The sequence below is a fragment of the Streptomyces galbus genome (assembly GCF_005280195.1).
Classification (GTDB): domain Bacteria; phylum Actinomycetota; class Actinomycetes; order Streptomycetales; family Streptomycetaceae; genus Streptomyces; species Streptomyces galbus.
In genome coordinates, this window is the sequence record NZ_SZPR01000007.1 from 86,028 (window position 1) to 141,754 (window position 55,727).

Sequence of the window (55,727 nt, forward strand, 5' to 3'; positions counted from 1 at the left end):
CCGGGCGCGAGCCCCTCGCCGGGTTCACGGGTCCACGGGCCCCGCCCGGAAGCGGGGTCCCGGTCTCAGATGCCGGCCGCCGCCGACAGGTCCCGCTTGATCGCCGTGAGGAGGCCGGCCGCCGTGGCCCGGGCCGCCGGGAGGCCGGCGTGGCCGTCGACCGGCACGACCACCTCCAGGTAGCACTTCAGCTTGGGCTCGGTGCCGCTGGGGCGGACCACGACCCGGGCGCCGTCGAGCGTGTAGCGCAGGCCGTCGGTCGGCGGCAGCGACTCCGTGCCGCGGCTCAGGTCCTCGGCGCGGGTGACGGGCAGGCCCGCCAGCTCCGCCGGCGGGTGCTCGCGCAGCCGGCGCATGGCGTCGGCGATGACCGACAGGTCCTGCACCCGCACCGAGAGCTGGTCGGTGGCGTGCAGCCCGTGCTCGACGGCGAGGTCGTCCAGCAGGTCCACGAGGGTGCGGCCCTCGGCCTTGAGGACGGAGGCGAGCTCGGTGACGAGCAGGGCCGCGGTGATGCCGTCCTTGTCGCGCACGCCCTCCGGGTCCACGCAGTAGCCGAGCGCCTCCTCGTAGCCGTAGCGCAGGCCGTCGACGCGGGCGATCCACTTGAAGCCCGTCAGGGTCTCCTCGAAGGGCAGGCCCGCCTTCTCGGCGATCCGGCCGAGCAGGGAGGAGGAGACGATCGACTCGGCGAAGGTGCCGCGCGCGCCGCGGGCCACCAGGTGCGCGCCGAGCAGCGCGCCCACCTCGTCGCCGCGCAGCATGCGCCAGGCGCCGCCGTCCTGGACGGCCACCGCGCAGCGGTCGGCGTCCGGGTCGTTGGCGATCACCAGGTCGGGGCCGGTCTCCCGCGCCGTGGCGAAGGCGAGGTCCATCGCGCCGGGCTCCTCCGGGTTGGGGAAGGCCACGGTCGGGAACAGCGGGTCGGGCTCGGCCTGCTCGGCGACCAGCACGGGCGCGGGGAAGCCGGCCCGGGCGAACGCGGCGAGCAGGACGTCCTTGCCGACGCCGTGCATCGCCGTGTAGACGGTGCGGGCGGTGCGCGGCGAGCCGGGCGACAGCACGGCGTCGGTGCGCGCGAGGTACGCCTCCAGCACGGAGTCGTCCAGCGTCTGCCAGCCCCCGTCGGGGCGCGGCACGTCGGCGAGCGCGGCGACCGCGTCGATCTCCGCGGCGATGCCGGCGTCGGCGGGCGGGACGATCTGGGAGCCGTCGCCCAGGTAGACCTTGTAGCCGTTGTCGCGCGGCGGGTTGTGGCTGGCGGTGACCTCCACGCCGGCGACCGCGCCGAGGTGCCGTATGGCGAACGCGAGCACCGGGGTCGGCAGCGGGCGGGGCAGGACGGCCGCGCGCAGGCCCGCGCCGGTCATCACGGCGGCGGTGTCCCGGGCGAAGTCCGCCGACTTGTGGCGGGCGTCGTAGCCGATGACGACCAGACCGGCGTCGGCGCCGCCGTGCGGGGTGCCGTTCTTCTTCAGGTACGCGGCCAGGCCGGCGGCGGCGCGGATGACGACCGAGCGGTTCATGCGCATCGGGCCGGCGCCCAGCTCGCCGCGCAGCCCGGCGGTGCCGAACTGCAGGGTGCCGCCGAAGCGGACGGCGAGTTCGGCGGTGTCACCGGAGGCGAGGAGGGCGGCCAGCTCGTCGCGGGTCTCGGGGTCCGGGTCCTCGGCCAGCCACGCCCGGGCCCGGGCGGTCAGGTCGTCGTGCACGTCGGGTCAGCCTCTCGTGTGGGTGCGGTGGGCCGTCGGGGCCCGTCGTTCGGACCGTCCCGGTGCCAGGGGGCCGGCCGGGCCCCCTGACGCCGGGGCTACAGGCGGCCGAGGAGCTGGGCCAGCAGGGAGCCCATGCGGGTGGCGCTGTCGCGGCCCGCCTGGAGGACCTCCTCGTGGTTCAGCGGCTCGCCGGTCATCCCGGCGGCGAGGTTGGTCACCAGCGAGATGCCCAGCACCTCGGCCCCGGCCTCCCGCGCCGCGATGGCCTCGAGCACCGTCGACATGCCGACCAGGTCCGCGCCGATGACCCGCGCCATCCGGATCTCCGCCGGCGTCTCGTAGTGCGGGCCGGGGAACTGGGCGTACACGCCCTCCTCCAGCGTCGGGTCGATCTCCTTGCACAGCGCCCGCAGCCGCGGCGAGTACAGGTCGGTCAGGTCCACGAAGTTCGCGCCGACGATCGGCGAGGTCGCCGTCAGGTTGATGTGGTCGCTGATCAGGACCGGCTGCCCGGGACGCATGCCCTCGCGCAGACCGCCGCAGCCGTTGGTCAGCACGATCGTCTTGCAGCCGGCCGACACCGCGGTGCGCACCCCGTGCGCGACCGCCGCGACGCCCCGGCCCTCGTAGAAGTGCGTGCGGCCGAGGAAGACCAGCGCCCGCTTGTCGCCGATGCGGTACGAGCGGATCTTGCCGCCGTGACCCTCGACCGCCGGCGGCGGGAAGCCGGGCAGCTCGGTGACCTGGAGCTCGGCGTCGGGGGCGCCCAGGGCGTCCACCGCCGGGGCCCAGCCGGAGCCCATCACGAGGGCGACGTCGTGGGTCTCGGCGCCCGTCAGTTCGCGCAGGCGCGCGGCGGCGGCGTCGGCGGCCGCGAGGGGGTCGCCCTGGATGTCGTCCGGGAGAAGAGATGCGTTCACGCCGATGAGGGTAGCCGGTCCCGGCCTACGCGCGTAGATGACAGAGCGCACGGGACGGCGATCGTTGTCTTGTCGTTTCCAACGAGCCCGCCGGACCCCTCCCGGCGGACGGCCGACGGACGTCAGCAGGGGCGCTTGCGCAGCTCCGTCACGTAGTCGTACGGCGCTCCCGCCGACTCCGCCGCGTCGGCGAGCTCCCCGAGGTAGCGGGCCGACGGCAGGCCGCCCTCGTAGCCGTCGAGGACGTACGCCCACGCGTTCTCCTCGCCGTCCAGGGTGTGCGCCCGCACCCGGACCCGGCGGTATATCCCGAGGCCGACGCCCTCCCAGCGGTCCAGCGACTCCTCGTCCATCGGGGCGATGTCGTACAGCGCCACGAAGACCTGGGACACCGGGTCCTCGACGAGCGTCGCCAGCGCGCCCTCCCAGCCCATGTGCTCGCCGCCGAAGGTGAGCCGCCAGCCGCTCAGCCAGCCGGTGGCGCGCAGCGGCGAGTGCGGGGCGCGGCGCGTCATCAGCCGGGCGTCGAGATTGCCGGCGTACGCGGCGTAGAGCGACATGCGACGAGGGTACGGCAGGGGTCCGCGCGCCACCCGTGCCCCAGGGGCACCGGGTGCCCCTCCCGGCGCCCCCGGGCGGAAGCACCTTGAAGCGTGCGGGACAATGGGGTACGTGACTCGGATCGTGATCATCGGTGGCGGACCCGGCGGCTACGAAGCGGCGCTGGTGGCCGCGCAGCTCGGCGCGGAGGTGACCGTCGTGGACTGCGACGGTCTGGGCGGGGCGTCGGTGCTGACCGACTGCGTGCCGTCGAAGACCCTGATCGCCACGGCCGAGGTGATGACCACCTTCGACTCCTCCTACGAGGAGCTGGGCATCATCGTCGCCGACGACACCCCGCCGCTGGAGCAGGCGGCCCGGGTGGTCGGCGTGGACCTGGGCAAGGTCAACCGCCGGGTGAAGCGCCTCGCGCTCGCCCAGTCGCACGACATCACCGCCTCCGTCACCCGCGCCGGCGCCCGGGTGCTGCGCGGCCGGGGCCGGCTGGAGGGCATGCAGGCCCTCGACGGCTCCCGCAAGGTCGTCGTCACCGCCGCCGACGGCACCGAGGAGACCCTCACCGCCGACGCCGTGCTGCTCGCCACCGGCGGACACCCGCGCGAGCTGCCCGACGCCCAGCCGGACGGCGAGCGCATCCTCAACTGGACCCAGGTCTACGACCTCACCGAGCTGCCCGACGAGCTGATCGTGGTCGGCTCCGGCGTGACCGGCGCCGAGTTCGCCGGCGCCTACCAGGCCCTCGGCTCCAAGGTCACCCTGGTCTCCTCCCGCGACCGCGTGCTGCCCGGCGAGGACCCGGACGCCGCCGCCGTCCTGGAGGACGTCTTCCGTCGCCGCGGCATGAACGTCATGGCCCGCTCCCGCGCGCAGTCCGCCAAGCGCGTCGGGGACCGGGTGGAGGTCACCCTCGCCGACGGCCGGGTCATCACCGGCAGCCACTGCCTGATGGCCGTCGGCGCCATCCCGAACAGCGAGGGGCTGGGCCTGGAGGAGGCCGGCGTCAAGGTGCGCGAGTCGGGCCACATCTGGACCGACAAGGTCTCCCGCACGACCGCGCCCGGCGTGTACGCCGCCGGCGACGTGACCGGGGTCTTCGCCCTCGCGTCCGTCGCCGCCATGCAGGGCCGCATCGCCATGTACCACTTCCTCGGCGACGCGGTGGCCCCGCTGAACCTGAAGACGGTCTCCTCGAACGTCTTCACCGACCCCGAGATCGCCACCGTGGGCTACACCCAGGCCGACGTGGACGGCGGCAAGATCGACGCCCGGGTGGTCAAGCTGCCGCTGCTGCGCAATCCGCGCGCCAAGATGCAGGGCATCCGCGACGGCTTCGTCAAGATCTTCTGCCGTCCGGGCACCGGCATCGTGGTCGGCGGCGTGGTCGTGGCGCCCCGCGCCTCGGAACTGATCCACCCCATCTCGATCGCCGTCGACAACAACCTGACGGTCGAACAGATCGCGAACGCCTTCACCGTGTACCCGTCCCTTTCGGGCTCGATCGCGGAAGTGGCACGGCAGTTGCACACCCGGAAGACGGCCGGCGAGGTCTGACCGGGACACCGGCTCCCCCGCAGGTCGGCGGGGGCCGGCGAGGACGCGCGGGGCCCGGGAGAGGGACGACAGGGGTGATTCGACCCCTATACCACTTCCCGCCCCACCGTGCGAACAACTTCTGTTATTCGGCGCAAAGAGCTGAAAGCAGACGGTCGCCCGCGTTACTGTCAGTTTCGTGTTCGCTGCAGAACGTCGTCAATTGATCCTCGAAATGGTGCGCGCGAACGGGGCGGTATCGCTCCGGGAGCTCGCCCGCGTCGTCCAGACCTCCGAAGTGACCGTACGGCGGGACGTGCGCGCACTGGAGGCAGAAGGACTCCTCGACCGCCGGCACGGCGGTGCGGTACTGCCGGGCGGGTTCTCGCGGGAGTCCGGCTTTCCGCAGAAGTCCCATCTCGCGACCGCCGAGAAGACGGCCATCGCCGACCTCGCCGCCACCTTCGTCGAAGAGGGCGAGGCCATCGTGGTCGGGGCGGGGACCACCACCCAGGAACTCGCGCGCCGGCTGGCCCGCGTCCCCGGGCTGACCGTCGTCACCAACTCGCTGCTGGTGGCCCAGGCCCTGGCCCACGCCAACCGCGTCGAGGTCGTGATGACCGGCGGCACCCTGCGCGGCTCCAACTACGCCCTCGTCGGCAGCGGGGCCGAGCAGTCCCTGCAGGGGCTGCGGGTGTCCCGCGCCTTCCTCTCCGGCAGCGGGCTGACCGCCGAGCGCGGCCTGTCCACGTCCAACATGCTCTCCGCCTCGGTGGACCGCGCCCTCGTGCAGGCCGCCGCGGAGGTCGTGGTCCTCGCCGACCACACCAAGCTGGGCACCGACACCATGTTCCAGACCGTGCCGACGGACCTCATCACCCGCCTGGTGACGGACGAGCCCCCGGCGCACGACGACCGGGCCCAGACCGAGCTGCAGGCTCTGGCCGACCAGGGTGTCCAGATCGCCGTGGCGGGGGCGACCCCGTCGGGAAACGGCAGCCCGGGCGGTGACGGCGGCCCGGCGACCCGCCGGCACCGCCAGGACGTGCCCCTGCCCGCGCCGCGGCGCGGCCCGGGGCTCCGCGCGGCCACCGCCCTGGGCGACCGGGACCGCGACCAGCCGGCCCCCCAGGAACGGGCCCGCGTCGCGGACATGCGCCGCCGCTGACCCCGCCGGGGACGCGCCGGACGTCCGGTCGGCACCCCCGAACGCGCGGTTCCCCGCGCCCTGGTGAGGACGCGGGGAACCGTGGACGGCGTGCGCGGGCGGGTCAGTCCGCGATGTCGCAGATCGCCGCGCCCGAGGTGACCGAGGCGCCGATCTCGGCGCTGAGGCCCTTGATGGTGCCGCTCTTGTGGGCGTTGAGGGGCTGCTCCATCTTCATGGCCTCCAGGACGACGACGAGGTCGCCTTCCTTGACCTCCTGGCCCTCCTCGACGGCCACCTTGACGATGGTGCCCTGCATGGGGGAGGCGAGGGTGTCGCCGGAGGCGACGGGGCCGGACTTCTTCGCCGCGCGGCGCTTGGGCTTGGCCCCGGCCGCCAGACCCGTGCGGGCCAGGCTCATGCCCAGGGAGGAGGGCAGGGAGACCTCCAGGCGCTTGCCGCCGACCTCGACGACGACCGTCTCACGGCCGGCCCCCTCCTCGTCCGCCTCGGCGTCGGCCGGCGCGGTGAAGGGCTTGATGTCGTTGACGAACTCGGTCTCGATCCACCGGGTGTGCACCGTGAACGGGTCCTGGGAACCGGTCAGTTCCGGCGCGAACGCCGGGTCGCGCACCACCGTGCGGTGGAACGGGATGGCGGTGGCCATGCCCTCGACCTGGAACTCGTCCAGCGCGCGGGCCGCCCGCTCCAGGGCCTCCTTGCGGGTGCGGCCGCTGACGATCAGCTTGGCCAGCAGGGAGTCCCAGGCCGGGCCGATGACCGAGCCGGACTCCACGCCCGCGTCCAGGCGCACGCCCGGGCCGGACGGGGCCTCGAACCGGGTCACCGTGCCGGGGGCCGGCAGGAAGTTGCGGCCCGGGTCCTCGCCGTTGATGCGGAACTCGAAGGAGTGGCCGCGCAGTTCGGGGTCGCCGTAGCCGAGCTCCTCGCCGTCGGCGATGCGGAACATCTCGCGCACCAGGTCGATGCCCGCGACCTCCTCGGTCACCGGGTGCTCGACCTGCAGGCGGGTGTTGACCTCCAGGAAGGAGATCGTGCCGTCCTGGCCGACGAGGAACTCGCAGGTGCCCGCGCCCTCGTAGCGGGCCTCCTTCAGGATCGCCTTGGACGCGCGGTACAGCTCCGCGACCTGGGCCTCGCTCAGGAACGGCGCGGGCGCCTCCTCGACGAGTTTTTGGTGGCGGCGCTGCAGCGAGCAGTCACGGGTGGAGACGACGACCACGTTGCCGTGCTTGTCGGCCAGGCACTGGGTCTCCACGTGCCGGGGGCGGTCCAGGTAGCGCTCCACGAAGCACTCGCCGCGGCCGAACGCGGCCACCGCCTCGCGCACCGCGGAGTCGTACAGCTCCGGGACCTCCTCCAGGGTGCGGGCGACCTTCAGGCCGCGGCCGCCGCCGCCGAAGGCGGCCTTGATCGCGATGGGCAGGCCGTGCTCCTTGGCGAAGGCGACGACCTCGTCCGCGCCGGAGACCGGGTCGGGGGTGCCGGCGACCAGGGGCGCGCCGGCGCGCTGGGCGATGTGCCGGGCGGCGACCTTGTCGCCGAGGTCGCGGATGGCCTGCGGGGGCGGGCCGATCCAGATCAGGCCCGCGTCCAGTACCGCCTGGGCGAACTCGGCGTTCTCCGACAGGAAGCCGTAGCCCGGATGGACGGCGTCCGCGCCGGATTCCCGGGCGGCGTCCAGGATCTTGTCGATCACCAGATAGCTGGTCGCGGGAGTGTCACCGCCCAGGGCGAACGCCTCATCCGCGGCGCGGACATGCAGAGCGTCCCGGTCCGGGTCGGCGTAGACGGCCACGCTCGCGATACCGGCATCCCGGCAGGCCCGGGCCACGCGGACTGCGATTTCGCCACGGTTGGCGATGAGCACCTTGCGCACGATTGAGGCTCCCTCCTTGAAACAAGCCGAGTTTAGGGACTGCCGACACGGCACTACGAGTCGTCCCCAAAGGTGAGCTTGCCCACACGGAGCGTGATGCGAGGCTCGCTCGACCCCCGAAATCCCTTGTAGTACGGCGATACGCAGGACTCCTCGGGGAAACCCTAGCCTCCCCATGTGGCCAAGGTCTCTGTAAGAGCGTGCTGCGGCCCACTCTGTTTCTTTGTGGAGTCCCTACGAATGGCCCAATGATTCTTTGCCCGCGCCGCAAGTCTTGTCCCCCGGTTTACCCGTTAGTAGCGTTCACGCTGTCTCGAACGTACTTGAGGTAACAGGAGTCCTGCTCGAAGGGCGCCGGAGGGCGCGAACGGCTCGGAAGTGGGTGGGGACCGGTGGTGCGCAGGCCGGTGGCGTGGATCGTGGCGGTCGTCCTCCTGGTGGAGGCGCTCGGCATCGCCGCGGTGAACTGGTTCCTCGGGGTCGTCGTCGACCGCCAGGACATGTCCCTGGCCGGCCTCGACCCGGACACCATGTCGACGTCGTCCAAGATCGGCGGCGTGGTCTTCGGCCTCTACTTCGCCGCCTGCGGGCTGGTCGCCCTGCTCGTCGCGGTCCGCGACCGCCCGCCGGCCGGCCTCGGGCGTGTCCTGCTGGTCAGCGCCGCCGTGGTGCACGCCCTGCTCGGCGCCTTCGCCTGGGGCCTGATGGGCTGGCCGGCGTTCCTGTACATGGTCGTCGTGCTCGCCCTCATCGTGCTGCTCCTGATGACGTACGACCGCCCGGCGGCCGGCCCGGCCCGGGGCGGCCCCACGGCGCCCCAGGACGCGCCCACGGGCCCCGAGGAGCCCCGGGGCGACGGCGGCTCCCCGGTCAGTCCTCCGCCGGCGCCCACAACTCCGTGATGCCGGTGCCGAGCTGCGCGAGCAGCCTGCGCAGCAGGGGCAGGCTGAGCCCGATCACGTTGCCGTGGTCGCCGTCGATGCGGTCGACGAACGGCGCCGAACGGCCGTCGAGCGTGAACGCCCCTGCGACGTGGAGGGGTTCGCCCGAGGCGACGTAGGCGGCGATCTCCTCGTCCGTCGGGTCGCCGAAGTGCACGACCGTGGACGCGGTGGCGGAGGCGTACCGTCCGCTCGCCGTGTCGTAGACGCAGTGCCCCGTCTGCAGGGTGCCCGCGCGGCCGCGCATCGCCTTCCAGCGGGCGGTCGCCTCCTCGGCGTCGGCGGGCTTGCCGAGCGCCCGGCCGTCCAGGTCCAGCACCGAGTCGCAGCCGATCACCAGCGCGCCCTTCACGTCCGGGCGGGCGGCCACGACGGACGCCTTCGCCTCGGCCAGGGCCAGGGCCAGCTCGGCCGGCGTGGGAGCGCTGACGGCGTCCTCGTCGACCCCGCTGACGATCACCTCGGGAGCGAAACCGGCCTGGCGCAGCAGGCCCAGCCGGGCGGGGGACTGGGAGGCGAGCACGAGTCGCCTGCGGTGCATCTCGGTCATGCGATCAGGTTAGTCAGGGTCGGCCGTCCGGCTCACCTGAGGCCGATCACGATCATGACCAGGAACATGGCCAGGGCCATGAGGAAACCGAGCCGCCGAAGCATGTCCTGCGTGTCGCGCAGTTCCTTCGGCGGCTCGTCGTCGCGGTCTTGCCACAGCATCCCCCCAGCGTGCCCCCTCCGGGCGGGGCCGCGCCTGAGTACGCGTACTCAACTCGCCGGGGGAGCCGGGCGGGCCTCGCCTAGCCCGGCCAGTAGGTGCGGCTCCAGGACGTGGGGCCGGGGCGGGGCACCCGGCGGTGGGCGATGCGGGACGGGTCGGACCACGCGGCCCGCGGGGGTTCGGCGCCGCTCGGCTGTGCCGCGGCCGCGGCGGCGCGGGCCCGGACCACCGCCAGGGCGGCGGCGAGCTCCTCGGGGGTCGGGTTGCCCCGGACGACCTTGATGGTCACAGCGACTCCTTAGAGGGGGATGTTGCCGTGCTTCTTGGGGGGCAGGGACGCGCGCTTGGTGCGCAGCTGGCGCAGGCCGCGGACGACCTGGCGGCGCGTGTCGGACGGCATGATCACGGCGTCGACGTAGCCGCGCTCGGCCGCGACGTAGGGGTTGAGGAGGGTGTCCTCGTACTCCTGGATCAGCCGGGCCCGCACCGCCTCGACGTCCTCGCCGTTCGCCTCGGCCTCGGCGAGGGTGCGCCGGTGCAGGATGTTGACGGCGCCCTGGGCGCCCATGACGGCGATCTGGGCCGTGGGCCAGGCCAGGTTGAGGTCGGCGCCCAGGTGCTTGGAGCCCATCACGTCGTAGGCCCCGCCGAACGCCTTGCGGGTGATCACGGTGATCAGCGGGACGGTGGCCTCGGCGTAGGCGTAGATCAGCTTGGCGCCGCGGCGGATGATGCCGTCGTGCTCCTGGCCGACGCCGGGCAGGAAGCCGGGCACGTCGACGAAGGTCAGCACGGGGATGTTGAACGCGTCGCAGGTGCGCACGAACCGGGCGGCCTTCTCGGACGCGGTGATGTCCAGGCAGCCGGCGAACTGCATCGGCTGGTTGGCGACCACGCCGACCGGCTGGCCCTCCACCCGGCCGAAGCCGGTCAGGATGTTCGGCGCGAACAGCGGCTGGGTCTCGAAGAACTCGGCGTCGTCCAGGACGTGTTCGACCACCGTGTGCATGTCGTACGGCTGGTTCGCGCTGTCCGGCACGAGGGTGTCCAGCTCGCGGTCCTCGTCCGTGACCGAGAGGTCGGCCTCCTCGGGGAAGACCGGCGCCTCGGAGAGGTTGTTGGACGGCAGGTAGCTCAGGAGCTGCTTGACGTACTCGATGGCGTCCTTCTCGTCGCCCGCCATGTGGTGGGCGACGCCGGAGACCGCGTTGTGGGTGCGGGCGCCGCCCAGCTCCTCGAAGCCGACGTCCTCCCCGGTGACCGTCTTGATGACGTCGGGGCCGGTGATGAACATGTGGGACGTCTGGTCGACCATCACCGTGAAGTCGGTGATCGCGGGCGAGTACACCGCGCCGCCCGCGCACGGGCCGACGACCAGGCTGATCTGGGGGATCACGCCCGAGGCGTGGGTGTTGCGGCGGAAGATCTCGCCGTACGCGCCCAGCGAGGCCACGCCCTCCTGGATGCGGGCGCCGCCGGAGTCGTTGATGCCGATGACCGGGCAGCCGGTCTTCAGCGCGAAGTCCATCACCTTGACGATCTTCTGGCCGTAGACCTCGCCCAGCGCGCCGCCGAAGACGGTGAAGTCCTGCGAGAACACGGCGACCGGACGGCCGTCGACGGTGCCGTAGCCGGTGACCACGCCGTCGCCGTAGGGGCGGTTGTTCTCCAGGCCGAAGTGCGTGGAGCGGTGCTGGGCGAACTCGTCCAGCTCCACGAACGAACCCTCGTCCAGGAGGAGTTCGATGCGCTCACGGGCCGTCAGCTTGCCCTTGGCGTGCTGCTTCTCGACGGCGCGTGCGGAGCCGGCGTGCGTCGCCTCCTCGATCCGGCGCTGGAGGTCCGCGAGCTTGCCCGCGGTCGTGTGGATGTCGATCCCTTGGATCTCGTGACGCTCTTCCGGCTCGGACATCGGGATGCGGCTCCCTGCCTGCTCAAAAGGGGGGACGGTTACTCATCCGTAGCGTAGTGGGGGCCCTCCGGATCGGCAGTGCGGCGTTTACCACACCTAGGGTGGCTTGCATGACGCCGCGAGATGCAGCAGACGCGAACAGCAGCCGGTGGTCCGACCTCGGACGCCCGCCCCTCGGCGCGACGGCCCTGCGCCGGGGCCTGGTCCGCGAGGGCGGGCTCTGGTCCGGCATCGAGGTGGTCCAGCGCACCGGCTCCACCAACAGCGACCTGGTCGCACGGGTCGCGGACGGGACGGCGGCCGAGGGCGCGGTCCTGGTCGCCGAGGAGCAGACGGCGGGCCGGGGCCGCCTGGACCGCCGGTGGTCGGCGCCGGCCCGCTCGGGGCTGTTCTTCTCCGTGTACCTGCGCCCGGCCGAGGTGCCGGTGGCCCGCTGGGGCTGGCTGCCGCTGCTCACCGGGGTCGCCGTCGCGACGGGCCTGTCCCGGGCGGCCGGCGTCGACACGGCCCTGAAGTGGCCCAACGACCTGCTGGTGACCGTCGGCGACGAGGAGCGCAAGGCCGGCGGCATCCTCGCGGAGCGGGCCGGCCCCGACGGGGTGGTCGTCGGCGTCGGCGTGAACGTCTCCCTGCGCGCCGAGGAGCTGCCCGTGCCGCAGGCCGGCTCCCTCGCGCTGGCCGGAGCGGTCACCACGGACCGGGACCCGCTGCTGCGGGCGGTCCTGCGGTCCCTGGAGGACTGGTACGGGCGCTGGCGCGCGGCCGACGGCGACCCCGGCCCCAGCGGCGTGCAGGAGACGTACGCGGCGGGCTGCGCGACCCTGGGCCGGGTGGTGCGGGCCGAGCTGCCCGGGGACCGGTCGGTGGTCGGCGAGGCGATCGCGGTCGACGGCGACGGCCGCCTCGTCCTGGCGACGCCGGACGGCCTGCGGGAGCCGGTGGGCGCGGGCGACATCGTCCACCTGCGGCCGGCCTAGGGGGTGTCTCGTCGGTCAGGCCGGATCAGGGAGCGGCGTCTGGTGCCGTGCATCGCAAGGCGGAGGAGGGAGCCGATGCGGAGCATCGGGGACCGACGACAACGCGGCGAGGCGCGGTGCCGGACGCCGCGAGCCCGGCCTGATCGACGAGACACCCCCCCGGGGAGCAGGGAGAGTGGGACGCGGGCGGCCCTGAACGCGATCGCCGCCCGTTCCGTACCCGACAGCGGGCCACGGCCCCCGCTCCGGCTCTCGGAGTGAGCTGGCGCACACCTGCCGTAGAGTTGAGGCCGGTCGATACCTGACCGCGGTAGATCGGAAGGGCAGCAGGCGTGACCGTCGACGACACGGGCTCGGGCGCGGACGCGCAGCCCGGCGACGCGGGCGAGGACCCGCTCGCGCTGCGCCTCGAACAGCTCATCCTGGGCGCCGAGCGCCGCTACACGCCGTTCCAGGCCGCGCGCAGCGCCGGTGTCTCCATGGAGCTGGCGTCCCGCTTCTGGCGCGCCATGGGCTTCGCCGACATCGGCCAGGCCCGGGCCCTCACCGAGGCCGACGTCCTGGCCCTGCGCCGGCTCGCCGGCCTCGTCGAGGCGGGGCTGCTCAGCGAGGCCATGGCGGTCCAGGTGGCGCGGTCCACGGGGCAGACCACCGCCCGGTTGGCGGAATGGCAGATCGACTCGTTCCTGGAGGGCCTGACCGAGCCCCCCGAGCCGGGCATGACCCGCACCGAGGTGACGTACCCGATCGTCGAGCTGCTCCTGCCCGAGCTGGAGGAGTTCCTCGTCTACGTCTGGCGCCGCCAGCTCGCCGCCTCGGCCGGCCGGGTCGTGCAGACCGGCGACGACGAGGAGATGGTCGACCGGCGCCTCGCCGTCGGCTTCGCCGACCTCGTCGGGTTCACCCGGCTGACCCGCCGGATGGAGGAGGAGGAACTCGGCGAGCTGGTCGAGGCGTTCGAGACGACGGCCGCCGACCTCGTCGCCGCCCGCGGCGGGCGCCTGATCAAGACCCTCGGCGACGAGGTGCTCTACGCCGCCGACGACGCCGGCACCGCCGCAGAGATCGGCCTGCGGCTCATCGAGACGATGGCGAACGACGAGACGATGCCCGAGCTGCGCGTCGGCATGGCGTTCGGCACGGTCACCACGCGGATGGGCGACGTCTTCGGGACGACCGTGAACCTCGCCTCCCGGCTCACCTCGATAGCGCCCCGGGACGCCGTGCTGGTCGACAGCGCCTTCGCGGAGGAGCTGATCCGCACCGGGGAGGCGCCCACCTCGGAGGCCGAGGCGGCCGAGGAGGCGGCGGCCGCCGAGAAGGAGGGCGAGGAGCCGCCGACGTACCGCTTCGCGCTCCGGCCGATGTGGCAGCGCCCGGTGCGCGGCCTCGGCGTGGTCGAGCCCTGGCTGCTCAGCCGGCGGGACGACCCGGAGTAGCCGCGCCCGGCAGCAGCGGCGCGTCCAGCAGGTCCACGCACAGCCCGATGAGCGGCACGCACAAACCGGGCCCGCGGGGAGTGGGCGCGGGGGCGGGCGGCGCGCTGCTCGGCGGGGGCGCCGGGGCCGTGGTGGCCGGCGGCGCGGGCGGACGGGTGGTCGGGACGGGGCCGGGCGCGGACGGTGTCCGGTGCGGGGCGGGTGCCCCGGGGCGTGCCGCCGCGCTGCTCCTCGGGACCACGGTGACGGACGTCGGTGCGGCCGCCGCGCCCGGAACGGCGGGCGGGGTCACGCCGGCCGGCGGGGGCGTCGCCGAGGGGGCGGCGGTGGCCCGGGCGGCGACGGTGGCGGCGGCGTTGCCCGCGCGGTCGGGGCGGTCGGGGCCGGCGGTGGCACCGGAGCGGTGGTCGGTACGGGGCTCGGCCTCCGCGGTGCCGAGCCCGCCGACCCCGGACTCCGGGGCGAGCCGGACGAGACTCAGCACCGCGACGGCCACGAGCAGCCCGCCGACGGCGAGCAGGGACCTCCGGGGGCGCCGCCGCCGGTGCCGGCCACGGCCGGTGGAGGCGTCGGCCGGGGCGGGGGGTACGGGGGTGCGGGCCCGGCTTCGGGAGCCTGCCGCTGCCGCCGGTTCCCCCGGGGCGGGGGACGCCGGGGGCGTCGACGTGCCGCCGCCACCGCCGCTCCCGGCCGCGGGCGCCTGCGGCTCGCCCGGGCGGTCGGCGGTCGTCGCCTCCGGTGCCGGTGCCGGTGCCGGTGCCGGTGCTGATGCCGGTGCTGGTGCCGGTGGCTGCGGCTGGGACGGGGGCTGGTCGGCCGGTGCGGTGCCGTGCGGGGGTTCCTCGGCTGCGGCCGGGGCCGGGCCGTCGGCGGGGGCCGTCTCGTGCGGCGTGGTGCCCGCGGCTGCCGGGGGCGGGGCGACTGCCCCCAGCCGGGCCTCCGCCCCCGGCCCGGCGCCCCCGGTCCCTTCCGCCGTCGCCGTCGGGGGTGCCGTGGGCTGCGTCGTCGTGGTCGATGTCGTGGCCGTCGTTCTCGCCGGCGTGTTCGTCATCGCGTTCCCTCTCCGATGCCTTCGCGCCCCCGCGCCCCCCACGGGACCTGTGCGCCGTGGCGGACGCACGCTATGCGCTCGTGTGGGTGAACGGCCGGGCCTCAGGGGGTTTGTCACTCGAACGGGTAGTCGGTCCCGGGTTCCTGGAACACCCGGCGGGCCGGTCTGCTCTTTCCCCCGGCGGGCCCGGCTGCGATGATCGGGCGAGCGGATCAGTTAACCCGCGTTAACCAGGAGGGTGTCATGAGCGAGGAGCGGTTCGGGGAGTTCGTCCTGGTGCGGCGGCACGAGGGCGGGCACGTGGCGGAGCTGGCCCTCGACCGGCCGAAGGCCATGAACGCCGTCTCGTCGGGGATGGCCCGGGCGATCGCCGGGGCGTGCACGGCGCTGGGCGAGGACCGGGACGTACGGGTCGTGGTGCTGACGTCGACGCACGAGCGGGCGTTCTGCGTGGGGGCCGACCTGAAGGAGCGCAACTCCCTCAGCGACGCGGAGCTGCTGCGGCAGCGGCCGGTGTCGCGGGGGGCGTACACCGGCGTGCTGGAGCTGCCCGTGCCGGTGATCGCGGCGGTGCACGGGTACGCGCTCGGCGGCGGCTTCGAGCTGGCGCTGTCGTGCGACGTGATCGTGGCCGACCGTACGGCCGTGGTGGGTCTGCCGGAGGTGTCGGTGGGCGTGCTGCCGGGCGGCGGCGGGACGCAGTTGCTGCCGCGCCGGGTCGGCGCGGCGCGGGCGGCGGAGCTGGTGTTCACGGCACGCCGGGTGGAGGCGGCCGAGGCGCGCGAGCTGGGGCTGGTGGACGTGCTGGTGGACGAGGGCCGGGACCGGGAGGAGGCGCTGGCGATGGCGTCGCGCATCGCCGCGAACTCGCCCGTCGGCGTGCGCGCGGCCAAGCGCGCCCTGCGCCTCGGCCAGGGCCTCGACCTGCGGGCCGGCCTGGAGGTGGAGGACGCGGCCTGGCGCACGGTGGCGTTCTCGGGCGACCGTGCGGAGGGCGTCGCGGCGTTCAACGAGAAGCGCAAGCCCCAGTGGCCGGGGGAGTAGGGGGACCGCCCCCGTGCACCACGTGCCTCACGTCTAGCCCATGCGCCGCATCGGCGGCTCCTTTCCGTACCTTTCCGCCCGAATGTCCCTAGCCTGGGTGGATGGGTGACGACAGACGGCTCGCCGCCGTGGTGGCGCTGGCGCAGGGGATGGCCGCGGCGCACACGCCCCAGGAGTCCTGGCGCGCGGCCGCCCTCGGCGCGTGCCGCGCGCTGGCCGGGACGTTCGCCGCGCTCTCGGTGTGGGAGCGCGAGCTCGGACTCCTGCGCGTCCTGGTGAACGTCGGCGACCGCGCCGCCGACGAGGAGGAGTTCCCGCAGGACGAGGCGTACCCCGTGCACCGCTTCCCGGAGATCACCGAGTTCCTGCACGAGCGCTGGATCACCGGCGGCGAGCCCAACGCCTGGGTGGAGACCGCCGACGGCGGGGCCGCGGGCGAGCCCGGCTACTGCCACCAGCGCGTGGCGGCGCTGCGGCGCCGGGGCCGGGGGTCCTGCGTGGTCGCCCCGATCGTCCTGCACGGCCGCGCCTGGGGCGAGCTGTACGTGGCCCGCTCCACCGGCGCCCCGGTCTTCGACCGCGCCGACGCCGACTTCGCCACCGTGCTCGCCTCCGTGGTCTCCGCCGGCCTCGCCCAGACCGAGCGCCTGGAGGAGGCGCGCCGCCTGGCCTTCACCGACGCCCTGACCGGCCTGGCCAACCGGCGCGCGGTCGACGTGGGCCTGGAGGAGGCGGTGGAGCGCTACCGGCGGGAAGGGACCGTCGTCAGCCTGGTCGTGTGCGACCTCAACGGGCTCAAGCGGGTCAACGACACCCTCGGGCACGCCGTGGGCGACCGGCTGCTGGAGCGGTTCGGGTCGGTGCTGTCGCTGTGCGGGGCGATGCTGCCCGGCGCGCTCGCGGCCCGGCTCGGCGGCGACGAGTTCTGCCTGCTGGCCGTCGGCCCGCCCGCCGACGACGTGGTGAAGGTCGCCGACGAGCTGTGCCGCCGCGCCGGCGAGCTGGAACTGGGCGACGGCGTGGCCTGCGGGGTCGCCTCCACCGGGGACCCGGTCGGCCCGGTGCGCTCCGCCCGCCGGCTGTTCCGGCTGGCGGACGCCGCGCAGTACCGGGCCAAGGCCGAGCACGCGGCACGGCCCGTGGTCGCCGGCCGCGAGGGCCCCGACGACCCGGTGGTCCGCCTCGCGGACGCGCCGGACACCCCCGACGGCGAGACCGGCGCCGAGCGCCGCCGCTTCCGGGGGCGCCCCTGACGTGAGCCGCGACCGTCGCCCGCACCCGGTGTGACGCAATCGGTAAGGGGTGAACCCCACCCCCACTGGTGACATCCCGGAATTCACTGCGTACGCTCCTGAATATGGATATGCACACTGTGGTGGTGGGGACGTCCGGCGTCACCGCGTCCGACGTCCTCGCCGTGGCGCGCGGCGGCGCCCGGGTCGAGCTCTCCGACGAGGCGGTCGCGGCCCTCGCCGCGGCCCGCGAGATCGTGGACGCGCTGGCGGCCAAGCCCGACCCCGTCTACGGCGTCTCCACCGGTTTCGGCGCCCTGGCCACCCGGCACATCAGCCAGGAGCTGCGCACCCAGCTCCAGCGCAACATCGTCCGCTCGCACGCCGCCGGCATGGGGCCGCGGGTCGAGCGCGAGGTCGTGCGCGCCCTGATGTTCCTGCGGCTGAAGACCGTCTGCTCCGGTCACACCGGCGTGCGGCCCGAGGTCGCGCAGACCATGGCCGACCTGCTCAACGCCGGCATCACCCCGGTCGTCCACGAGTACGGCTCGCTCGGCTGCTCCGGCGACCTCGCCCCGCTCTCCCACTGCGCGCTCGCGCTGATGGGTGAGGGCGACGCCGAGGGCCCCGACGGCACCGTACGGCCCGCCGCCGAGCTGCTCGCCGAGCACGGCATCGCCCCCGTCGAGCTGCGCGAGAAGGAGGGCCTGGCCCTCCTCAACGGCACCGACGGCATGCTCGGCATGCTGGTCATGGCCCTGGCCGACCTGGACCGGCTCTACACGTCCGCCGACATCACCGCCGCCCTCAGCCTGGAGGCGCTGCTCGGCACGGACAAGGTGCTGGCGCCGGAGCTGCACGCCATCCGGCCGCACCCGGGACAGGGCGCCTCGGCCGCCAACATGCTCGCCGTCCTGAAGGACTCGCAGCTCACCGGGCACCACCAGGACGACGCCCCGCGCGTCCAGGACGCCTACTCCGTGCGCTGCGCCCCGCAGGTCGCCGGCGCCGGCCGGGACACCCTCGCCCACGCCCGCCTCGTCGCCGAGCGGGAGCTGGCCGCCGCCGTCGACAACCCCGTGGTGCTGCCTGGGGGCACCTCCCAGGCTTTCGGCTCTGGGGGAGGACGCGTGGAGTCCAACGGGAACTTCCACGGCGCCCCGGTCGCCTATGTCCTGGACTTCCTCGCCATCGCGGCCGCCGACCTCGCCTCGATCGCCGAGCGCCGCACCGACCGGCTGCTGGACAAGAACCGCAGCCACGGCCTGCCGCCGTTCCTCGCGGACGACCCGGGCGTCGACTCCGGCCTGATGATCGCCCAGTACACGCAGGCCGCCCTGGTCAGCGAGATGAAGCGGCTCGCCGTCCCCGCGTCGGCGGACTCCATCCCGTCCTCCGCGATGCAGGAGGACCACGTGTCGATGGGCTGGTCGGCGGCGCGCAAGCTGCGCACGGCCGTGGACAACCTCACGCGCGTCCTCGCCATCGAGCTGTACGCCGCCACGCGGGCGGTGGAGCTGCGCGAGGGTCTGACCCCGGCGCCGGCCACCCGGGCCGTCATCGACGCCGTACGGGAGGCGGGCGTGGAGGGTCCCGGGCCCGACCGCTTCCTCGCGCCCGACCTCGCCGCGGCCGACGCCTTCGTGCGCGACGGCCTGCTGGTCGCCGCGGCCGAGAAGGTCACCGGCCCGCTGCGCTGAGACGCGCGGGGGCCCCGCCGGCGGGTGGCGGGGCCCCGACGCCGTACGCGACGGCGGTGCGTGCGCGGTTACTTGAGCTTGGCGATCTGCGCCTGGGTCACGGCCGCCGGGATGGCCGTCGGCTCACCGCTCGCGAGCGCGGCGAAGTTGACCGTGTAGAACGAGGCGACGGTGCTGCCCTTGCGGACCACCTCGGTGTGGAAGGTGGCCGTGCCCTCGCCGTCCATGTCGACGGACTCGGCGAACGCGACCGACTCGTCGCCCAGGCCCGAGCCCTTCTCCGCGGACACCTTGGTGACCTTGGACTTCTCGCCGTCGGCGGCCAGGCCGAAGCCGCCGGCGCAGGCGACCACGCCGTCGGAGACCGCCTTCATGGCCTTCTGGGCGCCGTCGCCCTCGTACGAGGACAGGCCCACGAACGTGAGGTTCACGTCGAAGGCGTCCTCGAGACCGGCCGCGGGGTCCGACGGGGCCGCGGTGCCCGGGGTCTTGGCCTCGGTGACGGAGTTGCTGGCGTTCGCGGTCGTGTCACCCGGGGCGAGTCCGGCGGTGGCCCAGGCGAGCGGGTCGCAGGCGGCCTTGTCGGTCTTCACGCCGGACTTGGACTTCGGGAGGGTGTCGTCGCCCGAGTCGACCTTGTAGCCCTTGACCTCGCCCTGGGCGAGGAGCAGCTTCTCCAGCTCGGCCGAGGTGAGCGCCTCGGCGGCCGGCGTGGGCGACGCGGCCGACGCGCTCGCCCCGCCCGCGTCCTTGCCGGATCCCTTGGTGTCGTCCGACGCGTCGGAGCACCCCGTGATGAGGGCGAGCGACAGAACGCTCGCGGCTGCCGTGGCGCACAGCCGCGCCCCCGATGATCTCTTCATGGGCGGACTATGAACGTCCTGTCAAAGGTTCGTCAAGTTCTGTCAAAACCCCAGGCGTTCCCGGCGGACGGAATAGACCACGAAGCCGGCGCCCAGCGCGAGCAGGGTCGTGCCGCCCACCAGGTAGGGCGTGGTGTCGAAGCTGCCGGTGTCGGCGAGCCGGGCCCCGGCGTCGGACAGCCCGTCGGCGGCGGCCGGGTCGGCGCTGGTGTCCGCGGCCGATCGGGCGGCGGCGGCGCTGCCCGTGGCCGTGCCCGCGGCGTCCGCCGTGGTGGCCCGGGCCTGCGTGCTGACCTGCGTCGTCGTCCTCGTGGCCGTTCCCGCTCTGTCCGCCGTGCCCGTCTCCTGGGTGGCGTTGGCGGTCGGGACGAACCAGAGGGCGCACAGCAGCGTCCCCGCGGCGGTGGCGGTCAGCAAAGGACGGCGAGCGGATGACACGGAATATCGATCCCCTTGTGGCGCTGGCGAATTGGCCGTGTGGGGCGATGGTAGTGAAAGCTGCGGGTCACGGGAAAGTCACGGGCGCCAGGAGCCGTACGCTCCCGGGCATGAGCACTGAAGAGACATCACGTTTTGTACGGCTCCGGGTGGAACTGGTCCTGGAGGTGGCGGACGGCGACGCCGTGACCGGGGCGGCCCTGCGGCGCATCGGCGACGACCCGGAGATGTCCGACGAGGAGCGCACCCACGCCCAGGGTGCTGTGACGGAAGACACCGCGGAGGCGCTCGCGTACCTCGTCGACCCGTTCAGCCTGGTCAGCGAGGTGCCCGGGGTCGAACTCCAGCAGGCGTCCTGGTCGAGTGAGCGGATCGACTACGACCCGGACTCGCCCGACTGGGATCTCGACGAGGATGATGTCGAGGAAGATGAGGACGAGCACGCAGGCGACGGCATCGGCTGAGCGTTCCGGGGAAATCGTGACCCCGGGCGGCAACCACCGTCCGGGGTCTCGTCGTCTCAAGGGGCGCACGGACCGACCCCCGCACCACGGGCCACCCGGTGGACCACCACCGCCCGGACGTGGTGTGCCCCACACATACGGTGGATGTGGAACGGGACGTACCGGTCGCGGCGTTGAAGTCACTTACGGGAACTCTCGGGGTTTTTCGGGAATCGGCAACGATGGAGAAGCGTGTGATTGCGAACAGTAAGCGGCGCAAGGGTCTGATGGCCGCGTCCGCACTGCTCGGCGGCATCCTGGTGCTCTCTGGATGTTCGGACGGCGACGCGAGCGCCTCCGGCGACAGCGGCAAGGACACCTCGTCGGCGAACGTCGACGAGGCGGCGGCCCAGAAGTCGTCCGAGGCGCAGATCAAGATCACACCCGGGGACGGCACGAACAACGCCTCCATCAACAACTCCGCCGCCGTCACGGTGAGCAAGGGCACGCTCACCGAGGTCACCATGACCACCGCGGACGGCGGCGCCGTGCAGGGCCAGATGTCGGCCGACAGGACGAGCTGGAAGCCCAGCGGCCAGCTCGAGCGCTCGACCACCTACAAGCTGGCCGTCAGCGCCAAGGACTCCGACGGCCGCGTCGCCCACGAGAACGCCTCGTTCACCACCGTCTCCCCGGCCAACAGCTTCATAGGCAGCTTCACGCCGGAGAACGGCTCCACGGTGGGCGTCGGCATGCCGGTGTCGATCAACTTCAACAAGCAGATCACCAACAAGGCCGCCGTCCAGAAGGGCGTCACGGTCACCTCCAGCAGCGGCCAGGAGGTCGTCTGCCACTGGTTCAGCACCCAGCGCATGGACTGCCGCCCCCAGGACTACTGGCAGGCGAACTCCACGGTCACGCTGAAGCTGGCGCTCGACGGCGTCGAGGGTGCGAGCGGTGTCTACGGCGTGCAGCAGAAGACGGTCACCTTCCACATCGGCCGCAACCAGGTCAGCTACGTCGACGCGAAGACCAAGCAGATGAAGGTCACGCAGGACGGCAAGGTCGTCAAGACCATCCCGATCTCGGCCGGCTCGCCCGACAACAAGACGTACGAGGGCATCATGGTGATGTCCGAGAAGTTCAAGGAGACGCGCATGAACGGCGCGACCGTGGGCTTCACCGACGACGACGGCAAGGGCGAGTACGACATCAAGGACGTGCCGCACGCCATCCGGCTGACCAACTCCGGCACCTTCGTGCACGGCAACTACTGGGGCGCCAAGTCCATCTTCGGCAGCGTCAACACCAGCCACGGCTGCGTGGGCCTGTCCGACACCAAGGGCGCCAACGACAAGGGCACGCCGGGCTACTGGTTCTTCACCCACTCCATGGTCGGTGACGTGGTGGTCGTGCAGAACACCGGCGACAAGACCGTCGCCCCGGACAACGGCCTCAACGGCTGGAACCTCGACTGGGCGACCTGGAAGGCCGGTTCGGCTGTCTGACGCTCCGTCACCTCCCGGCCCGCCAGGGGCCGGACGCGCACGCCCGGTGCCGCCCCCGAGGGGGCGGCACCGCTGTTCTGCGGGCCCGGCCTTCTCATCCCGCTCTTATGCGCGCCTTATCGAGTCATCACGCGCCGTCCCTAGCTTTCGGCGCATGTTCTTCACCTACCTGAGGCGCGAACTGCGCCGCCGCAGAAAGGCGGCCCTCGTCGTCGCCTCCGGCCTCGCGCTGGGCATCGCCCTGGTCATCGTGGTCACCTCCGTGTCCTCGGGCATGGGGAAGGCCCAGGACAAGGTCCTCCAGTCGCTGTACGGCCTGGGGACGGACATGACGGTCACCAAGGCCGCCGCACCCACGGCCGCCTCCTCCGACCGCCCCCGCTTCCGGTTCGACGCGCGGGAGAGCGGCGACGACTCCGAGCAGAGCAGCGACCGCGTGATGGTCCAGGGCTTCCAGACCCTGGCCGCCTCCACGGTCGCCGAGGTGAGCGAGCAGAAGGGCGTCCGGGGCGCGGTCGGCGGGCTGAGCCTGCAGGTCATCAAGGTCAGCGGCCAGTTCACCCGCGGCCAGTTCCAGCAGAACGGCACCGGCGGCCGGCAGGGCGGCCCCGGCCAGAACGGCGGCAGCGGCGCCCCCCAGGGTGAGGTGCAGGGCGGCGGGGCGGACTTCGACGTCAACAGCTACTCGGTCTACGGCACCGACGTCACCCGGCCGGCCCTCGGACCGCTGACGTCCTCGAAGATCACCAGCGGTCGTACGTTCAGGACGACCGAGACCGCCGCGAAGGTGGCCGTGGCCGACTCGGCCTACGCCAAGGAGAAGAAGCTCAAGGCGGGCTCCACCGTGACCGTCAAGGGCGTGAAGTTCACGGTGATCGGCGTGGCCACGGCCGACAGCGGCGACGCGGCGGCCGACCTCTACATCCCGCTGAAGCAGGCCCAGACCCTCGCCGACGCGGCCGGCAAGGTCACCACGATCTACGTCCAGGCGACCGACTCGAAGAAGATCGACAGCGTCAAGTCCGCGATCCGGAAGAACGTCCCGGGCACCACCGTGACGACCTCCGCCGACCTCGCGGACACCGTCTCCGGCTCGCTGTCCACCGCGTCCTCCCTCGCCACCAGCGTCGGCAGGTGGCTGTCCGTCGCCGTGCTCGTCGCCGCGTTCCTGGTGGCCGGGCTGCTCACCTCCTCCGCGGTCTCCCGCCGCGTCCGGGAGTTCGGCACGCTCAAGGCCCTGGGCTGGAAGTCCGGCCGGGTCACCCGCCAGGTGGTCGGCGAGGCCATGGTCAACGGCCTGCTCGGCGGCGCCCTCGGCATCGCCCTGGGCCTGGCCGGCGCCTACGCGGTGACGGCCGTCAGCCCGACCCTCCAGGCCCAACTGGGCGGCGGGAGCGGCGGGAGCGGCGGCCCGGGCGGCGGCTTCGCCGGCCCCGGCCGGCAGGCGGCGGCCAAGACCCTCGACGTCGCCCTGACCGCGCCGGTGAGCGTCACGACGGTGGCCATCGCGGTCGGCCTCGCGGTGGCCGGCGGCCTGACCGCGGGGGCGTTCGGCGGCTGGCGCGCCTCGCGCCTGCGCCCCGCGGACGCGCTGCGCCGCGTCGAGTAGCGCCGTCCCGCGCCGACCTCCCCTTCCCCTCCCAGGAGTTGCACCCACCATGTACGAACTCAGAGGCGTCACCAAGCGCTACACCCGCGGCAAGGAGACCGTCCACGCGCTGGACGGCGTGGACCTCACGATCGCCGACGGCGACCGCCTGGTCATCCAGGGCCCCACCGGCGGCGGCAAGTCGACGCTGCTGCAGATGCTGGGCGGCCTGGACCGCCCGACCTCCGGCGAGGTGGTCCTGGACGGCACCGACCTGGCCCGGCTGCCGGAGGCCCGGCTCACCCGGGTGCGCAGCGAGAACATCGGCTTCGTCTTCCAGTCCTTCAACCTGATCCCCACCCTGACGGCCCAGGAGAACGTCGAGACGGCGCTGGTGCCGCTCGGCGTACAGGTCAAGGAGCGCCGCGAGCGGGCCGCGGAGGCCCTGCGCTCGGTCGGTCTCGGCGAACGCCTCGGCCACCTGCCCTCGGAGATGTCCGGCGGCCAGCAGCAGCGCGTCGCCATCGCCCGTGCGCTGGTCAAGCAGCCCAAGGTGCTCCTCGCCGACGAGCCCACGGGCAACCTCGACGAGGGCATGCGCGACGAGATCATGGACGTCCTGGAGACCCTGTGGATGGAGCGCGGTCTGACCTTCATCATGGTCACCCACGACTCCGCGATCGCGCGGAAGGCGCCGCGCCTGGCCACGATCCGCAAGGGCAGGCTGACCCTGACGGAGAGGGCGGCGCCCTGAGGGGCGACGGCCCCGCCCGAGTGGCGGCGTGGGCCGCCCCGCCGTCCGCCGCCTCGGCCGCTCCCCCCCGTCCGTCAGCCGACCTCGATGCCGAAGTCGCCCACCAGTTCCTCCAGTCCGCCCCGGTAGCCCTTGCCGCCGAGGACGAAGTCCCAGTCGCCGGAGGACCGGCGCCGGAAGGAGCCGAGGACCAGTGCCGTCTCGCCGGGGCGGCCGTCGGAGACGCCCAGGACGCCGAGTTCGGCGAGGGCGGGGTCCAGCAGCCGGATGTGCGCGTCGGTGAAGCCCGACAGGTCGGCGCCCGGGTCGACCTCGGGGTCCACGGCGGCCACCAGCACCAGCCGGTCCGCCTCGGCGGGCAGCGCCTCGAACGCCACCCGTACCGCCGCCCGGTCCGGCGGCGCGGGGGGCAGGGCGTGCACCGAACCGTCGGGCGTGCGGGGGTTGTTGTAGAAGACGAACCAGTCGTCGCCGAGGACCCGTTCACCCCGGCACACCAGCGCGCACACGTCCAGCGCGACCCGGCCGGACCACGACATGCCGAGGACGTTGTGGTCGTCGGCCGGCGGGGCGGGCCGGGCGGGGGCACCGGCCGCGGGAGTCGTGGTCGTACCGTCGCCGAGCCGCCCGCGCAGGCCGTGCCGGTGCAGAAGGTCGACCAGTTGCGGGCCGGTGATCAGCTCCAGCGGCTTGCCGCGGACGAAGGTGTACGAGCTGGGGCCGAAACCGGACGTCGTCACCAGCACGCCCTTGTTGGCGCCCCGGTCCTGGACGGTGCCGTACAGGTCGCGGACGGCGCTGGGCGGCACCGTGTTGCGGTACCGCTTGACCTGGACGACGATCGTGCCGCCGCGGATCGGGGCGGGGTCGAGCGCGTCGACGTCCACGCCGCCGTCGTTGGACCGCCGGGTGGTGACCGCCTGCATGCCCATGGCTCGGAACAGCTCGGCGACCAGGCCCTCGAAGGCGATCGGGTCCATGGCGGACAGGTCGGGCTCCTCGGCCCCGTCGTCGTGCGTGACGACGCGGTCGCCGAGGTCCTCGGGGCGCAGGGCGGGCCGTGCGGCGGTGAGCTGGTCGGGGCGGGCCGAGAGCTGTCCGCGCAGCCCGTCCGTCACGCAGCTCACCGGGTCCACCACCGCCAGACGCAGGCCGTCGAAGACGGAGCGCTCCGCCATGACGGAGGCGAGGAAGACCTGGGCGCGCCGGCCGGTCGCCGGGTCGGGCTCGTCCACGAAGCCGTTGAGCGTGACGCAGGACAGCGCGCCGAACGGGTCCGCCGCGAAGAGCTGGTGCAGCACGAGCAGGACCGACTGGGCGAGCACCTCGCGGTACAGGGCCCGCCGCTGCGTCACCGGGCGGGCCGTCTCCCGGAAGTCGCCGTCCGCGGCGGACCACCGCACCGCCTTCGCCTCGGGCACGACGCCGAAGCCGGGCAGCTCCCAGTCCACCACCAGGTGGCGGGCCGCCGGGTCGTAGGCGGCGCCGACCTGGCGGGGGAAGCCCTCGGGCCAGGCCGTCGCGGCGTACAGGGCGGCCGAGAAGAACTCGACCACCGCGTCCGGCTCGCCGCGGCGCACCCCGTCGGTCACCTCGGTGACGCCGGCGTTGTGGCGCCGCACCTCGGCCCGGTGGGCCTCCGTCTGCCGCTCGTACTCCTGCTGGTAGGCCGCCAGTTGCTGTTGGCGCCGGGCCTCCGCCGCCTGCGCGGCGTACCAGTCCTGCTCGAAGCGGGCGCGTGCCTCCGCCTGGGCCTGGGCGCGCTGGTGCGCGGTCCAGGCGGCCCGGGGCGGGTAGGCGTCGGGGTGCGGCATGGGCAGGGGGTGCGCCAGCGCCCCCGGGGCGAACGGCGCCACCTCCTCCGTCCGCAGCAGCGAGTCCGCCCGGAACGCCGGCGCCCGGGTGCCGCTCGCCAACAGCCCCCGCAGCGACTCCACCTGGGCTTCCAGCTCCTGGGTGCGCCGGCGCGCTTCGGCCTGCCGGTGCTCCCGCTGCGCCTGCGCGGCGTACCGCTGGTAGGTGGCGGCCTCCCGGGCCTCCGCCCGCCGGCGCCGCGCCTCGGCCTCCAGCAGACGCTGCCGCTGCCGCTGCATCTCGGCCCACGTGCCGACCACACCCGTTGCGCGACGACTCATCTGCGCGCGGCCCCCTCCCCGGACACCGGCACCACCGGTGCCGCGCCGGCCGTCCCCACGACCAGCGGTAATCCCCCGACTCTAGCCAGTCACCCCGCACCGCGCACAGCCTGCTGCCGCCCCGCGGGGAGCCGCTCCGGTCAGGCGGACGGCGACCGGCTCTGCGCCCCCGCGCGGGAGGCGTCCGTGCCCCAGCTCGCCAGGAGGCGCAGGGCCTCGGCCGACGGGGTGCCCGGTTCCGCGTGGTACACGATCAGGGACTGGTCGGCGTCGCCGGCCAGCCGGAAGCCCTCGAAGTGCAGGGCCAGTTCACCGACCAGGGGGTGCCGCAGGCGCTTCACGCCGTGGCTCTTCTCCTTGACGTCGTGGGTCGCCCACAGCCGGCGGAACTCCTCGCTCTTGACGGAGAGTTCGCCCACCAGGGCGGACAGCCGCGGGTCGTCCGGGTAGCAGCCGGCGTCCATGCGCAGGGCGCAGACGATGTCGATCGCCTTCTGCTCCCACTCGACGAACAGGTCCCGGTACTCCGGCTGCAGGAACACCAGCCGCGCCCAGTTGCGTTCGGCCGCCGGCAGCTCGGACCAGTCGCCGAAGAGGGCCGCCGCCATCCGGTTCCAGGCGAGGATCTCCGAGCGGCGCCCCACGATGTAGGCGGGCACCCCGTCCATGGTGTCGAGGAGCTGCCGCAGCGAGGCCCTGACCTGCTGGGGGCGGGCGGCCTGCTTCTTCTTGTGCTTGGGCTTGGCCAGGTGCGTCAGGTGCGCGTGCTCGGCGTCGCTCAGCCGCAGCGCCCGCGCGATGGCGTCCAGCACCTCCGCCGACACGTTGCGCCCGTTGCCCTGCTCCAGCCGCGTGTAGTACGCCACCGACACCCCGGCGAGCTGCGCCAGCTCCTCGCGGCGCAGCCCCGGCACCCGGCGGTGCCGGCCGAAGTCGGGCAGTCCCACGTCCTCCGGCTTCAGCCGGGCCCGGCGGGTGCGCAGGAACTCGCTCAGCTCGGCCCGCCGGTCCAGCGGCCGGCCGGCGGCGGCTTCGGCGCCCGCCCCGGCGGCGGGAGGGGCGGAATCGGGGCGTTCGTCCATGTGTCCAGTATTCCTGGTCCTACGACCAGGAGCCTGACCCCGTCAGTGGTACGCACGCCGGACGTACGCAAAGGCGTGACCTGGGTGGAGGGACGGATATCGGGCACGCTGGAAGCCGTGCCCGGCCGCCGGCAGGCGGGCCGGGCGGTACGGAACCCCGTCACGTGACCTGCTAGGAGGCCCCTCGGCATGACCACTGTTGCTGCGTACGCCGTCCCCGCCCCCAAGGCTCCGCTGGAGCGCACGACGATCGAGCGGCGACCGGTCGGCGAGTTCGACGTGCTGATCGACATCAAGTTCGCCGGCATCTGCCACTCGGACATCCACCAGGCCCGCGAGGGCTGGGGCGAGGCGATGTTCCCGATGGTCCCCGGCCACGAGATCGCCGGTGTCGTCTCCGAGGTCGGCCCCGGCGTGACGAAGTTCGCCGTCGGCGACCGCGTGGGCGTCGGCTGCATGGTCGACTCCTGCCGCACGTGCGACAACTGCAGGGCCGGGCAGGAGCAGTACTGCACCGGCGGCGGCATGGTCGGCACGTACAACGCGGTCGACAGGAACGGCGAGCCCACCTACGGCGGCTACGCCCAGGCGATCGTCGTCGACGAGAACTACGTCGTGCGCATCCCCGACGGCCTGTCCCTCGACGTGGCCGCCCCGCTGCTGTGCGCCGGCATCACCACGTACTCCCCGCTCAAGCACTGGAACGCCGGCCCCGGCAAGAAGGTCGCGGTCCTCGGCATGGGCGGCCTCGGCCACATGGCGGTCAAGATCGCGCACGCCCTGGGCGCCGAGGTGACCGTGCTGTCGCAGTCCCTGCGCAAGAAGGACGACGGGCTGAAGCTGGGCGCCGACCACTACTACGCCACCAGCGACCCGAAGACCTTCGAGGAGCTGGCCGGCAGCTTCGACCTGATCCTGTCCACCGTCTCGGCCCCGCTGGACTTCGGCGCCTTCCTGTCGCTGCTGCGGACCGACGGCGCGCTGGTCAACGTCGGCGCCCCCGAGGAGCCGATCTCGCTGAACCTGTTCTCGGTGATCAACAACCGCAAGACCCTCGCGGGCTCCATGATCGGCGGCATCGCCGAGACCCAGGAGATGCTCGACTTCTGCGCGGCGCACGGCTTCGGCGCGGAGATCGAGCTGATCGCCGCGGAGGAGATCAACGAGGCGTACGAGCGGGTGCTGAACAGCGACGTGCGGTACCGCTTCGTGATCGACACGGCGACGATCTGACGTCCGCCGGGCCGGTGACCCGGAGACCGGGCCCCGGTCCGCCCCGTGCGGGCCGGGGCCCGGTCGCGTCCCCGTCCGCGCACGGTCGTACGTCAGCCGTTCACGGGGAACGACGCGCCGGCCCCGTACGAGCGGACCAGCACCCCGGCTCCGTCGGGCGCCCGCCGCACGGTGTGGGCGCGGCCGAGTCCGGCGACGGTCACGGCGACCCCGCTCCCCTCGCCCTCGCCCTCGCGCTCGCCGGGAGCCACCTCGATCACCGTGTTCTCGTCGAGCGCGACCCCCCACCCGGCCCGCCCGGCGGCCACGGCGGTGGCGAGCCGGGGCAGCGTCCCCCACTGGGCGGCGTGCACGTCCACCGCGAACGGCACCAGCCCGAGCCCAGGCCGCACCGCGACCTCGTCCAGGTCCTCCCCGGCGTCCTCGGGGCACACCGCGACCCCGTCCGCCCGCCACCCGCCGACCACGGCGTCCCGGGCGGCCAGCGCGGCCCCGGCGGAGAACCCGGCGTAGGGGATGCCGCGCTCCGCCAGCAGCGCCACCGTCGGCGCGGCGTCCGCGGCGAACGCCTCCTGGTAGGCGGGCGTCAGCCCGCCGCACACCAGCAGGCCGTCCACGCCGTCCAGGACGGCGGCCGGCGCGAAGCGGCCCCCGAGCGGCACCAGCACCGGCACCGGCGCGCAGTCACCGGCCTCGCGCAGCACCGGCTCGTACCGGGCGAACTGCGCGGCCCCGTCGCCCTCGTCCAGGACGACGCACCCGATGCGGGGCGCGCGGCCCGCGGCCCGGGCGGCGGCCGCCCGGACGAAGGGCCCGTACACGGCGGCGACGGCCCCCCGGTCCCACCCACCGCCGATCAGGAACGTGGACGGGCCCACGGAGCGGGGGTGGTGGATGTCGGCCATGCGTGCCTCCCGGGATGTCGACCGTCCGTCATTCAGCCCCACGGGTGCCGTACGGGGCAACCGGATTCGCACCGCCCGGCGCCCGATCGCACCGGTGCCGGAAAAAGTCCGCGGATGATGTCCCGTCGATGTCGAGAACCCGTGATCCGCTCCGTCCCCGGGGTGAGAGCGACCACAATGGGTCGTACCGGAGCGAGGAGCCCACCATGGCGAAGTACCTGCTGCTCAAGCACTACCGCGGTGCCCCGGCGTGCGCGAACGACGTGCCCATGGACCAGTGGACGCCGGAGGAGATCTCGGCGCACGTGGGGTACATGAACGACTTCGCGGCCCGGCTGGAGAAGACCGGCGAGTACGTGGACGCCCAGGCGCTCGCCCCCGAGGGGACGTGGGTCCGGTACGACGGGGAGGGCCGCCCGCCGGTCACCGACGGCCCGTTCGCCGAGACCAAGGACCTCATCGCGGGCTGGATGGTGATCGACGTCGACAGCTACGAGCGCGCCGTCGAACTGGCCGGGGAACTGTCCGCGGCCCCCGGTGCCGGCGGCCGGCCGCTGCACGAGTGGCTGGAGCTGCGCCCCTTCCTGGGCCTGCACAACCCCTGCGTGACGGACTGACCGCGCCGATGGACGAGGCCCTGCTGCGCAGCCTCACCCCGGGCGTGCTCGCCGTCCTCGTCCGCCGCGGGGCCGACTTCGCGGCGGCCGAGGACGCCGTCCAGGACGCCCTGGTCGAGGCCGTCCGGGTCTGGCCGGCCGACCCGCCGCGCGACCCGCGGGGCTGGCTGGTCACCGTGGCGTGGCGCCGGTTCCTCGACGCGGCCCGGGCGGACACGGCCCGCCGGCGGCGGGAGGACCGGCTCGACGAGGAGCCCGCGCCCGGTCCGGCGCGAGCGGTGGACGACACGCTCCAGGTCTACTTCCTGTGCGCCCACCCGTCGCTGACGCCCGCGTCCGCGGCCGCGCTCACCCTGCGCGCCGTGGGCGGCCTGACCACCCGGCAGATCGCCCGGGCCTACCTGGTGCCCGAGGCGACCATGGCCCAGCGCATCAGCCGCGCGAAGCGGTCCGTGGCGGGCGTGCGGTTCGACCGGCCCGGTGACGTGGCGACCGTGCTGCGCGTGCTCTACCTGGTCTTCAACGAGGGCTACTCCGGCGACGTCGACCTCGCCGCCGAGGCCGTCCGGCTCACCCGGCAGCTCGCCGCGGTGATCGACCACCCGGAGGTGTCCGGGCTGCTCGCCCTGATGCTGCTGCACCACGCCCGACGCGGCGCCCGCACCGCACCGGACGGCAGCCTGGTGCCGCTGGCCGAGCAGGACCGCGGCCGGTGGGACACCGGACTCATCGCCGAGGGCGTGCGCATTCTCCAGCGGGCCCTCGCCCGCGACCGGCTGGGCGAGTTCCAGGCCCAGGCCGCCGTCGCCGCCCTTCACGCGGACGCGCCGAGAGCCGAGGAGACGGACTGGGTGCAGATCGTCGAGTGGTACGACGAACTGGTCCGCCTCACCGGCAGTCCCGTCGCCCGCCTGAACCGCGCGGTCGCCGTGGGCGAGGCCGACGGCCCGCGCGCCGGTCTGAAGGCCCTGGAAGAGCTGGACCCCGCGCTGCCCCGGTACACCGCGGTGGCCGCCCACCTCCACGAACGCGACGGCGACCTGACCACCGCGGCACGGCTCTACGCGGAGGCCGCCCACCACGCGCCCACGCTGCCCGAACGCGATCACCTGACCCGTCGGGCGGCCCGCCTCAACAGCCGTCCCCGGCCCTGACGGGTCACCTCCGGCCCGGACCGGCGGGCGCGGAATCGCCGGGCGCCCTGCCGTGTTGACGACATCGGGCCGGGAGTCTCGCGGTGTGTGCGCGGGACCGTCCGGGTGACCAGTGACCGAGTCGAGGAGTGTGGAGGCCGCAATGGGTGCGCAGACGCAGAGGGCCGTGCTGGCGGGCGGATGTTTCTGGGGGATGGAGGAGCTGATCCGCCGGCTCCCGGGCGTGACCGCGACCCGGGTCGGCTACACCGGGGGAGACGTGCCGAACGCGACGTACCGCAACCACGGCACGCACGCGGAGGCCATCGAGATCCTCTTCGACCCGGAGCAGACCGACTACCGCGCCCTGCTCGAGTTCTTCTTCCAGATCCACGACCCGAGCACGAAGAACCGCCAGGGCAACGACATCGGCACGAGCTACCGCTCGGCGATCTACTACGTGGACGACGAGCAGAAGCGGATCGCCGAGGAGACCATCGCGGACGTGGACGCCTCCGGCCTGTGGCCCGGCAAGGTCGTCACCGAGGTGGAGCCGGTCGGCCCCTTCTGGGAGGCCGAGCCCGAGCACCAGGACTACCTCCAGCGCTACCCGGACGGCTACACCTGCCACTTCCCCCGTCCGGACTGGCGCCTGCCGCGCCGCGCCTCGACGCAGGCGTGACGCGGGCGGTGCGGGCGCCGGGTCAGTGCGGCAGCGTGGCCGGGCTGCCGCCGTTGGCCTCGTAGCCCGCCACCGCCAGCGCGCGGTACACCGCGAACTCCGCCGCCGGGTCGGGGGAGAGGGTCCAGGGCAGCGCGCCGACGTGGCCGTCGACGTGCACCAACTGGCTCATGGCCTCCGACCAGCGCTCGGCGCGGACCAGGAAGAACACCAGCAGGTGGCGGACGTGGGCCAGCATCGGGTCGTCCGGGCGGGCCGCGTGCACCGCGTGCAGCGCGCCGTGGATCGCCTTGGTCACCGTCTCCGACCGGTAGAAGCCCGCGACCAGGTTGACCTCCGGCAGGTGCTCGAAGACCGCGAACAGCGGCAGCGCGGCGAGCAGGGAGCCGCGCGGGGCGCGCGCCGCCGCGGCCTCCGCGAACTGGTACGCCAGCTCGCGCGAACCGTGCCACTTCTCGCACCAGTAGTGCAGGGCCGCCAGGTGCGCGCCCATGTGGTGCGGCGCCCGGTCCAGGATCCTCAGCCAGAGCTGCTCGAACTCGGGCCGCGAGTAGCCCAGGCCGCGGGCCACCGACAGCTCCACGATGTACGGCACGGGGTCGGCGGGGGACAGCAGGGCCGCCTGGCCGCAGGCGTCCCGGGCCTCCTCCATGATGATCCGGAAGTCGTCCGTGCCGGGCGTCGCCGTGCGCCACGCCTGCTGCACCAGGAACTCGGCGTGCACGGCCGCGCCGCCCGGGTCCTTGGGCGCCTGGACGCGCCACACCCGCAGCCACTGCCCGCCCGGCGTCTCGCTGACGCCGCCCGGCCGCTGCTGGAGCTCCAGCGCCGCCGCGCCGGCGAAGGCCTGCACGCGCTGCCAGCGCAGCTCGCCCTGCGTCTCCGTGCCCGCGAGGAGCTGCTGGGCCGCGCGGTGGTCCTGGCCGCGCTGGACGACGTCGAGGACGTCCAGCAGGTCCTGGTCGGGTCCGGGCAGGCGGATGTCCAGCTCCTCCTCGAGCGCGAAGCCGTAGTCCGCCGGATCCGCGGCGTCCGGATGGCCCGGCGCGACCTGCTCGATCCGCCCCCGCCTGCGCAGCAGGAACGGGCTCAGCACGACGCCCGTCATGACCAGCGCCATCAGGACCCAGAGAATCTCCATGCCTCAAGCGAACCAGACCGCGCCGACAATTGGCCAACCCCCTGCCGTGCGGGAGGCTGTGCCGGGAGCCACGCCGCCGCCGATCGGCATCCGCCCTCCCGGCGCACTACCCTCGGTGCACATGAGCGACAGGCACATCAGTCAGCACTTCGAGACCCTCGCGATCCACGCGGGCAACACCGCCGATCCCCTGACCGGCGCGGTCGTCCCGCCGATCTACCAGGTCTCGACCTACAAGCAGGACGGCGTCGGCGGCCTGCGCGGCGGCTACGAGTACAGCCGCAGCGCCAACCCGACGAGGACCGCCCTGGAGGAGAACCTCGCCGCCCTGGAGGGCGGCCGCCGGGGCCTCGCGTTCGCGTCCGGACTGGCGGCCGAGGACTGCCTGTTGCGTACGCTGCTCAGCCCCGGCGACCACGTGGTGATCCCCAACGACGCGTACGGCGGCACGTTCCGCCTGTTCGCGAAGGTCGTCGCCCGCTGGGGCGTCGAGTGGTCGGTCGCGGACACCAGCGACCCGGCCGCCGTGCGGGCCGCCATCACCCCGAAGACCAAGGCCGTCTGGGTCGAGACGCCCTCCAACCCGCTGCTCGGCATCACCGACATCGCCGCCGTCGCCCAGGTCGCCCGGGACGCCGGCGCCCGGCTCGTCGTCGACAACACCTTCGCCACGCCCTACCTCCAGCAGCCGCTGTCGCTCGGCGCGGACGTCGTGGTCCACTCGCTCACCAAGTACATGGGCGGCCACTCCGACGTCGTCGGCGGTGCGCTGATCACGGCGGACGAGACCCTCGGCGAGGAGCTGGCGTACCACCAGAACGCGATGGGCGCGGTCGCCGGGCCCTTCGACTCCTGGCTGGTGCTGCGCGGCACCAAGACCCTGTCGGTGCGCATGGACCGGCACAGCGAGAACGCCACCAAGGTCGCCGAGATGCTCGCCCGCCACCCGCGCGTGACGCACGTGCTCTACCCGGGGCTGCCCGAGCACCCGGGCCACGAGGTCGCCGCCAAGCAGATGCGCGCGTTCGGCGGCATGGTGTCGTTCCGCGTGGAGGGCGGCGAGGAGGCGGCCGTCGAGGTCTGCAACCGCGCCCAGGTGTTCACCCTCGGCGAGTCCCTCGGCGGCGTCGAGTCGCTGATCGAGCACCCGGGCCGCATGACGCACGCGTCCGTCGCCGGGTCCGCCCTGGAGGTCCCGGGCGACCTGGTCCGCCTCTCCGTCGGCATCGAGAACGTCGACGACCTGCTGGAGGACCTGCAGCAGGCCCTGGGCAAGTAGGTCCGCGGCCCACCGGCCGGGGATCGCCCCGCGCGGTCACCAGCCGGTCAGGGGTGGGGTCGTCTGCGACGGCGGCTCCACCCAGGGCCGGGCGGTCAGCGCCCAGACCAGCAGCGCCACGGCCGCCGCGCACAGCGTCAGCCACACCAGGCGCCGCAGGAGCCGGCGGCGGCGCAGCACGCGCGCGCCGCGCCGGACGACGTCGGCGTACAGGTCCGGCGGCACGCGCGGGGGCGTGCGGTCCATGATCCGCCGTACGGCGGCCTCCCGCTCCGGCCGGTTCACGACGGCGCCACCTTCGCCCCGCCCACCGCGGGCGCAGGCGGGCGCGGCGGGTGCAGCACGGTGGCCGTGGCCCGGTCGCAGACCGTGCCCACCCGCTCCCGGGGCAGCCCCAGCAGCGCCGCGACCTGCTCCTCGGCGATCCCCTCGTACAGCCGCAGCACCAGGATCAGCCGCTCCTGCGGGCCGAGCACGGCCAGCGCGCTGTCGGGGTGGGCGGGCGGCCGGCCCGGGGCGCCGTACTGGTGCCAGGCACCGTGCGCGAAGCGGGTGGCCAGGTACTGGCGGGCGTGGTCGTACGGGTCGTCGCCGCGCAGCCGGTCCCAGCACGCGTACGTGTGCGCGAGCGCCAGCGACAGCAGCCGCCGCGCGCGGGGGGTGTCGTCGGGCGCCTCCCCGGTGAGCAGGGCGGCGGTGTGCAGCAGCCGGCCCGCCGCTCCCGCGACGAACGCCTCGAACTCGCGGGCCCGGCGGGTGTCCCGGGCCTGCCGCCTCTGTCGCACCGCGCCTCCCCCGACGCCGAACCGTGGATCCTCGGGATCCGGTCTCATCTGAGGCCAGGGGGAGCCCTCCGGTCAAGAGCCGCGCACGCGCGGGCGCGTGGTGCGCGGCGCGGGCCGGGTCAGGACGCCGGGGACTGGTCCGCTCCGGGGACGCCCGGGGCGGACATGCGCGCCGACAGGGCGCCGTTGAAGCGCGTGAGGAGCGCGCAGAACGTCTCGCGCTCCTCCGGCGCCCAGTCGTGTGTCAGCTCGGCCATCAACTGACGCCGCGAGGAGCGCACTTCCTCCAGCCGGGACTGACCGCGCGGGGAGAGCTGCAGCACCACCGCGCGCCCGTCCTCGGGGTGCGAGGTCCGCTTGACCAGGCCCGTGTCGACGAGCGGCGCCACCTGCCGGGTGACCGTCGAGGAGTCGATGCCCATGCTGGCCGCGAGCGCCTTGACGCCCATCGGGCCTTCCCTGTCGAGGCGGTTGAGCAGCAGGTACGCGGCGCGGTCCATGGAGTTGCGCACCTGGCCGACCCCGCCGAGCCGGGTCTGTTCCGCACGCCGCGCGAAGAGCGCGACCTCGTGCTGCAGCGTGTCGAGAAGACCGGTGTCACCGACGGTCGTCATGTCCATCGACATTCCAGGTGTTGTGGGCATGGCCGGGGGCTCACTTCATGAGGGGTGCTGGGCTGGGGGACAGGGTACGCGGCCGGGACGGCGGTCGTACCGGCGCTGCGCCATCGGATTCCGCAGGTTGGTCACACCAGGTCGGCACGTGCGTGAACTGCGATGCTGGGGTCATGAGCTACAGCACGGCTGACTCCTTGCGGACCGTGACCGCGGACGACGTCCGGGGCGCGCAGAAGATGCTCTCGGGCGTGGCCCGCACGACCGCGATGGAGGGCAGCAGGTACCTCTCCCGGCTCGTGGGGCAGCCGGTGCACCTCAAGTGCGAGAACCTCCAGCGGACCGGGTCGTTCAAGCTGCGCGGCGCCTACGTGCGGATCGCCGGCCTGCTGCCCGAGGAGCGGGCCGCGGGGGTGGTGGCGGCGAGCGCCGGCAACCACGCGCAGGGCGTCGCGCTGGCGTCGTCGCTGCTCGGGGTGCGCTCGACGGTGTTCATGCCGAAGGGCGCCCCGCTGCCGAAGATCAGCGCCACCCGGGAGTACGGCGCCGAGGTGCGCCTGCACGGGCAGGTGGTCGACGAGACGCTGGCCGCCGCCCAGGAGTACGCGGTGCGCACGGGCGCGGTGTTCATCCACCCCTTCGACCACCCGGACGTCATCGCCGGCCAGGGCACGGTCGGCCTGGAGATCCTGGAGCAGTGCCCGGAGGTGCGCACGGTCGTCGTCGGCATCGGCGGCGGCGGACTCGCCGCGGGCATCGCGGTCGCCGTGAAGGCGGTACGGCCCGACGTGCGGATCGTCGGCGTGCAGGCGGCGGGCGCGGCCGCGTACCCGCCGTCGCTGGCGGCCGGGCGGCCGGTCGCGCTGGAGAGCCCGGCGACGATGGCCGACGGCATCAAGGTGGGGCGGCCCGGCGACGTGCCGTTCGCGCTGATCGGGGAGCTGGTCGACGAGGTGTGCACGGTGTCGGAGGACGAGCTGTCCGCGGCGCTGCTGCTGTGCCTGGAGCGGGCCAAGCTGGTCGTCGAGCCGGCCGGGGCGAGCCCGGTGGCGGCGCTGCTGAGCCGGCCCGGCGCGTTCGAGGGGCCGGTGGTGGCGGTGCTGTCCGGCGGCAACGTCGACCCGGTGCTGATGCAGCGGGTGCTGCGGCACGGCATGGCGGCGCAGGGCCGCTACCTGGCCGTACGGCTGCGGCTGACGGACCGGCCGGGGGCGCTCGCCACGCTGCTCGGCGTGCTGTCGGGGGTCGAGGCCAACGTCCTCGACGTCAGCCACATCCGCACCGACCCGCGCCTCGGCCTGACCGAGGCGGAGGTGGAGCTCCACCTGGAGACGATGGGCCCGGAGCACTGCACCGAGGTCGGCCGCGCGCTGCGCGGGGCGGGCTACACCGTCATCGACTGAGCCGGGGCCCTGCGTCCAGCTCACCCTCACCTCACTCCATCGGGTCATCTGCCCGAAACCCGTTGTGACTCGCGATACATCGCGTTATGGTGTGTCCCGGGTCGCGGTCCGGCCGTCCCGCGATGCGGGGGCGTGCCGCACCCCACCCGCTCAGACTTGAACCGCCACCCGAACTCATCGACGGATCCCCGAAGACGTGGAGAACTGTTATGCCAGGCGCCATCTACGCCGAAGGCCTGGTGAAGACCTTCGGCGACGTAAAGGCTCTGGACGGCGTCGACCTCGACGTCCCCGAGGGCACGGTCCTGGGTCTGCTCGGACCCAACGGCGCGGGCAAGACCACCACGGTCCGCTGCCTGACCACCCTCCTGCGCCCCGACCGCGGCCGCGCCCTCGTGGCCGGCATCGACGTGCTCAAGGACCCGGTCCGGGTCCGCCGCTCGATCGGCCTGTCCGGCCAGTTCGCCGCGGTCGACGAGTACCTGACCGGCCGGGAGAACCTGCAGATGGTCGGCCGGCTCTACCAGATGAAGGCCCGGCCCGCGAAGGCCCGGGCCGCCGAGCTGCTGGAGCGCTTCGACCTCGCCGACGCCGCCGACCGGCCCACCAAGACCTACTCCGGCGGCATGCGCCGCCGCCTCGACCTGGCCGCCGCGCTCGTGGTCTCGCCGCCCGTGATGTTCATGGACGAGCCGACCACCGGGCTGGACCCCCGCAACCGCCAGCTGCTGTGGGAGGTCATCAAGCAGCTCGTCTCCGGCGGCACGACCCTGCTGCTGACCACGCAATACCTGGAGGAGGCCGACCACCTGGCGCACGACATCGCGGTCGTCGACCACGGCCGGGTGATCGCCCGGGGCACCTCCGACCAGCTCAAGGCCCGCACCGGCGGCGAGCGCGTCGAGGTCGTGGTGCACGAGCGCGAGGCGATGGCGACCGCCGCCGAGGTGCTGCGCGGCTTCGGCAAGGGCGACACCACGGTCGAGGACCACACCCGCAAGCTGACCGTGCCCGTCACCGGCGGCGCCAAGCTGCTCGCCGAGGTCATCCGGGAGCTGGACGGCCGCGGCATCGAGATCGACGACATCGGGCTGCGCCGGCCCACCCTCGACGACGTCTTCCTGTCCCTGACCGGGCACGCCGCCGAGACCGAGGACGACGAGAGCGACAAGGAGACCGCGTCATGAGCGGCATGAGCATGGTGTCCGACTCGCTGGTGATCGCCCGCAGGAACCTGATCCGGATGACCCGGATCCCGGAGATGGTCCTGTTCGGTGTCATCCAGCCCGTGATGTTCGTGGTGCTGTTCACCTACGTCTTCGGCGGCTCGATGAGCGTCGGAGGGTCCACCGACCCGGACGTCTACAAGAACTTCCTGATGGCCGGCATCTTCGCCCAGACGGTGACCTTCGCCACCGCGGGCTCGGCGGCCGGTATCGCGGACGACATGCAGAAGGGGCTCGTCGACCGGTTCCGCTCCCTGCCGATGGCCCGCGGCGCGGTGCTGACCGGCCGGACCGTCGCCGACCTCGTGCAGACGTGCATCACGCTGACCGTCCTGGCGATCGTGGCCCTGATCGTCGGCTGGCGCCCCGGCTCGGCGGAGCCGACCGACGCGGGCCGGGTCCTGGGCGCCTTCGGCCTGCTGCTCCTCCTCGGCTACGCCTTCACGTGGATCGGGGCCCTGATCGGGCTCTCGGTCCGCACCCCGGAGGCCGCCACGTCGGGCGGGATCATCTGGCTGTTCCCGGTGACGTTCATCTCGAACGCCTTCGTCGACGCCAGCCAGATGACGCCCTGGCTGCGGCACATCGCCGAGTGGAACCCCTTCAGCGCCACGGTGCAGGCGTGCCGCGAGCTGTTCGGCAATCCGGGCGTCGTCGACTCCGGAGCCTGGCCCATGCAGCACCCGGTGTGGGCGTCCCTGATCTGGTCCGTGCTGATCGTCGCGGTCTTCCGGACCCTGGCCGTGCGCAAGTACCGGGCGGCGGACGGCTGACCGGTCCGCCCGGCCGCGTCACGACGCGGCCCCCGGCGCCGTGAGGACGCCGGGGGCCGCGCGGGGTGCTCGGGGTGAGCGGCTCAGCCGCTGTAGGGCTCGGCCTTGAGGATGCGGACGGAGGCCTTCTTGCCGTTGGGCAGCTCGTACTCGGCGTCCTCGCCGACCTTGTGACCGGTGACGCCGGAGCCGAGCGGCGACTGCGGCGAGTAGGTCTCGATGTCGGAGCTGGCGTACTCGCGGGAGGCCAGCAGGAAGGTCAGCGTGTCGTCCTCGTCGCCGTCGAACGCGATCGTCACGACCATGCCGGGCGCGACCGTGCCGTCCGTCGTGGCCGGGGCCTCGCCGACCTTGGCGTTCTCGAGGAGCTGGGTGAGCTGGCGCACACGGAGCTCCTGCTTGCCCTGCTCCTCCTTGGCCGCGTGGTACCCGCCGTTCTCACGCAGGTCGCCCTCCTCGCGCGCGGCGGCGATCTTGGCGGCGATCTCCGTGCGCGCAGGACCAGTAAGGTACTCAAGCTCGTCCTTGAGCTTGTTGTACGCCTCCTGGGTCAGCCAGGTGACGTTCTCGCTGGTCTGGGTCACAGGTGCTCCTCGTAGGTACTGGGAATACAAAACGTCGCCCCACCCAGAAGCATGTTCCTCCAGGGGAGGGCGAAACCACGAGCCTAACAATTCACCGGCGAAAGGGGGAGGACATAACCGACCAGATTGTCGTCAACGCAGGTCAGTCGGCGTGGCAGCCGAGCAGCTCGGCGGTCGTGCCGCGCGCGGTCGTGCGGAGCGTGACGACCTTGTCGATGCGGGTGGCCGAGCCGGTGAAGCGGAAGTCCCCGCGCCCCACCTCCGAGCCGTCGGCCGCCTGCGAGCGGACCGTGCAGTAGCCGCTGGTGCCGGCGTCCTTGTGGACCTCCAGGTGCACCGAGACCGAGTCGCCCTCGGCCTGGAAGGCGATCACCTGGGCGCTGATCTTGTTCTGGCCCACGTAGTGGTAGCCGAAGTAGCCGACGAGGAGCAGCAGCAGAGCGCCCAGCACGGCACCGACGATCTTGAGCGTGCGGTCGGCGTCCCGGTCCGAGGAACGGCCGTAGCGCCGCTCGGGCACCCGGGTGCTCGACGTCGTACTCATGATCGTCCTCTCGCCGGGTCCTGGTCGGTGGCGGGCGGTGTTCCGAAAACCGTCCCCGGAGCAGGGCCCCGGAATTATTGGACCCCCGATTCGGTCACTATAGAAGCCGCCGAACGCACCCCCAGACGCGGGGCGCCGACTTACGAGGATTGAGTCTTGACTGACCAGCTGCGACTGATGGCCGTGCACGCCCACCCCGACGACGAGTCGAGCAAGGGCGCGGCCACCATGGCGAAGTACGTGTCCGAGGGGGTGGACGTGCTGGTCGTGACCTGCACGGGCGGGGAGCGCGGCTCCATCCTCAACCCCAAGCTCCAGGGCGACGCCTACATCGAGGAGCACATCCACGAGGTGCGCAAGAAGGAGATGGACGAGGCCCGGGAGATCCTGGGCGTCAAGCAGGAGTGGCTCGGCTTCGTCGACTCCGGGCTGCCCGAGGGCGACCCCCTGCCGCCGCTGCCCGAGGGCTGCTTCGCGCTCGAGGACGTCGACCACGCGGCCGGCGAGCTGGTGAAGCAGATCCGCTCGTTCCGCCCGCAGGTGATCACCACCTACGACGAGAACGGCGGTTACCCGCACCCCGACCACATCATGACCCACAAGATCACGATGGTGGCGTTCGAGGGCGCGGCGGACACCGAGAAGTACCCCGAGGCCGAGTACGGCCCGGCGTACCGGCCGCTGAAGCTCTACTACAACCAGGGCTTCAACCGGCCCCGCACCGAGGCGCTGCACCGGGCGATGCTCGACCGCGGCCTGGAGTCGCCCTACGGGGACTGGCTCAAGCGCTGGGACGACTCCGGCCACAAGGACCGCACGCTGACCACGCACGTGCCGTGCGCGGAGTTCTTCGAGATCCGCGACAAGGCGCTGATCGCCCACGCCACGCAGATCGACCCCGACGGGGGCTGGTTCCGGGTGCCGCTGGACCTGCAGAAGGAGGTCTGGCCGACGGAGGAGTACGAGCTGGCGAAGTCGCTCGTGGACACCTCCCTCCCCGAGGACGACCTCTTCGCGGGCATCCGCGACAATGCCTGACATGAGCGCAAGCGTGAGCGTGGCAATGGCACACCTCGTCCCCCTCGCCGAGGTCGACGAGAACAAGGTCACCCCCGGTGTCCTCGGCTTCATCGTCTTCGCGGCGATGGCGGTGGCCGTGTGGGCCCTGATGAAGTCGATGAACCGCCACATGGGCAAGGTCGACTTCAAGGAGCCCCCCGGCGCCGAGGGCACCCCCGCGGACCGGGAGGCGGGCACGGCGGCCCGCACCACCGGCTCGCCGGAGGCCGGACCGCAGCAGGGCTGAGCGGCCGGCCGGCGGCCCGGCCGACGGCGGCGGGTGCCGCCCGCCCGGCCGCGCCGGTCAGTCCGCCAGGTCCACCGCCACCCCCATCACCTCCCGGGCGTGGCGGTCCGGCACCGTGCCCAGGTGCCACGCCTGCCAGCCCTTCTCCAGGGCCACCCCGCGCTCCAGCAGCAGCCGGTGGGCCTCGACGCAGTCGCTGAGCTTGCTGTCGCGCAGCGGATGGTCGGCCTCCGCGAGGCGGGCCAGCTCCTCCTCGGCGACCGCGGTGCCGACCTCGACGCCGCCCAGGGAGGCGTACGGCAGGAGGGTGCAGCGCAGGAAGCGGGCCCAGTCCTCGCCGCGGCGGTCGCCGTAGGAGGCGAACAGGCCCGCCGCCTCGTCGCACAGCGCCAGCGCCTGCGGGGTGCGCGCGTTGCCCGCGTCCACGATCGCCAGCTCCAGGCAGGTCCACGCCTCGCCGTGCGGGACGCCGATGCGCTGGAAGTCGGCGCGGGCGTCCACCAGGAGCTGGCGGGCGAAGCCGGAGTTGCGCAGCGAGCCCGTGCGGGCCGCCCGCTGGTCGCGGGTCACCCGCGCCGAGTGGTGGCGGGCGCAGGCCAGGCCGTACACGTCCCGCATCCGGGAGAACATCGACCGCGCCCGCTCCAGCTCCCGCACCGCCTGGTCCAGGTCGCCGCCCTCCTCCAGCGCCAGCCCCAGGTAGTACACCGTCCACGCCTCGCCGCGCGCGTCCTCGTTGTCCCGGTGCCGGGCCGCCGCCCCCCGCAGTCCCTCCACGGCGGGTGCCGCGTCGCCCGCGACCAGCCGGGCCCGGGCGAGCTGGGTCAGCGCCCACGCCTCACCGCGGGCGTCGCGGGTCCGGCCGTACAGCTCCAGCGCGGCGCGCAGGTCCGCCTCGGCCCGCGGGACGTCGTCGAGGCGCAGGTGGAGCTGGCCCCGCTGGAAGTGCGCCCACGCCTCGCCGTGCACCGAGCCGCCCTCCCGGTGCAGCACCAGGGACCGGCGCAGCAGGTCCAGCGCCTCGGCCGGCCGGGCCCGGTCGCGTTCCACGGCGGCGAGCGCGTGCAGCGTCCACGCCCGGTCGGTGGCCAGCTCCGGGGCCGCCTGCAGGTCGAGCGCCTCGCGCAGCTTGGCCGCCGCCTCGGTCAGCCGGCCCTGGTGGTGCAGGGTGATGCCCAACGAGCCCAGGGCGCGGGCCGCTCCGGCGTCGTGGTCCGCCCGCAGGTACAGGTCGACCACCGACGTCAGCGTCGTACGGGCCTTGTCCAGCTCGCCGAGCTGACGGGCCGCGATGCCGGTGCGCCACTGCACCGAGCGCACCAGCAGGTCCTCGTCGACGGACTGGGCCAGCTCGCTGATCTCGCCCAGCCGGTACAGGTCGCCGCGCAGCAGGCAGTAGTCGCACAGCGCGCCCAGCAGGCTGAGCACCGCCGCCCGGTCCACGCCCTCCGCGTGCCGCAGCGTCGCCGTGATGAAGCTCGACTCGTCGTCGAGCCAGCGCAGCGCCTCCTCCAGCGAGGTGAAGCCGTGCGGGGTGAAGCGGTCCGAGCGGGTCGACATGTTCCCGTCGACCAGGCGCAGCACCGAGTCGGCCAGCTCGGCGCAGCTCACGATCAGGCGTTCCTGCGCGGCGGCGCGCTCGGCCGGGTCCTCCTCCTCCAGCAGCCGGGCCTGCGCGAAGGCCCGCACCAGGTCGTGCAGCCGGTACCGGTCGCCGCGGACGGTGTCGACCAGCCCGGCCCGGGCGAGGTCCGTCAGGTGCCGGGCCGCCTCGGTGCGGTCCGCGCCGAGCAGCGCGGCCGCCGCGGCCACGCCCAGCGAGGCCCGGCCGGCCAGCGCCAGCCGCCGCAGCAGCCGCCGGGTCGGGTCCGGCTGGTCGGTGTAGCGCAGCCACAGCGCCCGTTCCACCGGTCCCACCGGACCGTACGCCGCCAGGTCCGCGGCCAGCCGGCGCGGCGAGCGCGGCCCCAGCGAGGACCCGGCGGCGCGCAGCGCCAGCGGCAGCCCGCCGCACAGGCCGACGATCCGCTCGGTGGCCTCCGCGTCGTACGGGCCGGTGCGGTCCTGCGCGGCGGCGCCCAGCAGCTCCTCCGCGCCGGCCGGCCCCAGCGGTGCGACCGGCAGCTCGTGCACCCGCGCCGGCCCGTCGTCCGGGAGGTCCAGCGGGGTGCGCGCGGTGACCAGGACCAGGCTGTCGGAGCGCTCCGGCACCAGGGCGAGGACCTGCGCGGCGTCGGAGGCGTCGTCGAGGACCACGATGACCGGCAGCCCGGCCAGGTGCTGGTGGTACAGCTCGCCGAGCCGTTCGACCTGCTGGTCGGGCGACGAGCGCTCCCGGAAGAGCAGTTGCTCGCGCGGCGCGCCGAGCCGGTTCAGCAGGTGCAGCAGGGCGTCCCGGGTCGGCAGCGGCGGCTCCTCGGCGCTGGCGCCGCGCAGGTCCACCACGCACGCCCCGCGGAACTCGTCGCGCAGCTCGTGCGCGGCCCTCACCGCCAGCGCCGTCCGGCCGCTGCCCGGCTCCCCGTGCAGCACCACGACCGTCGGCCGGGTGGCGGTGCTCGCCCGCGCCGACCGCGCCCACTGCCGGATCCGCTCCAGCTCCGCCCGCCTCCCCGCGAACACCCCACCGGAGTCGGGGAGTTGGCCGTACGACTGCTCCAGCAGGGTCCGGCCGCGGGCCGCCGCGCTCTTGTCGGCGCCGCGCAGCCGCGGGCCCGTCCGCCGCGGACCGGTGGCGGCCGCCAGCACCCGCTGCTGGTCCAGGAACGGGCGGATCCCGCGCACCTCCAGCGCGCTCAGCCACTGCAGACGGAGCTGCTCGGGGCCGCCCGGCCGGCCCGCCGCGCCCGCCCGGTGGTGCGCGGCGGGCAGGTGGGCCCCGGCGGCCTTCACCACGGTCGCCGCCGCGCCGACGACGCCCACGCTCGCACCGGTGCCGAGCGCGGTGCCCGGCCCGGTCCCCAGCACCAGGTCGGCGACGACCGCGGTGACGGCGGCGACCGACGCGACGAGCAGAGGGGTCCGGCCGCCCTGCGCGGCGTACCGCTGCGCGAAGCCGACCCGGCCGGTGTCCGTCTCGTCCAGCGCCCGCACGTACGCCCCGTACTCCTCGGCGGCCGTCCGCGCCAGCTCGTCCAGCGCCGCGCGCCCCCGGGCGAGCAGCGCCGCGCCGTCCGTACGCCCGCCCGAGCGCCGTACCTCCTCCCGCACGGCCCGCTCCAACAGCCGTTCCGCCTCGCCCCGATGAGCGTCCCGCATGTGCCGCGTCCCCCTCCGCGCCGACCGGTGTCCCGCGGTCAAGTGTGGAGCCGCGGGCGCGCCGCGGCGAGGGTGCGTGGCGGCGCCGGACCGGGCCCGGGCGGTGCCGGGGTGCCTGAGCGGTGCCGTGCGGGGTACTGCGGCAGGATGGGAGACATGGCGAACCGACTGGCCCTAGAGACGTCCCCGTACCTGCTCCAGCACGCCGACAACCCGGTCGACTGGTGGCCCTGGTCGGACGAGGCGTTCGACGAGGCCCGCAGGCGCAACCTGCCGGTGCTGCTGAGCGTCGGGTACAGCAGTTGCCACTGGTGTCACGTGATGGCGCACGAGTCGTTCGAGGACCGCACGACCGCCGACTACCTCAACGAGCACTTCGTCAACGTCAAGGTCGACCGCGAGGAACGGCCCGACGTGGACGCCGTCTACATGGAGGCGGTGCAGGCCGCCACCGGGCACGGGGGCTGGCCGATGACCGTGTTCCTCACGCCCGACGCCGAGCCGTTCTACTTCGGCACCTACTTCCCGCCCGTGCCCCGGCACGGCATGCCGTCCTTCCGGCAGGTCCTCGCCGGTGTGACCCAGGCGTGGAACGAGCGGCACGACGAGGTCACCGAGGTCGCCGGGAAGATCGTCCGGGACCTCGCCCAGCGGGAGCTCGCCTTCGGCGGCACCGATGCCCCCGGCGAGCAGGAGCTGGCGCAGGCGCTGCTGGCGCTCACCCGGGAGTACGACGCGCAGCGCGGCGGGTTCGGCGCGGCGCCCAAGTTCCCGCCGTCCATGGTGATCGAGTTCCTGCTGCGCCACCACGCCCGCACCGGCGCCGAGGGCGCCCTGGAGATGGCACGGGACACCTGTGAGCGGATGGCGCGCGGCGGCATCTACGACCAGCTCGGCGGGGGCTTCGCCCGCTACTCCGTCGACCGGGACTGGGTGGTCCCGCACTTCGAGAAGATGCTCTACGACAACGCGCTGCTGTGCCGGGTGTACACGCACCTGTGGCGCAGCACCGGCTCCGAGCTCGCCCGCCGGGTGGCCCTGGAGACCGCCGACTTCATGGTGCGCGAACTCCGTACCGAGCAGGGCGGGTTCGCCTCCGCGCTGGACGCCGACAGCGACGACGGGACCGGCCGGCACGTGGAGGGCGCCTACTACGTGTGGACGCCGGAGCAGTTGCGCGAGGTGCTGCACGACGACGCCGAACTCGCCGCGCGGTACTTCGGGGTGACCGAGGAGGGCACCTTCGAGGAGGGCGCGTCCGTGCTGCAGCTGCCGCAGCAGGACAGCGTGTTCGACGCGGCGCGGGTGGAGTCGGTACGGGTGCGGCTGCTCGCCGCGCGGGCCGCGCGCCCGGCGCCCGGCCGGGACGACAAGGTCGTCGCCGCCTGGAACGGGCTGGCCGTCGCCGCGCTCGCCGAGACCGGCGCCTGCTTCGAGCGGCCCGACCTGGTGGAGGCCGCCCTCGCCGCCGCCGACCTGCTGGTGCGGGTGCACCTCGACGAGCACGGGCGGCTGGCCCGCACCAGCAAGGACGGCCGGGCCGGCGCGAACGCCGGGGTGCTGGAGGACTACGCCGACGTCGCCGAGGGCTTCCTCGCGCTGGCCTCGGTGACCGGGGAGGGCGTGTGGCTGGACTTCGCCGGGCTGCTGCTCGACCACGTCCTGACCCGGTTCGTCGGCGAGGACGGCACCCTCTTCGACACGGCCGCGGACGCCGAGCGGCTGATCCGGCGCCCCCAGGACCCGACCGACAACGCCGCGCCCTCCGGCTGGACGGCGGCCGCCGGCGCGCTGCTGTCGTACGCCGCGCACACCGGGTCCGAGCCGCACCGGGTGGCCGCCGAGAGGGCGCTCGGCGTCGTCAAGGCGCTCGGCCCGCGCGTGCCCCGGTTCATCGGCTGGGGGCTCGCGGTGGCGGAGGCGCTGCTCGACGGGCCGAAGGAGGTCGCGGTCGTGGGCCCCGCCCTGGACGACCCCGCCACCCGCCTGCTGCACCGCACGGCCCTGCTCGGCACGGCGCCGGGCGCGGTCCTCGCCTGGGGCACGGCGGGCAGCGACGAGTTCCCCCTCCTCGCGGACCGCCCCCTGGTCGGCGGCGAGCCGGCGGCGTACGTGTGCCGCAACTTCACCTGCGACGCCCCGACGACGGACCCGGAGCACCTGCGCAGGAGCCTGGGCGGCTGACGGCGTCCCGGATGCGGGCGCACCGCGCCCCGTACGCCGGGCTGGGCCGTGTCTTTCGGATCACCCCGGGGCCGCGGGGCTTGGCACGCACATCTGCTGCGTTGTCGTCGGTCCGTATCGGGCTGATCCGAAAGACACGGCCTAGCCGTGCCCCCCGTGTTCCGTCACCGCGCGGTGCACGATGGCCTCGAGCTGTTCGTGGTGGGCTCCCTTCCAGTACGCGCGGCCGCAGGAGCCGCACCGGGCGAACACGTCGTACGTCCGGTGCGTGCCCTGGGCGAGCTGGTCGGCGACCTCGTCCTTGGTGGCCTCGCGCAGCAGGCCGTTGCAGGCGGTGCAGCGCGTCCAGGGGCGCAGCTCGGGGCGGAAGCGGCCGAGGACGTCGTCGAGCTGGTCGTCGGGGCGGGTGCTGTAGACGAACGCGCCCGCCCACAGCTCGCGGCGGCGCAGCAGGCCCCGGTCGCGGCTGAGCAGCACCCGCTGCTCGGCGGCCGACCGCGCGGCCAGCGCCGGGTCGCCGATGTCCGTCGACTCGTACGCCGTGTCCACGCCCAGCAGCCGCAGCCGGCGGGCGAGGGTGCCCAGGTGCACGTCGAGCAGGAAGCGCAGGGGCGCCCCGGGCACCCGCTGGGGGCGGGTGACGGGCCGGACGCTCACCGACTCGCCGTCCGCCGGGACGTGCCCGGCCGGCACCCGGCGGCCGTCGACGACCAGCGCGCCGACCTCGGTGAGCGGGACGCCGAGCGACTCGACGACGTGGCCGAGCGTGGAGACGCCGTCGACGGCGAGCGCCGTGCTGCCGTGGCGCCGGGCGTGCGGGACGAACAGGGCCAGCTCGGGGGCGACGTCCACGTGGATCTCGGGTGCGGTCACGAGGCCAGGATGACACGCGCGGGCGGGCCGACCTCAGGGCTTTTTCGCCGGGAACCCCTGCTCGAGCACGGTCAGGGCGCGGTCGAGGAGGCCGTGCAGGTCCTCGCGCATGCCGCCCTCCGCCCAGTACTGGTAGACCTCCGCGAGGCCCCCGATCAACGACATCGTGTAGACCCGTACCTCCAGGTCGTCCGTGCCGAGGCCGGCGCGCTCGGCGACGGCCTCGGCGAGCATCCGGCCGGTGACGGACATGGTCTCCAGCATCCGGGCCCGCACCGCCGGGACCTGGTTCATCAGGTGCGCCCGCAGCCGGGTGACCTCCAGGTCCTGGTCGGACATCTGGACGGCCCGGCCGACGACGTACCGCACGGAGTCCGTCCACGGCTCGTCCGCGGGACGCGAGCGCAGCTCCTGGAGCATCAGCGGGTCGTACTCGTCCGTGAGGACGATGTCCTCCTTGGTCGGGAAGTACCGGAAGACCGTGGACGGCGACACCTCGGCCCGCTCGGCGATCTGCTCGATCGTGGTGGCCTCGTACCCCTGCTCCTCGATCAGGGCGTAGGTCGCCTCACGGATCGCCGTCCTGGTCTTGATCTTCTTCCGTTCCCGGAGGCCCAGCCGGGGACCGTCCGCCGCGGAGGAGGTGTGTACGGGCGTCATGGACGTCATTGTCGGGCATCGGCCTCCTCGCCAGCCATGACGGGCACGGCGGGCGCCCGCTCCGGCCGGGGCGCGCCCGGCAGGAAGGCCGCCGCGGGCAGCGCCGAGACCAGGGCGGCGACGCCGCACACCAGCAGCACGACGCCCATGCCGTGGACGTAGGCGCTGTCGGCGGAGGCCGCCAGGTCGGCGGAGCCCACCCGCTCGGCGACGAGGTGCGCGGCGACCACGGAGTCCCCGGCGGTGCCGGCGGCCCGAGGCGGCAGCCCGCCGGTGTCGAGGCGGTCGCGGAAGGTGCCGGCGAGCAGGCTGCCGAGCAGGGCGATGCCGATCGCGCCGCCCACCTGGCGCAGGGTCATCAGCAGGCCGGAGCCGCTGCCGGCGCGGTCGCGGGGCAGGGCGTCCAGGGCGCTGTTCATCGCGGGGATGAGCGCGAAGCCGAAGCCGAGCCCGGTGACGGACAGCCACAGCGCGGTGAAGCCGTAGCCGGAGTCCGTCGTGGTCCCGCTGCCGAGGAACGCGGCGAACGCGAGGACGACCAGGCCGGCGGTCACCGCGGCGCGGGCGCCGAAACGCGCGGTGAGCTGCGGGGCGGTGCGCGAGGCGACCAGCAGGCCGCCCATCATCGGCAGCAGCCGCAGCCCGGTGCCGAGGGCGTCGTGGCCGAGCACGGCCTGGAGGTAGGGCGGCAGCACGAACAGCAGGCCGGACAGGACGAACATCACCAGGGTCGCGGCGACGGTGTTGAGCAGGAAGCCGCGGTGGGCGAGCAGGGTCATGTCGAGCATGGGCCGCTCGACGCGGCGTTCGCGCAGGACGAGCGCGGTGAGGAGGACGACGGACCCCCCGAGGGCGCCCAGCACCAGCGCGTCGCCCCAGCCGCGGCCGGGTGCCTCGATGATCCCGTAGACCAGGGCGGCGAGGCCGGTCGCGGTGAGCGCGGTGGACACCGCGTCGACCTTGGGGGAGGCGGGGTCCCGGGTCTCCGGGAGCAGGAAGAGGCAGGCGGCGATGCCGACGGCGGCCATGGGCACGTTGACCAGGAACACCGAGCCCCACCAGAAGTGGTTCAGCAGCCAGCCGCCCACGATCGGGCCGAGCGGCAGGCCCAGCGCGGAGGCGGCGGAGGTGATGCCGACGGCCTTGGCGCGCTCCTCGGGGGCGAACAGGGAGGGCAGCACGGAGAGCGCGAGCGGGGTGACCAGGGCCGCGCCGACGCCCATCACGGCGCGGGCGGCGATCACCGTCCCCACCCCGCCGGCCAGCGCGCCGGCCAGGGAGCCGGCCAGGAAGATCCCGAGTCCGACGACGAGCATCAGGCGCCGTCCGAAGCGGTCGCCGAGCAGACCGGCCGGGAGCATCAGCGCGGCGAAGACGACGACGTAGGCGTCGGCCATCCACTGCTGCTCGCCGGTGGTGGCGCCCAGGTCGGCGGCCATGGTCGGCAGGGCCACGTTGAGGATCGTCGTGTCGAAGCCCAGGGTCAGCATGCTCGCGACCAGGGCGGCGAGGGCCCACCAGCGACGGGGGTCCGGAGTGAAGGTGTCCATGAAGTGAGAGTAACTGTCAAAAGCCGAGTCCTGTCAATTGAGAGAGGAAGTCAGTCGGTTCGGCGCACGAAAAAGGGCCACGGCGGGAAGCCGTGGCCCTTCGGTCGGGTGCGGGCACCTCACGCGTGGCGCGTCACGCGTGCTGGTACGCCACCAGCGAGATGCCGACGTAGTGCACCGCGAACGCGGCCAGCGTGAGGGAGTGGAACACCTCGTGGAAGCCGAACCAGCGCGGTGAGGGGTTCGGGCGCTTGATGCCGTAGACGATGCCGCCCGCGCTGTAGAGCAGACCGCCGACGATCACCAGGATCAGCACGGCGAGGCCGCCGGCGTGCAGGAAGTCGGGCAGGAAGAACACGGCCGCCCAGCCCATCGCGATGTAGCAGGGCGTGTAGAGCCAGCGCGGCGCGCCCACCCAGAAGACCCGGAAGACGATGCCGGCGCCCGCGGCGGCCCAGATGCCCCACAGCAGCCACCGGCCCTTGACGCCCGGCAGGAGCAGCAGGGTCAGCGGGGTGTAGGTGCCGGCGATGATCAGGAAGATGTTGGCGTGGTCCAGCCGGCGCAGGATGCCGTCCATGCGCGGGCTCCAGTCGCCCCGGTGGTACAGGGCGCTCACGCCGAACAGCAGGCAGGCCGTCAGGGCGTAGATGCCGCAGGCGATCCGGCCGCGGGGGGAGTCCGCCAGCGCGGTGAGCACCAGGCCGGCGATCAGCGCGGCCGGGAACATGCCCAGGTGCAGCCAGCCGCGCAGCTTCGGCTTGATCGGCTCGGTGAGGTGCTCGGCGACCTGCTGCTTGACCTGCTGGGCGAACTGGTGGGCGGTCGAGGGCGTGGTGGAGGAGGAGCGCGCACCGGAACGGCGGCCGGCGGCCGGCGAGTCCGAGGGCACGTCGGGGACGGGCGCAGTCATACGCCGAATTTTACTTACGGAGCCGTAAGTCATGGATCAGCCCCCGCCTCACCTGCCGCGAACGGCCGTCATCTTGTGCTTCCACAGGGGCTGTTCGCCCTCGTTTCTTTGGTGAAACCCGCGGTTCGCCCAAAGAACGCCCCCTTGAACGCCAAGTGGACGCAAAGGAACGCCGTGCACGTGGCGAGCCTCACTCCGCTCATCTGTGACCTCCTCTGGACAGATGGGCCCGTCCGTCGGAGGATCAAATGAGTGCGGTCGGCACCGGATGAGCGCAGCCAGGGAGGCGGCGCGGCATCCGGGTCGCGGCCCCCACGGGGCAGACAAGGACAAAATCCCTCACCTAGGAGCGATCGTGGCGCGCGACATCGCGGCTCCCCCCGTCACCCCGACCACTCATCAGGAACTGATCTCGTGGGTCAACGAGATCGCGGAGCTGACCCAGCCGGACGCCGTGGTCTGGTGCGACGGATCCGAGGCCGAGTACGAGCGGCTGTGCGACGAGCTCGTGGCGAAGGGCACCTTCCGCAAGCTCGACCCGATCAAGCGCCCGAACTCCTACTACGCCGCCTCCGACCCGACCGACGTCGCGCGCGTCGAGGACCGGACCTTCATCTGCTCCGAGAAGGAGGAGGACGCCGGCCCCACCAACCACTGGAAGGACCCCGCCGAGATGCGGGAGGTCTTCACCGGTGAGCAGGGCCTGTTCCGCGGCTCCATGCGCGGCCGCACCATGTACGTCGTGCCCTTCTGCATGGGCCCGCTCGGCTCCCCGCTGTCCGCGATCGGCGTCGAGATCACCGACTCCGCCTACGTCGCCGTCTCCATGCGCACCATGACCCGCATGGGACGGCCCGTCCTGGACGAACTCGGCTCCGAGGGCTTCTTCGTCAAGGCCGTGCACACCCTGGGCGCGCCGCTGGAGGAGGGCCAGGAGGACGTGCCGTGGCCCTGCAACTCCACCAAGTACATCTCGCACTTCCCCGAGTCCCGCGAGATCTGGTCCTACGGCTCCGGCTACGGCGGCAACGCCCTGCTCGGCAAGAAGTGCTACGCCCTGCGCATCGCCTCCGTCATGGCCCGCGACGAGGGCTGGCTCGCCGAGCACATGCTGATCCTCAAGCTCACCCCGCCGCAGGGCGAGTCGAAGTACGTGGCCGCCGCCTTCCCCAGCGCCTGCGGCAAGACCAACCTCGCCATGCTGGAACCCACCGTCTCCGGCTGGACGGTGGAGACCATCGGCGACGACATCGCCTGGATGCGCTTCGGCGAGGACGGCCGCCTGTACGCCATCAACCCCGAGGCGGGGTTCTTCGGCGTCGCGCCCGGCACCGGTGAGCACACCAACGCCAACGCGATGAAGACGCTGTGGGGCAACGCCGTCTTCACCAACGTCGCGCTCACCGACGACAACGACGTGTGGTGGGAGGGCATGACCGAGGAGCTGCCGGCCCACCTCACCGACTGGAAGGGCAACGACTGGACGCCCGACTCCACGACCCCGGCCGCGCACCCCAACGCCCGTTTCACCGTGCCGGCCGCGCAGTGCCCGATCATCGCGCCCGAGTGGGAGGACCCCAAGGGCGTGCCGATCTCCGCGATCCTCTTCGGCGGACGCCGCGCCAGCGCCGTACCGCTGGTCACCGAGTCCTTCGACTGGAACCACGGCGTCTTCCTCGGCGCCAACGTGGCCTCCGAGAAGACCGCAGCCGCCGAGGGCAAGGTCGGCGAGCTGCGCCGCGACCCGTTCGCGATGCTGCCGTTCTGCGGCTACAACATGGGCGACTACATGGCCCACTGGGTCGACGTGGCCAAGGACAAGGACCAGTCCAAGCTGCCGAAGATCTACTACGTCAACTGGTTCCGCAAGGACGACGCGGGCCGGTTCGTCTGGCCCGGCTTCGGTGAGAACTCCCGCGTCCTGAAGTGGATCGTGGAGCGCCTGGAGGGCCGGGCCGAGGGCGTCGAGACGCCGATCGGTGTCCTGCCGGCCAAGGGCGCCCTCGACACCGAGGGCCTGGACCTGTCCGAGTCCGACCTCGACTTCCTGCTGACCGTCGACAAGGACGTGTGGCGCGAGGAGGCGGCGCTCGTGCCGGAGCACCTCAACACCTTCGGCGACCACACCCCGAAGGAGCTGTGGGACCAGTACCACGCGCTGGTGGAGCGCCTCGGCTGAGCCACCGCTCCCCCCGAACTCCGCGGCCGGTCTTCCGAGTGTGCCCTGACCAGCAACATCGTCACGGGCCGGCCGCGGTGCCGACCGGCGAGGTCCCGCACAACGGCGTGCGGGGCCACGGGCCCGCCGCCGTGCCCCCGTCCGCCCCGACGGGAGCACGGCGACGGGCCCTCGCCCGTTCCCGGGAGACCCTCAGCGGTCCTCCAGGTAGCGGGTGTGGGTCTCCTGCCGCCGGGCGTCCGCCTCCTTGAGCACCGCCGCCAGGGCGACCGTCTCCCGTGCCAGCAGTCCCAGTTGGCGGTCCAGGTGCCGCTCCGGCGACTCCTGGCCCGGCGCGAGCCGGTTCCACCACCGGGCCCGTACGAAGCTGTCGACCGCCTCGGGAAGGTCCTGGCGCACGGTCCTCGCCACGGTGTGCAGGCCCTCGGGGTCCTGGGCCAGCGCGTCGGCACCCTGCCCGGGCTCCAGCAACGCCCCCAGCAACGACGTCAGTTCGGTGACCCGGGGCGCCACCGAAGGCGGCAGGCCGACGTCGCCGAGGTAGCCGTTCAGACGGGCCAGGTCGGCCCGCAGCTCCTCCAGCCGGTCCGACGGCGTCGGGAAGTCCGGCACCGCGGGCCGCTCCGGCGGGGCGAGGAGGGCGCCCGCGCCGTAGAGCCCGGCCACCACCACGGGCCAGTAGGGTCCGGCCACCCCGGTGAACGTCAGGACCAGGCCCAGCAGCCCGCACGCGCCGCCCATGAGGTTCTTGCGGGACTCCAGGTAGCCGAGGACGCGGTCACTGGTAGCCACGGATCTCCTCGAACGCGCCGTCCAGCGAGCCGTCGCGGGCGTCGAACAGGCGGCCGCCGGTCAGGCCGGCGATGTGCTCCAGCTCCTCGCGGTCGGAGTCGCCGAACAGGACGGTGAAGACCGGGATGCGGCGGCGGTCGGCGGCCAGGCCCCGGTAGAAGGCGTCGAAGTCGCCCGCCTTGGCGCCCGTCGTGTTCTCGCCGTCGGTCATCAGCACGATCGAGGTGAACGCGTCCCGGTCCCCGCCGAGGTGGTCGTACGCCTTCTCCAGCGACGTGTAGAGCGCGGTCTTGCCGTCCGCGGCGAGGGCGTCGGTGTCCGCGCGGATCGCCCGCAGGCCCCGGCCGGGGTCGGCCGGCTCGACGACGTGGGTGCGCACGTCCTTCACGTCCGACCCGAACGGCATCAGCGTCACCTCCTCCCGGTCGCGGAAGTCGCCGGTGAGCCCGGTCAGCGCCGTCTTCAGCCGGGCCAGGCGGTCGCCCTCCATCGAGCCGGAGGTGTCCAGCACGTACACCGTCCGCGAGGGCCGGCGCAGGTCGTTCTCGTAGGCGTCCAGCAGCCCGTCGGCCACCGACCGGGTGCCCGGGAAGGGCAGTTCGCGGCGGCGGGCGGTGTCCAGGCCGGCGCCCGGCGGCACCGAGGGGACGACCGGGCGGCGGTGCGTGGTGTCGGTGATGAGCTTCTGCAGCGGCGCCGAGCACAGCGCCTCGGTGACCCGCCGGACGTCCTCGCGGGCCGCGGCGCCGGTGGAGGCGAGCGAGGACAGCGGGTAGTCGGCGGTGATGACGCCGTCGGCCGGGCGGATCACGGTCAGACCCGGGATGCCCTCGAGGACGGACTCGTAGTTGAGCAGCGCGTCCACGTCGCCGCGCCGCCGGTAGGCGCCCGCCAGCCAGCCCGACGAGCCCGACGTGAGCTTCTGGCCCCGGAAGAACTCCTTCAGCCGCGGGGTCGCCCCGCGCACGTCGGCGTCGGTGAGCGCGGACTGCGCACCGGACAGCGCCGAGGCCACCGAGACGAGCGTGGAGAAGCCCGAGTTGGAGCGCGCCGGGTCCGTCATGCCGTACGTCAGCCGCCCGGACCGTACGGCCTGTTCGACGTCGGTCCAGGTGACGTCGGCGGGGTTCCAGCCGAGGGCCCGCACGGTGGCCGGGCGGACGCCGACGGCGACCGGGCTGGACATCACCGGCGTCTCGGAGACGACCTTGCGCGCCGCGTCGGGGCGCAGCCGCAGGTAGTCGTCGGACGACAGCCACAGGGCGTCGTACCGGCCGTCGGCCTTCCCCCGGGCGAGCAGGTCGACGGCGTCGAGGGTGCCCATGTAGGTGGGGCGCACGGTGACGCCGGTGCTGCGGGCGACCTGGGCGAGGACCGTGGTCATGTCGCTGAGCTCGCTGGAGGCGAGCACGCGCAGGGTGCCGGGCCGGGCGGCGTCCGGGTCGGTGTCCGTCTGCTGCCCGGAGGCGGTGCAGCCGGTCAGGAGGGCCGCCGCCGCGAG

Annotated in this window: 51 protein-coding genes (1 of these 51 only partly in view); 24 read left to right on the forward strand and 27 right to left on the reverse strand. The window is 73.7% G+C overall.

Features of this window, described 5'->3' with window-relative positions:
• Positions 1–65 precede the first annotated feature (65 nt).
• From E4U92_RS03820 to E4U92_RS03830, 3 genes are all read right to left on the reverse strand, one after another.
• Positions 66–1,712 carry a phospho-sugar mutase gene (locus E4U92_RS03820; protein ID WP_137298806.1) on the reverse strand — a complete coding sequence of 549 codons (1,647 nt, stop codon included), beginning with the start codon at positions 1,710–1,712 and terminating at the stop codon, positions 66–68.
• Positions 1,713–1,810: 98 nt separating this feature from the next.
• Positions 1,811–2,635: a purine-nucleoside phosphorylase gene (locus E4U92_RS03825; protein WP_137298807.1), complete on the reverse strand. Its 825-nt coding sequence runs from the start codon at positions 2,633–2,635 to the stop codon at positions 1,811–1,813.
• 122 nt (positions 2,636–2,757) lie between these two features.
• A complete protein-coding gene (locus E4U92_RS03830; protein WP_137298808.1) occupies positions 2,758–3,195 on the reverse strand; it encodes a gamma-glutamylcyclotransferase family protein in 438 nt (145 codons plus the stop codon).
• A gap of 103 nt (positions 3,196–3,298) precedes the next feature.
• Here E4U92_RS03830 and E4U92_RS03835 point away from each other — a divergent pair, with 103 nt between their 5' ends.
• On the forward strand, positions 3,299–4,747 hold the full coding sequence (locus E4U92_RS03835; protein WP_137298809.1) for an NAD(P)H-quinone dehydrogenase: 1,449 nt from the start codon (positions 3,299–3,301) through the stop codon (positions 4,745–4,747).
• Positions 4,748–4,925: 178 nt separating this feature from the next.
• On the forward strand, positions 4,926–5,894 hold the full coding sequence (locus tag E4U92_RS03840) for a DeoR/GlpR family DNA-binding transcription regulator (RefSeq protein ID WP_137298810.1): 969 nt from the start codon (positions 4,926–4,928) through the stop codon (positions 5,892–5,894).
• Between the two features lie 103 nt (positions 5,895–5,997).
• Here E4U92_RS03840 and E4U92_RS03845 read toward each other — a convergent pair whose 3' ends face one another.
• On the reverse strand, positions 5,998–7,773 hold the full coding sequence (locus E4U92_RS03845; protein ID WP_137298811.1) for an acetyl/propionyl/methylcrotonyl-CoA carboxylase subunit alpha: 1,776 nt from the start codon (positions 7,771–7,773) through the stop codon (positions 5,998–6,000).
• A 392-nt stretch (positions 7,774–8,165) separates the two neighbouring features.
• Between E4U92_RS03845 and E4U92_RS03850 the strand changes: the two genes are divergently transcribed.
• The gene (locus E4U92_RS03850) at positions 8,166–8,675 is read left to right on the forward strand and encodes a hypothetical protein (protein ID WP_137298812.1); all 510 of its coding nucleotides are present in this window, start codon (positions 8,166–8,168) and stop codon (positions 8,673–8,675) included.
• Here the strand turns inward: E4U92_RS03850 and E4U92_RS03855 are convergent.
• From E4U92_RS03855 to E4U92_RS03865, 4 genes are all read right to left on the reverse strand, one after another.
• Positions 8,644–9,264 (reverse strand): nucleoside triphosphate pyrophosphatase, encoded by a 621-nt coding sequence (locus tag E4U92_RS03855; RefSeq protein ID WP_137298813.1) that lies wholly within the window; start codon positions 9,262–9,264, stop codon positions 8,644–8,646. The genes E4U92_RS03850 and E4U92_RS03855 overlap by 32 nt on opposite strands.
• Before the next feature lie 32 nt (positions 9,265–9,296).
• Positions 9,297–9,425, reverse strand: a complete 129-nt coding sequence (gene mmpB / locus E4U92_RS36990; protein ID WP_268253539.1) for a morphogenic membrane protein MmpB — start codon at positions 9,423–9,425, stop codon at positions 9,297–9,299.
• Positions 9,426–9,505: 80 nt separating this feature from the next.
• The gene (locus E4U92_RS03860) at positions 9,506–9,715 is read right to left on the reverse strand and encodes an acyl-CoA carboxylase subunit epsilon (RefSeq protein ID WP_067239946.1); all 210 of its coding nucleotides are present in this window, start codon (positions 9,713–9,715) and stop codon (positions 9,506–9,508) included.
• 9 nt (positions 9,716–9,724) lie between these two features.
• Complete coding sequence (locus tag E4U92_RS03865) at positions 9,725–11,338, reverse strand: acyl-CoA carboxylase subunit beta (protein ID WP_137298814.1); 1,614 nt, start codon at positions 11,336–11,338, stop codon at positions 9,725–9,727.
• Positions 11,339–11,448: 110 nt separating this feature from the next.
• Here E4U92_RS03865 and E4U92_RS03870 point away from each other — a divergent pair, with 110 nt between their 5' ends.
• Positions 11,449–12,315 (forward strand): biotin--[acetyl-CoA-carboxylase] ligase, encoded by an 867-nt coding sequence (locus E4U92_RS03870; RefSeq protein WP_137298815.1) that lies wholly within the window; start codon positions 11,449–11,451, stop codon positions 12,313–12,315.
• Between the two features lie 332 nt (positions 12,316–12,647).
• Positions 12,648–13,754, forward strand: a complete 1,107-nt coding sequence (locus tag E4U92_RS03875; protein ID WP_137298816.1) for an adenylate/guanylate cyclase domain-containing protein — start codon at positions 12,648–12,650, stop codon at positions 13,752–13,754.
• Here the strand turns inward: E4U92_RS03875 and E4U92_RS36480 are convergent.
• Positions 13,729–14,805, reverse strand: coding sequence for a hypothetical protein (locus E4U92_RS36480; RefSeq protein WP_229863123.1), 1,077 nt, complete (start codon positions 14,803–14,805; stop codon positions 13,729–13,731). The genes E4U92_RS03875 and E4U92_RS36480 overlap by 26 nt on opposite strands.
• A gap of 243 nt (positions 14,806–15,048) precedes the next feature.
• Between E4U92_RS36480 and E4U92_RS03885 the strand changes: the two genes are divergently transcribed.
• From E4U92_RS03885 to hutH, 3 genes are all read left to right on the forward strand, one after another.
• Positions 15,049–15,849, forward strand: a complete 801-nt coding sequence (locus E4U92_RS03885; protein WP_137298817.1) for an enoyl-CoA hydratase/isomerase family protein — start codon at positions 15,049–15,051, stop codon at positions 15,847–15,849.
• Between the two features lie 101 nt (positions 15,850–15,950).
• Positions 15,951–17,102, forward strand: coding sequence for a GGDEF domain-containing protein (locus E4U92_RS03890; RefSeq protein WP_137298818.1), 1,152 nt, complete (start codon positions 15,951–15,953; stop codon positions 17,100–17,102).
• A gap of 110 nt (positions 17,103–17,212) precedes the next feature.
• Positions 17,213–18,781, forward strand: a complete 1,569-nt coding sequence (hutH, locus tag E4U92_RS03895) for a histidine ammonia-lyase (RefSeq protein WP_137298926.1) — start codon at positions 17,213–17,215, stop codon at positions 18,779–18,781.
• Positions 18,782–18,849: 68 nt separating this feature from the next.
• Here hutH and E4U92_RS03900 read toward each other — a convergent pair whose 3' ends face one another.
• Positions 18,850–19,644 (reverse strand): hypothetical protein, encoded by a 795-nt coding sequence (locus E4U92_RS03900; RefSeq protein ID WP_137298819.1) that lies wholly within the window; start codon positions 19,642–19,644, stop codon positions 18,850–18,852.
• A 42-nt stretch (positions 19,645–19,686) separates the two neighbouring features.
• A complete protein-coding gene (locus E4U92_RS03905) occupies positions 19,687–20,082 on the reverse strand; it encodes an LPXTG cell wall anchor domain-containing protein (protein WP_137298820.1) in 396 nt (131 codons plus the stop codon).
• A gap of 110 nt (positions 20,083–20,192) precedes the next feature.
• Between E4U92_RS03905 and E4U92_RS03910 the strand changes: the two genes are divergently transcribed.
• The 4 genes from E4U92_RS03910 to E4U92_RS03925 all read left to right on the forward strand — a co-directional run bounded on the left by E4U92_RS03910 (position 20,193) and on the right by E4U92_RS03925 (position 24,375).
• Positions 20,193–20,546, forward strand: a complete 354-nt coding sequence (locus E4U92_RS03910; protein ID WP_168725025.1) for a hypothetical protein — start codon at positions 20,193–20,195, stop codon at positions 20,544–20,546.
• 221 nt (positions 20,547–20,767) lie between these two features.
• Positions 20,768–22,033, forward strand: coding sequence for a L,D-transpeptidase (locus E4U92_RS03915; RefSeq protein WP_174863689.1), 1,266 nt, complete (start codon positions 20,768–20,770; stop codon positions 22,031–22,033).
• A 154-nt stretch (positions 22,034–22,187) separates the two neighbouring features.
• On the forward strand, positions 22,188–23,642 hold the full coding sequence (locus tag E4U92_RS03920; protein ID WP_137298822.1) for an ABC transporter permease: 1,455 nt from the start codon (positions 22,188–22,190) through the stop codon (positions 23,640–23,642).
• Between the two features lie 49 nt (positions 23,643–23,691).
• On the forward strand, positions 23,692–24,375 hold the full coding sequence (locus E4U92_RS03925; protein ID WP_137298823.1) for an ABC transporter ATP-binding protein: 684 nt from the start codon (positions 23,692–23,694) through the stop codon (positions 24,373–24,375).
• A 74-nt stretch (positions 24,376–24,449) separates the two neighbouring features.
• On the opposite strand, the gene E4U92_RS03930 is transcribed toward E4U92_RS03925, so the two are convergent.
• Together E4U92_RS03930 and E4U92_RS03935 are read right to left on the reverse strand one after the other, a co-directional pair.
• Complete coding sequence (locus E4U92_RS03930; protein WP_137298824.1) at positions 24,450–26,510, reverse strand: restriction endonuclease; 2,061 nt, start codon at positions 26,508–26,510, stop codon at positions 24,450–24,452.
• Between the two features lie 140 nt (positions 26,511–26,650).
• Entirely contained in the window at positions 26,651–27,592 is a 942-nt protein-coding gene (locus tag E4U92_RS03935; RefSeq protein ID WP_137298825.1) for a helix-turn-helix domain-containing protein, read from the reverse strand.
• A gap of 189 nt (positions 27,593–27,781) precedes the next feature.
• On the opposite strand from E4U92_RS03935, the gene E4U92_RS03940 reads away from it, so the two are divergent.
• Positions 27,782–28,825: an NAD(P)-dependent alcohol dehydrogenase gene (locus E4U92_RS03940; RefSeq protein WP_137298826.1), complete on the forward strand. Its 1,044-nt coding sequence runs from the start codon at positions 27,782–27,784 to the stop codon at positions 28,823–28,825.
• 92 nt (positions 28,826–28,917) lie between these two features.
• Here the strand turns inward: E4U92_RS03940 and E4U92_RS03945 are convergent, their stop codons facing one another.
• The gene (locus tag E4U92_RS03945; RefSeq protein WP_174863691.1) at positions 28,918–29,730 is read right to left on the reverse strand and encodes a type 1 glutamine amidotransferase family protein; all 813 of its coding nucleotides are present in this window, start codon (positions 29,728–29,730) and stop codon (positions 28,918–28,920) included.
• Positions 29,731–29,936: 206 nt separating this feature from the next.
• On the opposite strand from E4U92_RS03945, the gene E4U92_RS03950 reads away from it, so the two are divergent.
• The 3 genes from E4U92_RS03950 (at position 29,937) to msrA (ending at position 32,162) form a co-directional block, all read left to right on the forward strand.
• Positions 29,937–30,347 (forward strand): YciI family protein, encoded by a 411-nt coding sequence (locus E4U92_RS03950; protein ID WP_137298827.1) that lies wholly within the window; start codon positions 29,937–29,939, stop codon positions 30,345–30,347.
• An 8-nt stretch (positions 30,348–30,355) separates the two neighbouring features.
• Positions 30,356–31,501, forward strand: a complete 1,146-nt coding sequence (locus E4U92_RS03955; RefSeq protein WP_137298828.1) for an RNA polymerase sigma factor — start codon at positions 30,356–30,358, stop codon at positions 31,499–31,501.
• A 142-nt stretch (positions 31,502–31,643) separates the two neighbouring features.
• Positions 31,644–32,162 (forward strand): peptide-methionine (S)-S-oxide reductase MsrA, encoded by a 519-nt coding sequence (gene msrA / locus E4U92_RS03960; RefSeq protein WP_137298829.1) that lies wholly within the window; start codon positions 31,644–31,646, stop codon positions 32,160–32,162.
• 22 nt (positions 32,163–32,184) lie between these two features.
• On the opposite strand, the gene E4U92_RS03965 is transcribed toward msrA, so the two are convergent.
• Entirely contained in the window at positions 32,185–33,303 is a 1,119-nt protein-coding gene (locus tag E4U92_RS03965) for a hypothetical protein (protein WP_137298830.1), read from the reverse strand.
• A gap of 121 nt (positions 33,304–33,424) precedes the next feature.
• Here E4U92_RS03965 and E4U92_RS03970 point away from each other — a divergent pair, with 121 nt between their 5' ends.
• Positions 33,425–34,582: a cystathionine gamma-synthase gene (locus E4U92_RS03970; protein ID WP_137298831.1), complete on the forward strand. Its 1,158-nt coding sequence runs from the start codon at positions 33,425–33,427 to the stop codon at positions 34,580–34,582.
• 36 nt (positions 34,583–34,618) lie between these two features.
• On the opposite strand, the gene E4U92_RS03975 is transcribed toward E4U92_RS03970, so the two are convergent.
• From E4U92_RS03975 to E4U92_RS03985, 3 genes are all read right to left on the reverse strand, one after another.
• The gene (locus E4U92_RS03975) at positions 34,619–34,867 is read right to left on the reverse strand and encodes a hypothetical protein (RefSeq protein ID WP_137298832.1); all 249 of its coding nucleotides are present in this window, start codon (positions 34,865–34,867) and stop codon (positions 34,619–34,621) included.
• Complete coding sequence (locus E4U92_RS03980) at positions 34,864–35,367, reverse strand: sigma factor-like helix-turn-helix DNA-binding protein (RefSeq protein ID WP_174863693.1); 504 nt, start codon at positions 35,365–35,367, stop codon at positions 34,864–34,866. The genes E4U92_RS03975 and E4U92_RS03980 overlap by 4 nt, the downstream gene beginning before the upstream one ends.
• A 119-nt stretch (positions 35,368–35,486) precedes the next feature.
• Positions 35,487–35,993 carry a MarR family winged helix-turn-helix transcriptional regulator gene (locus E4U92_RS03985; protein WP_174863702.1) on the reverse strand — a complete coding sequence of 169 codons (507 nt, stop codon included), beginning with the start codon at positions 35,991–35,993 and terminating at the stop codon, positions 35,487–35,489.
• A gap of 161 nt (positions 35,994–36,154) precedes the next feature.
• On the opposite strand from E4U92_RS03985, the gene ilvA reads away from it, so the two are divergent.
• The 3 genes from ilvA (at position 36,155) to E4U92_RS04000 (ending at position 39,383) form a co-directional block, all read left to right on the forward strand.
• Complete coding sequence (gene ilvA, locus E4U92_RS03990) at positions 36,155–37,384, forward strand: threonine ammonia-lyase (protein WP_137298834.1); 1,230 nt, start codon at positions 36,155–36,157, stop codon at positions 37,382–37,384.
• A gap of 209 nt (positions 37,385–37,593) precedes the next feature.
• Entirely contained in the window at positions 37,594–38,571 is a 978-nt protein-coding gene (locus E4U92_RS03995) for an ATP-binding cassette domain-containing protein (RefSeq protein WP_137298835.1), read from the forward strand.
• Between the two features lie 5 nt (positions 38,572–38,576).
• A complete protein-coding gene (locus E4U92_RS04000) occupies positions 38,577–39,383 on the forward strand; it encodes an ABC transporter permease (RefSeq protein ID WP_137298928.1) in 807 nt (268 codons plus the stop codon).
• Positions 39,384–39,466: 83 nt separating this feature from the next.
• On the opposite strand, the gene greA is transcribed toward E4U92_RS04000, so the two are convergent.
• A complete protein-coding gene (greA, locus tag E4U92_RS04005; protein WP_067239900.1) occupies positions 39,467–39,967 on the reverse strand; it encodes a transcription elongation factor GreA in 501 nt (166 codons plus the stop codon).
• 142 nt (positions 39,968–40,109) lie between these two features.
• A complete protein-coding gene (locus E4U92_RS04010; RefSeq protein WP_137298836.1) occupies positions 40,110–40,511 on the reverse strand; it encodes a DUF4307 domain-containing protein in 402 nt (133 codons plus the stop codon).
• A 177-nt stretch (positions 40,512–40,688) separates the two neighbouring features.
• Between E4U92_RS04010 and mca the strand changes: the two genes are divergently transcribed.
• Together mca and E4U92_RS04020 are read left to right on the forward strand one after the other, a co-directional pair.
• Complete coding sequence (gene mca / locus E4U92_RS04015; RefSeq protein ID WP_168372525.1) at positions 40,689–41,549, forward strand: mycothiol conjugate amidase Mca; 861 nt, start codon at positions 40,689–40,691, stop codon at positions 41,547–41,549.
• Entirely contained in the window at positions 41,542–41,817 is a 276-nt protein-coding gene (locus E4U92_RS04020) for a hypothetical protein (protein WP_137298838.1), read from the forward strand. The genes mca and E4U92_RS04020 overlap by 8 nt, the downstream gene beginning before the upstream one ends.
• 57 nt (positions 41,818–41,874) lie before the next feature.
• On the opposite strand, the gene E4U92_RS04025 is transcribed toward E4U92_RS04020, so the two are convergent.
• Complete coding sequence (locus E4U92_RS04025; RefSeq protein ID WP_137298839.1) at positions 41,875–45,075, reverse strand: tetratricopeptide repeat protein; 3,201 nt, start codon at positions 45,073–45,075, stop codon at positions 41,875–41,877.
• Between the two features lie 156 nt (positions 45,076–45,231).
• Between E4U92_RS04025 and E4U92_RS04030 the strand changes: the two genes are divergently transcribed.
• A complete protein-coding gene (locus E4U92_RS04030; RefSeq protein ID WP_137298840.1) occupies positions 45,232–47,259 on the forward strand; it encodes a thioredoxin domain-containing protein in 2,028 nt (675 codons plus the stop codon).
• A 141-nt stretch (positions 47,260–47,400) separates the two neighbouring features.
• On the opposite strand, the gene E4U92_RS04035 is transcribed toward E4U92_RS04030, so the two are convergent.
• The 4 genes from E4U92_RS04035 to trhA form a co-directional block, all read right to left on the reverse strand.
• On the reverse strand, positions 47,401–48,132 hold the full coding sequence (locus E4U92_RS04035) for a Mut7-C RNAse domain-containing protein (protein ID WP_137298841.1): 732 nt from the start codon (positions 48,130–48,132) through the stop codon (positions 47,401–47,403).
• A gap of 33 nt (positions 48,133–48,165) precedes the next feature.
• Positions 48,166–48,792 carry a TetR/AcrR family transcriptional regulator gene (locus E4U92_RS04040; RefSeq protein ID WP_137298842.1) on the reverse strand — a complete coding sequence of 209 codons (627 nt, stop codon included), beginning with the start codon at positions 48,790–48,792 and terminating at the stop codon, positions 48,166–48,168.
• A 5-nt stretch (positions 48,793–48,797) separates the two neighbouring features.
• The gene (locus E4U92_RS04045) at positions 48,798–50,342 is read right to left on the reverse strand and encodes a DHA2 family efflux MFS transporter permease subunit (protein WP_137298843.1); all 1,545 of its coding nucleotides are present in this window, start codon (positions 50,340–50,342) and stop codon (positions 48,798–48,800) included.
• A gap of 133 nt (positions 50,343–50,475) precedes the next feature.
• Entirely contained in the window at positions 50,476–51,255 is a 780-nt protein-coding gene (gene trhA, locus E4U92_RS04050; RefSeq protein ID WP_137298844.1) for a PAQR family membrane homeostasis protein TrhA, read from the reverse strand.
• Between the two features lie 355 nt (positions 51,256–51,610).
• Between trhA and E4U92_RS04055 the strand changes: the two genes are divergently transcribed.
• A complete protein-coding gene (locus E4U92_RS04055; RefSeq protein ID WP_137298845.1) occupies positions 51,611–53,434 on the forward strand; it encodes a phosphoenolpyruvate carboxykinase (GTP) in 1,824 nt (607 codons plus the stop codon).
• Between the two features lie 192 nt (positions 53,435–53,626).
• Here the strand turns inward: E4U92_RS04055 and E4U92_RS04060 are convergent, their stop codons facing one another.
• Positions 53,627–54,226 (reverse strand): hypothetical protein, encoded by a 600-nt coding sequence (locus E4U92_RS04060; RefSeq protein ID WP_229863068.1) that lies wholly within the window; start codon positions 54,224–54,226, stop codon positions 53,627–53,629.
• On the reverse strand, positions 54,213–55,727 hold the 3' portion of the coding sequence (locus tag E4U92_RS04065) for a vWA domain-containing protein (protein ID WP_137298846.1). 51 nt of this gene lie beyond the right edge of the window; the window shows 1,515 of its 1,566 coding nt (coding positions 52–1,566); the start codon falls outside the window, past its right edge; it ends in the stop codon at positions 54,213–54,215. The genes E4U92_RS04060 and E4U92_RS04065 overlap by 14 nt, the downstream gene beginning before the upstream one ends.

Bases quoted from the DNA above. Each gene is read 5' to 3' on its own strand.
- E4U92_RS03835 (WP_137298809.1), top strand. From the start codon at position 3,299: ATGGGGTACGTGACTCGGATCGTGATCATCGGTGGCGGACCCGGCGGC.
- E4U92_RS04030 (WP_137298840.1), top strand. From the start codon at position 45,232: ATGGCGAACCGACTGGCCCTAGAGACGTCCCCGTACCTGCTCCAGCAC.
- E4U92_RS03970 (WP_137298831.1), top strand. From the start codon at position 33,425: ATGAGCGACAGGCACATCAGTCAGCACTTCGAGACCCTCGCGATCCAC.
- mca (WP_168372525.1), top strand. From the start codon at position 40,689: ATGGCCGTGCACGCCCACCCCGACGACGAGTCGAGCAAGGGCGCGGCC.
- E4U92_RS03915 (WP_174863689.1), top strand. From the start codon at position 20,768: ATGGAGAAGCGTGTGATTGCGAACAGTAAGCGGCGCAAGGGTCTGATG.
- E4U92_RS03985 (WP_174863702.1), bottom strand. From the start codon at position 35,993: ATGTCGATGGACATGACGACCGTCGGTGACACCGGTCTTCTCGACACG.
- E4U92_RS03855 (WP_137298813.1), bottom strand. From the start codon at position 9,264: ATGACCGAGATGCACCGCAGGCGACTCGTGCTCGCCTCCCAGTCCCCC.
- ilvA (WP_137298834.1), top strand. From the start codon at position 36,155: ATGAGCTACAGCACGGCTGACTCCTTGCGGACCGTGACCGCGGACGAC.
- E4U92_RS03965 (WP_137298830.1), bottom strand. From the start codon at position 33,303: ATGGAGATTCTCTGGGTCCTGATGGCGCTGGTCATGACGGGCGTCGTG.
- trhA (WP_137298844.1), bottom strand. From the start codon at position 51,255: ATGACTGCGCCCGTCCCCGACGTGCCCTCGGACTCGCCGGCCGCCGGC.
- E4U92_RS03870 (WP_137298815.1), top strand. From the start codon at position 11,449: ATGACGCCGCGAGATGCAGCAGACGCGAACAGCAGCCGGTGGTCCGAC.
- E4U92_RS36480 (WP_229863123.1), bottom strand. From the start codon at position 14,805: ATGACGAACACGCCGGCGAGAACGACGGCCACGACATCGACCACGACG.
- E4U92_RS03930 (WP_137298824.1), bottom strand. From the start codon at position 26,510: ATGAGTCGTCGCGCAACGGGTGTGGTCGGCACGTGGGCCGAGATGCAG.
- E4U92_RS04025 (WP_137298839.1), bottom strand. From the start codon at position 45,075: ATGCGGGACGCTCATCGGGGCGAGGCGGAACGGCTGTTGGAGCGGGCC.
- E4U92_RS03995 (WP_137298835.1), top strand. From the start codon at position 37,594: ATGCCAGGCGCCATCTACGCCGAAGGCCTGGTGAAGACCTTCGGCGAC.
- hutH (WP_137298926.1), top strand. From the start codon at position 17,213: ATGCACACTGTGGTGGTGGGGACGTCCGGCGTCACCGCGTCCGACGTC.
- E4U92_RS03885 (WP_137298817.1), top strand. From the start codon at position 15,049: ATGAGCGAGGAGCGGTTCGGGGAGTTCGTCCTGGTGCGGCGGCACGAG.
- E4U92_RS03935 (WP_137298825.1), bottom strand. From the start codon at position 27,592: ATGGACGAACGCCCCGATTCCGCCCCTCCCGCCGCCGGGGCGGGCGCC.
- E4U92_RS04045 (WP_137298843.1), bottom strand. From the start codon at position 50,342: ATGGACACCTTCACTCCGGACCCCCGTCGCTGGTGGGCCCTCGCCGCC.
- E4U92_RS04020 (WP_137298838.1), top strand. From the start codon at position 41,542: ATGCCTGACATGAGCGCAAGCGTGAGCGTGGCAATGGCACACCTCGTC.
- mmpB (WP_268253539.1), bottom strand. From the start codon at position 9,425: ATGCTGTGGCAAGACCGCGACGACGAGCCGCCGAAGGAACTGCGCGAC.
- E4U92_RS03940 (WP_137298826.1), top strand. From the start codon at position 27,782: ATGACCACTGTTGCTGCGTACGCCGTCCCCGCCCCCAAGGCTCCGCTG.
- msrA (WP_137298829.1), top strand. From the start codon at position 31,644: ATGGGTGCGCAGACGCAGAGGGCCGTGCTGGCGGGCGGATGTTTCTGG.
- E4U92_RS03900 (WP_137298819.1), bottom strand. From the start codon at position 19,644: ATGAAGAGATCATCGGGGGCGCGGCTGTGCGCCACGGCAGCCGCGAGC.
- E4U92_RS03920 (WP_137298822.1), top strand. From the start codon at position 22,188: ATGTTCTTCACCTACCTGAGGCGCGAACTGCGCCGCCGCAGAAAGGCG.
- E4U92_RS03955 (WP_137298828.1), top strand. From the start codon at position 30,356: ATGGACGAGGCCCTGCTGCGCAGCCTCACCCCGGGCGTGCTCGCCGTC.
- E4U92_RS03910 (WP_168725025.1), top strand. From the start codon at position 20,193: ATGAGCACTGAAGAGACATCACGTTTTGTACGGCTCCGGGTGGAACTG.
- E4U92_RS03865 (WP_137298814.1), bottom strand. From the start codon at position 11,338: ATGTCCGAGCCGGAAGAGCGTCACGAGATCCAAGGGATCGACATCCAC.
- E4U92_RS04000 (WP_137298928.1), top strand. From the start codon at position 38,577: ATGAGCATGGTGTCCGACTCGCTGGTGATCGCCCGCAGGAACCTGATC.
- E4U92_RS03950 (WP_137298827.1), top strand. From the start codon at position 29,937: ATGGCGAAGTACCTGCTGCTCAAGCACTACCGCGGTGCCCCGGCGTGC.
- E4U92_RS04040 (WP_137298842.1), bottom strand. From the start codon at position 48,792: ATGACGCCCGTACACACCTCCTCCGCGGCGGACGGTCCCCGGCTGGGC.
- E4U92_RS03830 (WP_137298808.1), bottom strand. From the start codon at position 3,195: ATGTCGCTCTACGCCGCGTACGCCGGCAATCTCGACGCCCGGCTGATG.
- E4U92_RS03890 (WP_137298818.1), top strand. From the start codon at position 15,951: ATGGGTGACGACAGACGGCTCGCCGCCGTGGTGGCGCTGGCGCAGGGG.
- E4U92_RS03925 (WP_137298823.1), top strand. From the start codon at position 23,692: ATGTACGAACTCAGAGGCGTCACCAAGCGCTACACCCGCGGCAAGGAG.
- E4U92_RS03945 (WP_174863691.1), bottom strand. From the start codon at position 29,730: ATGGCCGACATCCACCACCCCCGCTCCGTGGGCCCGTCCACGTTCCTG.
- E4U92_RS04010 (WP_137298836.1), bottom strand. From the start codon at position 40,511: ATGAGTACGACGTCGAGCACCCGGGTGCCCGAGCGGCGCTACGGCCGT.